The sequence below is a fragment of the Phenylobacterium sp. genome, assembly GCF_030697925.1.
Taxonomy (GTDB): Bacteria; Pseudomonadota; Alphaproteobacteria; order Caulobacterales; family Caulobacteraceae; genus Phenylobacterium.
The window spans coordinates 108,694-161,884 of sequence record NZ_JAUYOJ010000080.1 but is presented as its reverse complement, the minus strand read 5'-3'; the positions used below and the strand labels follow the sequence as shown (position 1 = coordinate 161,884).

Below are 53,191 nucleotides of genomic sequence, written 5' to 3'. Positions count from 1 at the left end.
CGGCGCTGCGGGCCTCGGCGCGGCGGCCTTGGGCGCGGGGGCCTGTCCGGCGGTCGGCGCGGGGGCCGGCCGCGCGACGACGGGCGGCGGGGCGGCCGTGACCCCGACCAGGGCCGCGGGCCGGGTTTCGGGCGGCGGGGGCGGCGGAATGCGGTTCAGCTCGGCGGCGTTGGCGAGCTGCGAGAAGTCCTGGAACAGCAGGATGCGCACATAGTCAACGGGCGAGGCGTCCGAGGCCAGGGCCACGCGCCAGCGGCCGTCCAGCCCCCTGACCGCCACGCCTACCGGCAGTCCGCGCGGCAGCACCCCGCCGTCGCCGGAGGTGACGATCCGGTCGCCCTCCTTCACCGGGTCCTTGCCCCGCAGATATTCCAGCTTCGGATTGGGTCCGCCGTCCCCGGTCAGGATCGAGCGCGCATTGGTCCGGTCGACCATCACCGGCGTGCGCGAGGCGATGTCGGTGAGCAACAGGATACGGCTCGCGCCTTGTGTCACCCCGATGACGCGGCCCACCAGGCCGATCTCGCTCATCACCGGATTGCCGACCTTGATCCCCTTCTCCACCCCGGCGTTGGCCAGGCGGGTGTTGGCGAAGGGGCCGCGCGAGCTGCTCACGGTGCGTGCCGCGGCCATGGGGATGGGCGGATCGGTCTTCAGGCCCAGCAGGGACTTGTAGCGCTCGTTGGTGTCGCGCAGCGCCAGGGCGGCGTCGCGCCATTCCCTGGCCTCGATGAGCTCGGCCTTCAGCTGGCGGTTCTCCGAGACGGCGAAGAAATAGCCCCGGACATAGTCGACGCCGTTGCCGAGCCATTCGGTCGGGGTGGCCAGGGTCTGGGTCACCGGGGCGGCGACGGCGTCGCCCAATTGCCGGGTGGCGCCATAGGCCTCGGTCTGGAAGGTTTCGCGTCGGTCGGAGAGCAGCAGGGTGACGGCCACGACGACGGCCACGACCAGAGCCACCCCCGCTGTCCATGCCAGCGGGACCTTCAGCTCGCCGAACGGATTCTCACGAAAGGCCACCGGAACCTGCTCGCATGCGGCGGGGCGGTCTGCGCCCCGACTCGCGAAGTCTACGCCAGGGTGGACTCAAGAACGCCCTTCATCCACTTCGGATGTTCGAGCACCTTGCCGCACCCCAGGGCGACGCAGGAGAGTGGGTCGTCGGCCACCGTCACCGGCAGGCCGGTATGGTCGCGAATCTCGGCGTCCAGACCGCGAAGCAACGCCCCGCCGCCGGTCAGCATGATGCCCTTGTCGGCGATGTCGGAGGCCAGCTCAGGCGGTGTCGCCTCCAGCGCCATCTTCACCGCGTCGACGATCTGGCTCACCGGCTCGGACAGCGAATCCGAGGCCTGCTTTTCGCTGATGCGCACCTCGCGCGGCACGCCCTGCATCAGGTCGCGGCCCTTGACCTCGATGGAGAGGCCCTCGCCGTCGGCCGGAGCCCGGGCGGTGCCGATCTCCTTCTTGATGCGCTCGGCGGTGGTCTCGCCGATCAGCAGGTTATGGTTGCGGCGCATATAGCTGATGATCGCCTCGTCCATCTTGTCGCCGCCAACCCGGACGGAACGCGAATAGACGATGCCCGACAGGGACAGCACGGCCACCTCGGTGGTGCCGCCGCCGATGTCGACCACCATGGAGCCGGTCGGTTCGTGGATGGGCAGGCCCGCCCCGATGGCCGCGGCCATGGGTTCGTCGATCAGGCCGACGCGGCGTCCGCCGGCGTTCAGGCAGCTGTCGTTGATGGCGCGACGCTCCACCGCCGTGGCGCCGGACGGCACGCAGACGATAACCTTGGGGTTCACGAAGCCCTTGCGGTTGTGGACCTTGCGGATGAAGTACTTGATCATCTCCTCGGCGACTTCGAAGTCGGCGATGACCCCGTCGCGCATGGGACGGATGGCCTCCATGTGGCCGGGCGTGCGGCCCAGCATCTGCTTGGCTTCTATTCCGACGGCGTGGACGACCTTGCGTCCGCCGACGTTGCGAAGCGCCACCACCGACGGCTCATTCAGAACGATGCCCTTGCCCTTCATGTAGATGAGGGTGTTGGCGGTGCCGAGGTCGATGGCGATATCGTTCGAGATGGCGCCGAAGAGGGATGAAAACATGCAGAGCCCTGGGGGGGATGGAAGCGGATGTTGTGTCCGCGGAGTCTAGGGCCTGCCGCCTTACCACGCCATGAATAGGCGCCCGGCCGCTCCAGCCTCCGTTTGCAGGACTGTTTGGCGGTGTGCCCTGCCATTAGGTTCAATTCAAGGCCTAATGACAGGCGTGTGGTTTCGCGCCGCAGGAGAGTAAACAGGCTTCACCAGAGCCAGGCGCCAAAGGCGGAGTGTCGGGAGCCCGACGCGGACCCCGCCGCGCGAAACGGCGCCGCTGTGTCGCTCTGCGGTTACAGCCCTGCGGCGCGGACCGGCCTAGAAGGCTGGACCGTCCCTTCCCTTCGACAGCCCGGCCGCGCGTGAAACGAGATGTCTATCCGTCAGGCCGTCCTGGGCGTCGAGAACGCCAGCTTCTTCTACGGATCCAATAGGGTCTTCGAGGGCGTCTCCTTCCAGCTGGACGACGCGCGCACGGCCCTGGTGGGCGAGAACGGCGCCGGCAAGTCCACCTTGCTGAAATGCCTGCTGGGCGAACTGGTGCTGATGGACGGCCAGATCGTCCGCTCGCGAGGCCTGAAGATCGGCTATGTGCCGCAAGACGTGCCCGAGGGCCTCTCCGACCAGCCCCTGCGCCAGGTGCTGGAAGCCGCCCTCCCCGTCACGGACGGGTCCGAGGACTGGAAGGTCGACGTCCTGCTGGACGAGATCGGCGTCGCGTTCGAGACAGCCGAGCAACCCTTCGGGTCGTTGAGCGGCGGCTGGCAGCGGCTGATGCTGATCGCCGCGGCGGCGCGGCTCTCCGAGCCCGACCTGCTGGTCCTCGACGAACCGACCAACCACCTGGACCTCTCGAACGTCAATGTCCTGGAGGGCTGGCTGGACGAGAACCGCCGCCTGCCCATGCTGATCGTCAGCCACGACCGCGAGTTCCTGCAGCGGACCACCAGCCGGACCCTGTTCCTGCGGGCCGACGGCGCCCACAGCTTCGCCGCGCCCTTCGTCGAGGCGCGCCAGGCCCTGCTTCACCGCGACGCCGCCGACGCCGTGCGCCGCCAGCTTGAAAGCAAGGAGATCGACCGCCTGCAGAAGGTGGCCGCCCGTTACCGCGTCTGGGGCGTCAAGAACGACAAGTTCCACAAGCGGGCCAAGGCCACCGAGAAACGCATCGACCGGATCGAGGCCGAGCGTACCGGCGCCTATTCCGCCCGCGAGCGGAAGCTGGAGCTGGCCGAGGGCGAGATCGAGGCCAAGATCGCCCTGCGGATCGAGAACTACGCCGTCACTGTCCCCGACGGCTCGCGCAAGCTGTTCCACATCGACAAGCTGTCGGTGGCGGTCGGCGACCGCATCGCCCTGCTGGGCGTCAACGGGGCCGGGAAGTCCATGCTGCTCTCGGCCCTGGCGCGGGCCTGGGACCCGGCACTGCGGCACTATGACGGCCAGGCCAGCCTCCGCTTCAACCCGCAAAGCCGGCTGGTCTATTTCGACCAGCGCATGGCCGACCTGCCGCTGAAGGTCAGCTTGGTCGATTACCTGACCTCGGTGGAAGGCGCCACGAACCGCGACGCCAACGCCATGCTGGCCAAGGCGGGCTTCCCCTATCTGCGGATCAAGGGGCCGATCGCTGACCTCAGCCACGGAGAGCGTGCGCGGCTGGTCTTCCTGCGCATGACGCTCGCCAAGCCCAATCTCTACTTGCTGGACGAGCCCACCAACCATCTGGATATAGAGGGCCAGGAGGACTTGGAGGCCCAGCTCGACGGGGCCGACGTCGCCTGCCTGTTCGTCTCCCACGACCGCTACTTCACCCGCGCCGCCGCAACCCGCTTCCTGGAGATCCGCAAGGGCCGGCTACTGGAGGTGGAGGGACCCGACGCGTTCTTCGAGGCGCAGTAGTCAGCGACGCGGCAGGACCGTGAAGCCGTATTTGCGGAACACCGCCGCCGCGCGGGGTCCGCTCATGAAGCTGAGGAACCTGGCCGCGTCAGGGTTCTTGGAGTCCGCCACCAGGGCGGCGGGATAGACGATGGCCGGATGGCTGCCCGACGGGAACAGGCCCACGATGCGCACCTTGGGCTCGAGCCTGGCGTCGGTGTCATAGACCACCCCGAACGGGCTCTCGCCGCGGGCCACATATTGCAGGGCGGTGCGCACGTTCTCGGCCTGGGCGAGCCTGCCCGACACTCCATCCCACGCTCCCAGCGAGGTGAGCGCGGCCTTGGCGTACTTGCCGGCCGGCACCTCCGCACCGGCCACCGCCAGCCGTCCGCCGCCCAGGGCGCGGCCGAGCGGCATGCCGCGCGCGACCCTCAACGAGGCCTTGGAGTCGGCCGGGGCGACCAGGGCCAGGCGGTTGGTCAATAGATCGCGGCGGCTGGCGGCGACGACCAGCCTGCGCTCGGCCAGATAGGTCATCCAGTCCACGTCGGCCGAGACATAGACGTCGGCCGGCGCCCCCTGTTCGATTTGCCGCGCCATGGCCGAGGAGGCCGCATAGGAGAACCGCGCCTGGCCGCCTGTCCTGGCGTATTCGCGCCCGACCTCGTCCAGGGCGTTTTTCAGCGAGGCCGCGGCGAAAACAGTGACCGCGGCGGCCTGGGCGGGGAGTGCGATCAAAACCCAGGCGAACGCGAGGGCGCCCAACATCTTGGAAAACTGCATTCGCCAAGCCTAGCGCGGCTTGGCCGCAGGCGCATCAGCCCAGCGCCGTCATCACCACGCCCACGCCCGTGGCGGTTCCGCCGACGATCTGGCGCAGGCTGAGGCGCTCCTTGAATAGCCGCCGGCCGGCCGCCGCGGCGATCGGCCCCTCGATCACCCCGACGGCGCGCACCTGGCCGGCGGGAGCCAGGGCCAGGGCCGAGAACCAGCAGGCAGAGGCCGCCGTGCCGCAGAGCCCCGCCCCCAGGGACTGACGCCAGGTCCCCATCACCGAGCGCAGGGCCTGGGGCCGAGTCGCCGCCAGTATGCCGCCCAGGACCAGCGACTGCAGGGCCTGGGCCACGCAGAGCGAGGCGGTGGCCGAGTAGATCGGATGGCCGGGCTCGAACGCCACGCCCGCCTGGCGATAGCCGTTCAGCGCCACGGCGAAGGCCAGGCCCGAGGCCAGGCCGAACAGCGAGCCGTTCAGCACGCCGGTCGCCGCGTCGCGTTTCGGCCAGGAGAGGATGAGCAGGCCCGCGGTCGCCGCCGCCAGGCCCAGCCACTGGACGGGGCTCATGCGGTCGCCGAACACCAGGAACCCCATGATGGCGGCCAGCGGCAGGGACGACTGCTGCATGAAGGTGGCCACCGCGAAGCCGGAATGGCGCATGGCCATCAGCAGCGCCGCGGTGGCCGACACCTGGGCGATCGCCCCGGCCACGACGGCGATGGCGAACCGCCAGGACAGGTGCGGCTCGGCCTGGGGCGTGGCGAAGGCCACCACCGCGAAGATCAGCAGCGAGAACGGCAGGCCGAACAGGAACCGCACCAGGGTCGCGCCCCAGGGGCCGGCGTCGCCGACCAGCCCGCGCTGCAGGGCGTTGCGCGCCACCTGCAGCGGCGCGGCCGCCGCCGTCAGTAGGATCCAGAGCATGTCCGTGAAATCCCCCTCATGCCCACAAGTGTCATCCCGGAAAGCGCCCCCGGGTCCGGCATTTGGCCGGCCCGAGGACAAGCTCCACGCTTGTCCGGGACCCATACGCTCAGGGCTATCCGGATGGATCGGTGTCTATGGGACCCGGCCTTCCGATGCATCGCATCTCCAGCCGGGATGACACCTTGAGGTGGGTCTTAGAACCCGCTGGCGATGGCGTCCGGCGCGCTCTTCTCCTTGCGGGCGAAGAGGTTATTGAGCGCGTTGACATAGGCCTTGGCCGAGGCCGTCAGCGTGTCGGTGTCGGCGGCCTGGCCGGTGGCGATCCGGCCGTCCTCTTCGAGCCGCACCGAGACCTGGGCCTGGGCGTCGGTCCCTTCCGTCACCGCGTGCACCTGGAACAGGCGCAGGATGGCGGTGTGTGGCACCGCCTCGTGGATGGCGTTGAACACCGCGTCGACCGGGCCGTCGCCGGTGGCCGAGGCCGCCTTCTCGACGCCGTCGACGGTGACGATCAGTTCAGCCTGCTGCGGACCCTCGGTGCCGGCGATGACCCGCAGGCTCTTGACCTGGATGCGGTCGGAGCCCGACGCCAGGGCGTCGTCCACCAGGGCGACGATGTCGTCGTCGAAGACGTGCTTCTTCTTGTCGGCCAGGTCCTTGAAACGCTGGAAGGCCTCGTTGAGCGCGTTCTGGCCCAGTTCGTAGCCCAGGCTCTTCAGCTTCTCGCGGAAGCCGGCGCGGCCCGCGTGCTTGCCCATGACCAGGTTCGAGGCGCCCTGGCCCACGGTCTCGGGGCTCATGATCTCGTAGGTGCCGCGGTCCTTCAGCATCCCGTCCTGGTGGATGCCGCTCTCATGGGCGAAGGCGTTCTTGCCGACGATCGCCTTGTTGAACTGCACCGGAAAGCCGGTGATCGCCGACACGTAGCGGCTGGCGCGGGTGATGTGCTGGGTCTCGATGCCGGTGAAATAGGGCAGCCGGTCGCCACGGACCTTCAGCGCCATCACCACCTCTTCCAGGGCCGCGTTGCCGGCTCGCTCGCCGATGCCGTTGACCGCCACCTCGACCTGCCGCGCCCCGCCCTGCACCCCGGCCAGGCTGTTGGCGACGGCCAGGCCCAGGTCGTTGTGGCAGTGGGTGGAGAAGATCACCGTGTCGGCGTTCGGCACGTTCTCGATCAGGTCGCGGAACATCTCCGCGTATTCGCTGGGATAGGTGTATCCGACGGTGTCGGGGATGTTGATCGTCTGGGCGCCGGCCTTGATCGCGGCCTCCACGCAGCGGCGCAGGAAGTCCTGCTCGGTGCGGGTGGCGTCCTGGGCCGACCATTCCACGTCGCCGCACAGGTTGCGGGCGTGGCCGACCGACTTGGTGATCATCTCCAGGATGTCTTCCTGGCTGGCTTTCAGGATGTGGTCGCGGTGGCTGGGGCTGGTGGACAGGAAGGTGTGGATGCGGCCGCGCTTGGCCGGGCGGATCGCCTCGGCGCAGCGCTCGATGTCCGCCATGCCGGCGCGAGCCAGGCCGCAGACCGTGCTCTCGGTGACGATCTCGGAGATCTGGCGGACGGCCTCGAAGTCGCCGTTGGAGGCGATGGGGAAGCCCGCCTCGATCACGTCGACGCGCATGTCCTCCAGGATCTTGGCCAGCTCGAGCTTCTCGTCGATGGACATGGAGGCGCCGGGCGACTGCTCGCCGTCGCGCATGGTGGTGTCGAATACGATGACGCGGTCCCGGGAATCGCGGGCGGTGTCGTTGGAAACTTGGGTCATTTGCGAACTCTCTTCGCGGGGCGTTCTAATGGGGGCGGGCGGCGGGTGAAATCCCCTGGGAGCCCGGCCGCGAAGTCGCGCAGCCTAAAGGGAGGCCCAGGGGCGGCTAAGCCCCAGGTCGAGAAGAAGCAGGCTGTGCGATGACGTGCGCATGGCGACTGGCATACCGAAATGCCGGTCGCGCCGCAACAGTCTTGCGCCAGACACGGCCTCAGGCCGCCTCCCGCGCAAGAACCTTCCTGACCGCCGGTCGGTCGTTCATCCGCTGGAAGTGGCGAAAAACCTTCGGAAATTGCGCCATCTCGACCTTGTCGCCCTCCAGCCAGGTGCAGATGGTGAAAAGGTACGGGTCACAGATCGAATAGTCCGCGCCCAACACCCAGGGTCCGTCGTCCGGCAGGTCGGCTTCGATCTGGACGAAGCAGGCGGCCATGGTCTGCGGAACCTTGCGCTTCATCTCGGCGATCGCCGCGGCGCCGTCGGCCCAGCGATAGCCGCGCCGGCCATGCGAATGGGCCACGTGGACGGTCGAGGCGAGGTAGCTGTTGAACGCCTGGGCGCGGGCGAAGGCGAAGGGATCGTCCAGCGGCGCCAGCCTCGCCTGGGGATAGCTCTGGGCGACGAAGGCCAGGATGGCCGGGGTCTCGGTCAGCACGCCCCGGTCGGTGACCAGGGCCGGCACCCGGCCTTTCGGATTGATCGCCAGATATTCGGCATGGTCTGTTCGCCAGCGCCCAGATCCACGCGCACGGCCTGGTAGTCCGCCCCGGCCTCTTCCAGGGCGATATGCGAGGCGAGCGCGCAGGATCCGCGCGAGTGGAAGAGTCTCAGCACTGGGATTATCCTCTCGTTGAGCAGTCGATAGTAGATGATGAGGCTCGCGCCAAGAATGGAGGCCGAGGCTGTTGGCAGGCCTCGGGGTCTCCGGAAATTTCGTCAGACATGGGGGGCCCCAATGACGACCGCAGCCGCTGAGCACTGGAACCGCGTCGACAATTCCGGGCGCGTGAACTGGTGGTCCTCGTCCAAGTGCCAGTCGTACTACAACCAGGCCCTGTGCGGCGAAGCGGCGCTGACCGGCGGCTCGCAGGGCGTGCGCCGGCGCCTGGCCAAGGACTTCCCGGGCCGGGTCTTCGAACGCGCGGTCTCCATCGGCTGCGGCCCCGCCGCGAAGGAGCTGGCCCTCATCGCCGACGGCCTCGTCGGCCATTTCGATCTCTATGAGATCGCGCAGACGCGGATAGACCAGGGTCGGAAGGCGGCGGAGGCGCTCGGCCTTCTCGACCGGATCACCCATCGCTCGGGCGACGTCTTCGGGGCGGAGCGCAAGCCCGAATACGATCTGGTCTATTGGGACCACAGCCTGCACCACATGAGCGACGTGGACGACGCCCTGGCCTGGTCGAAGGCGGTGCTCAAACCCGGCGGAGTGATTGTCATCAACGACTATGTCGGTCCCAACCGGCTGCAGTGGACGCCGACGGAAGTGGCGCGCGCCAACGCCTTCCTGGCCGAGAGCGCCGTCCGCCGCGGCGTGCCGGTCCGCAAGCTCCACCGCTCCAATATCCTGAGCTGGCTGAAGATGTACCGGCGCGACCCCAGCGAGGCGCCGCAGAGCGAGCGCATCCTGGCCGCGGCGCAGCGACACCTGCCCGGGGTCAAGTTCGAGCCGGTCGGAGGGACCTTCCTCAACATCCTGGGCGGCGTCGTTGTCCCGCTGGTGACCGAGGACAGCCCGGTGATCGACGAGATGCTGGCCGCCGACCGGCAGCTCCTCAATGAAGGCTCGGCCCACTTCACCTTCGCGATCTGGAGCGCCTGACCCGCCTCAGTCCTTGCGCGGTCCGCTGATCGCGTCCTCGCGCGATTTCAGCCAGTTGCGCGCGAACCAGCCGATGGCGATCCACAGGACCACGATCAGCACCAACCAGATCACGTGGCCGCCCCCCTGCCCCTTCACCACCTGGACGATGGAGTTCCCGGCGAAGGCGGTCAGCGCGATCTTCGGGACGATGCCCAGGGCGGTCCCGGCGGTGAAGTGGCGCATCCGCATCGGCGTCACCCCCGCGGCCATATTGACCACGATGAAGGGGGCGGAGGGCACCAGCCGCACGATCAGGCTGGCCAGGAAGCCGTTGCGTCCCACTAGGTCCATGAACCGCTGCATGCTCTCGCCCGACAGCGCCTTCAGCGCCCGCGCCCCGGCCAGGCGGCCGACGTGGAAGCCGACCAGGGCCGAGACCATGGTGCCGATCCAGCTATAGGCGAACCCGGTCCAGGCCCCGAAGGCCACCACCGCCGCGGCGATCAGCACGAACTGGGGCACGCCGAGGAAGGCCAGGATGGCGAAGGCCGCCACCGCCGCCGGCAAGGCCCAGGGGCCGTCCGACGCCATGCCCAGCCAGCGCTCGACCGTCGCCTCCCCGTCGAAGCCCAGCACCTGGGCCCCGAACAGGAACACCACGCCCACCCCGCCGAACAGGACGAAGGACACCGCCAGCGTCCGCCAGGCCTTGGCGTCCATTTCGTTGATGAAGCGGAGGATGCGACGCATGCCCTCCCGTCGCCTGTTCGCGCGAAGGGGTCAAGCCAGGCGAGGGCCAGGCAAGATCACCGCGCCGCTCCAGGGGCCGCCCGCCACCGTCATGGGTTCCCGCCGTGGCTTTTCGCAAACGATCGCCCGGAAAGGCCGTTCCGCGGGCCAAGCCGGCTTTGCCTTTGCGCCGCCTTCCGCTAAACCCGCGCCCGTTCCTTTCAACCTGTCCCGGGAGTCTGCCCGCCATGTCGCTCGAATCCGCCGCGCTCGCCCGCGTGAAGCCGTCCGCCACCCTGGCGGCCGACGCGAAAGCTCGTGAGCTGAAGGCGCAGGGCCGGAATGTGATTTCCCTGGCCGCGGGCGAACCCGACTTCGACACGCCGGACAACATCAAGGAAGCCGCCATCAAGGCGATCCGTGACGGCAAGACCAAGTACACCAATGTCGACGGCATCGTTGAGCTGAAGGAAGCCATCGTCGCCAAGTTCCAGCGCGAGAACGGCCTGACCTACAAGACCAGCCAGGTGAACGTCTCGCCGGGCGGCAAGCCGGTGATCTGGAACGCCATGATCTCGACGCTGAACCCCGGCGACGAGGTGGTGATCCCCACGCCCTATTGGGTCAGCTACTGGGACATCGTGCTGCTGGCTGGCGGAACGCCCGTAGCGGCGCCGACCAGCGCGGCGCGCGGCTTCAAGCTGCAACCGGCGGACCTGGACGCCGCCATCACGCCCAAGACCAAGTGGCTGTTCCTGAACTCGCCTTCGAACCCGTCGGGCGCGGCCTATACCAAGGCCGAGCTGCGGGCCCTGGCCGATGTCCTGCTGCGCCATCCTCATGTCTGGATCCTGACCGACGACATGTACGAGCACCTGGTGTTCGGCGACTTCGAGTTCTGGACCATCGCCCAGGTGGAGCCGGCGCTCTACGACCGCACCCTCACCATGAACGGGGTCTCCAAGGCCTACGCCATGACCGGCTGGCGGATCGGCTACGCCGCCGGCCCCGAGCCGCTGATCAAGTCCATGGCCAAGGTCATGAGCCAGACGACCTCCAACCCCTCCTCGATCTCGCAATGGGCGGCGGTCGAGGCGCTGAACGGCACGCAGGAGTTCATCAAACCGAACGCCAAGCTGTTCGAGGGCCGCCGCGACCTGGTGGTCTCGATGCTGAACCAGGCGACCGGCATCGACTGTCCGACGCCCGAGGGCGCCTTCTACGTCTATCCCTCGGTCGAGAAGCTGATCGGCAAGGCTTCGCCCAACGGCAAGGTCATCGGCGACGACCAGGACTTCGCGGTCCAGCTCTTGGAGCAAGAGGGCGTCTCGGTGGTGTTCGGCGCGGCCTTCGGCCTCTCGCCCTTCTTCCGCATCAGCTACGCCACCTCCAACGCGGTGCTGGAAGACGCCTGCACCCGCATCCAGCGCTTCTGCGCCTCGCTGAAATAGGCATCGTCAACAGGGCTTGGCCATATAGGTCGAGCCCTTGACGACTACTTCGCCCGCGACGCCGCAGAACCGCGGCGTGCGCTCGCGTTGGCTGGTCGCGTTGTCCAGCAGGAAGCCGCCGGCGTCGATCGGCTGGCCGGCCGCCGGGACGGCGACCTCGAAATGGACGTGGTCGAGCATGGCGCAGCCCACCGCGCCCTCGAAGCCCAGGAACCGCCCGGCCTCCACGGCGCCGCCGACCCGGAGCTTGGCGGTCCCATGCACCGAGCCTTGGGTGAGGTGGGAATAGTTGGTCCACTCCCCGTTCGGATGGGCGATCCAGACATAGTTGTTCCGGCAGTCCTCCGCTGCGCGTCCGGACTGCTGCTCGGCGAAGCTGTCCTGGATGGCGACGATCCGCCCCGCGGCTGCGGCGACCACGCGGTAAGGGCCCGCCCCGCCTGTCCCGAACAGGTCCAGTCGTCCGACCGGCCGATGGCTCAGGGCGTCGTCGAACACCTTCACCTGGGCGCCGGTTTCGTAAGGCAGGCGATAGAGGCCTTCGCTCGCCGGCGGCGGATCGGCCGCGTTCGCCGACGTCGCCACGAGAAGACTGGCCGCCAGTGAACAGGCGAGACGAAAACCGATCATGCGCAATTCCGGACAGGAGAACGGGCCGAAGCCCAGGGCTTCGCCCCGTCTTATCCTCAGGCCTGGGCCTGGCAAGGGCTCGCGGCTCTAGTGCTTCTCGCGCCAGCTGGCCTTGGCGGCGTCTTCGGTGAGGTTCAGCCGCACCTTGTCCTCTTCGACATCGTCGACCCAGGTCATCGGGATCAGGTGGTGCTTGAGGCCGGCGCCCAGGTCCAGCTTGGCCAGTTCGATCTCGTCGCCCAGCACATGGTCGACCCGTCCGACATGGCCGCCGTCCGAGCCGATCACTTCCATATGTTCGCGGATAAGCGAAGCTTGGATCATGGCTTTCTCCTGATTGCTGTGTGGAAGCCAAACACGCGAACCTCGCATCCTGTTTCGCCGAAAGTTGCGCGGCGAACGATGTTCTGTTTATGTTCACGCCGCACTGATTCCTGCCTCTGAAGGACGCCGCCCCGTGCTGACCTTGTTCCACGCCCCGAAATCGCGCTCGACCCGGATGATCTGGCTGCTGGAGGAGCTGGGCGCGCCCTATGAGGTGAAGGTCGTCGACATCGCCCGCCGCGACGGGGTCGGCGCCAAGGATCCGGCCAATCCTCATCCGCACAAACAGGTGCCCGCCCTGCTGGACGATGGGGTGCTGATCAGCGAGTCCGTCGCCATCGCCCTCTATCTCACCGACAAGTTCCCGGCTGCCGGGATCGGGCCGGTGGTGGGAGATCCCCTGCGCGGCTCCTATCTCACCTGGCTCGCCTACTATGCCGGGGTGCTGGAGCCGGTGATCAGCGCCCATTTCGAGGGCCGCACCGCCACCGATCCGATGAAGGCTCAGTACGAGGCCCTGGACGCGCGGCTCAAGAGCGCCCTCGAGGCCACTCCCTATCTGCTGGGTGAGGCCTTCAGCGCCGCCGACATCGTGTTCGCCAGCCTGCTGCAGTTCGCCCGCGAAATGCTGCCGGCTCACGCCGTCTATGACGAGTGGCTTGGGCGGCTCAACGCCCGTCCGGCCCTCGCGCGGGCCATGGCCAAGGACGCCGGCTGATGGCCGAGGTCGTGAACTTCAACAAGGCCAGGAAGGCCAAGGTCCGCGATCAGGACCGCGTCCAGGCGGCGCGCAACCGCGCGGCCTTCGGCCGGCCGAAGGCCGAGAAGGCGCTCACCAAGGCGCAAGGTGAAAAGGCCGACCGCGCCCTGGACGGCGCCAAGCGCGAGGACTGATGCCTACATCTGGCCGGGAACGGCGGCGTCGCGAGCTTCCGGCGGAATGGACTCGTAGATCGTCGGCGGGGTGATCCCCAGTCGGCGGCGGGCGGCTTCGAGCGGCTCGTTCAGCAGGCGCTCATAGTCCTCGCCCAGCAGCCAGGCGCTGGCCTTGCCGCGCTGATAGCCCTGCCAAATCGCCTTGCCGTAGGGATGGTCGCCCCCACGCGAGCGGATTGTGGCGCCGACCGCCATCAGGGCCCAGCCCAGGCTCTTGGTCTGGGCGTAGGAGAAGGCCACTAGGCAGGCCTCGCCCAGGCCGTCGCGATGATAGCCGGACAGGATGTGCCAGATGTCGTGGACGTCGCGGGTGCGGCGGCCGAACCAGGCATGGGGATGGCGCACGTCGATGTCGTTGCTCTTGACCCGGCTGATCTCGGCCAAACCCTCGGCCGACAGCTGCTCGCTACGGATGAACTCGCAATAGGCCGCCCCCACCGTGCCGGGCGCGAAGGCGTCCAGCCAGGCGTCGTCCATCAGCTTGTCGATGAGCTCGACCCGCTCATAGGCCAGACGGCCACCCTGGGGCGTGGTCAGCAGGCGCTCATAGCCCTTGGCGCTCGAGTTCCCGGTGAGCGCACGCATGATCTCGAAAACCTGGCCGGTATCTTCCTTGTCGTTTAGCAGGCGCTGCAACGCCTTCAGCGCCACGCCCCACTGGAGCTTGGGCCTTGGCATCGGCGTCGTGGCCGGATCGGCCTGGCGCTGATAGCGGACGTCGAAGGAGTCGGCGGTCATGGCCATTGGGAGCAGCCTCTACAAAACAGCGTTCGGATTAAAGATGACGCCAGCGTCACCTTTTTGCAAGAGGCAATGCGGCGTCCGGGCTCCGCAGTTGCGTTGAGGCCTCGCCTTGCCCCACAAGGGCGATCATGCCGCGCCTTCGTAAACGTTCCATCCTGCTGTCCGGCCACGCCACCTCGCTGGCGCTGGAGCCGGAGTTCTGGGAGGTGCTGGACGAACTGGCGCGAGCCGACGGCCTAAGCCTGGCGGCCCTGATCGCTCGCATCGATGAAGGCCGCGGCGAACGGCCCCTCGCCTCGGCCTGCCGGGTCGCGGCCCTGGCCTTCGCGCGACGCTAGATCGCCGGCTTCACGTCGGGGAGAGGCGCAGGCTTGGGCGCCGTGGGCACGATCACGTCGGGGGTCGGCGGTCCCATCCCTGCTCCCGGAGGATTGACGGCGCGCAGCGCCACCATGAAGCCGAGCACGACCAGGAAGCCCAGCACCACCCAGATGATCAACGGGATCGGCTTGGATTCGCGGGGCCCCTCGTCGTCCATCGGCTATTTGGGCGTTGGAATGGGCGCGTCGGGTAGTTTGGGCGCGTCGGGGATCGGCGGCGCCTTGGGCAGATTCACATCCACCTCGACGCTGCTGGGGATCTGGGGCTTCGACAGGCCGCCACCCGAATAGACGACGAAGGCGATGACGACGACCGCCACGACCAGCCCGCCGACCAGGAAGGCGAGCCAGGGGGGCGAAGACTTGGATTCGGCAGCCATGTCTTCCTCCTGGGTGTCACAGCAAAGCTGCGAGAGAAACGAACCGCATTCGGAGGGGTTCCGGGACTTAAGCCGGCCGGCGTCTGTGCTACATATGTTCCGATGTCGTCCTTTGAATCAGCTCCCCTGCCCGCGCAACGCGTCAGCGACCTGGCCCGGGTCAGCGGCCCCGACTATCTCGAGGGCCTTAATCCCGAACAGCGCGCGGCGGTGGAGGCCACCGACGGGCCGGTCCTGGTGCTGGCCGGAGCCGGCACCGGCAAAACCCGGGTGCTCACCACGCGGCTCGCCCACATCCTGGCCACCGGCAAGGCCAGGCCCTGGGAGCTGCTGGCCGTCACCTTCACCAACAAGGCCGCGCGCGAGATGCGCGAGCGGATCACCCACATCATCGGCCCTCAGGCCGAGGGCCTGCGCTGGCTGGGCACCTTCCACTCCGTGGCCGCCCAGATCCTGCGGCGACACGCCGACCTGGTCGGGCTGAAGTCGAACTACACGATCATCGACAACGACGATCAGGAGCGGCTGATCAAGCAGGTGCTGGAGGCCGAGAACATCGACCCCAAGCGCTGGACGCCCAAGACGCTCGCCGGGATGATCGATCACTGGAAGAACCGCGGCTGGACTCCCGAGCGCCTCCCGCCCGGCGAGGGCGCGGAGTTCGGCCCCAACAAGGGCCAGAGGCTCTACCAGCTCTACCAGGACCGGCTGCGGGTGCTGAACGCCTGCGACTTCGGCGACCTGCTGCTGCACAACCTGACCATCTTCATGAACCACGCCGACGTGCTGGCCGAGTTCCACGACCGCTTCAAATACATCCTGGTCGACGAGTATCAGGACACCAATGTCGCCCAGTACCTGTGGCTGCGGCTGCTGGCCCAGAAGCGCCAGAACGTCTGCTGCGTGGGCGACGACGACCAGTCGATCTATGGCTGGCGCGGGGCCGAGGTGGACAACATCCTGCGCTTCGAGCGCGACTTCCCGGGCGCCACGGTGATCCGTCTGGAGCGCAACTACCGCTCCACCAGCCACATCCTGGCCGCAGCCTCGGGCCTGATCAGCACCAACAAGGGCCGCCTGGGCAAGACCCTGTGGACCCAGGCCAACGACGGCGAGAAGGTCGTGGTGCGCGGGGTCTGGGACGGCGAGGCCGAGAGCCGGCTGATCGCCGAGGAGATCGAGCGCGCCAGGAAGGGCGGCACGGAGAAGGAGCCCCGCAAGTTCCGCGACATGGCCATCCTCGTTCGCGCTTCCTTCCAGATGCGCGCCTTCGAGGACCGGTTCATCCTGCTCCAGATCCCCTATGTGGTGATCGGCGGCCCGCGGTTCTTCGAGCGCGCCGAGATCCGCGACGTCCACGCCTACCTCAGGCTGATCCAGTCGCCCGACGACGACCTGGCCTTCGAACGGATCGTCAATGTCCCCAAGCGCGGCATCGGCGGAACCACGGTCCAGAAGCTGCTGCAGATGGCCCGGGTCGCCGGCATTCCCGTGATGGAGGCCGCCCGCCAGGTGGTCCGCACCGACGAACTGGCCGCCCGCACCCGCACAGCCCTGTCGAACTTCCTGCGCGATATGGATCGCTGGCGGATGCTGGCCGGCGAGACGCCCCACCCGCGCCTGACCGAGCAGGTGCTGGAGGAGAGCGGCTATACCGACGCGCTGCGGCTGGACAAGACGCCCACCGCCCAGGGCCGGTTGGAGAACCTGAAGGAACTGGTCCAGGCCATGGGCGCCCACGAGACCCTCGAGGCCTATCTGGAACACGTCTCCCTGGTGATGGAGCTGGATCGTGGGCCGCAGGCGGACTCGGTGCAGATCATGACCCTGCACTCCGCCAAGGGCCTGGAATTCCCCCTGGTCTTCCTGCCCGGCTGGGAAGAAGGCGTCTTCCCCTCCCAACGCAGCATGGACGAGAAGGGCGAGAAGGGCCTCGAGGAGGAACGCCGCCTGGCCTATGTGGGCATCACCCGCGCCCGCGAAGAGGCTCGCATCTCCTTCGCAGCCAACCGCCAGGTCTATGGCCGCTGGACCAGCCAGCTCCCCAGCCGCTTCGTCGACGAACTGCCCCTGGCCAATGTCGAGGCGACGTCGGAGACCGGCTATTACGGCGGCGGTCCGGGCATGCAGCAGCACGGCAGCCGCTGGGACGAGACCCCCGGCTTCGGGGCTGGCTACACCTCCCCCGGCTGGAAGCGCGCCCAGGAGCGCAACTACCACGGCAGCCATCCGGGCCGCGGCGCGGTGATCGAGGGCGAGGGCCGGCTGATCGCCGTCTCCGACGCCTCGGCCGCCAGCGTCTACAAGCGCGGCGACCGGGTCTTCCACCTGAAGTTCGGCTACGGCGCTGTGAAGAGCGTCGACGGCAACAAGCTCACCGTCGCCTTTGACAAGGCGGGTGAGAAGAAGGTGATCGACTCGTTCGTGGAGAAGGGCTGACGATTTTCTTCGTGCGCCGAGCGCGGAAGGCCTCCAAGGTGAAGCCTCATTGCGCCAGCCACCCGAGGGAAATTGATGCCCCAGATCACCGCCAACGGCATTCCGCTGCACTATGAGCTCCACGGTCCCGAGACCGGCGAGCCGCTGCTGCTGATCATGGGCCTGGGCGCCCAGATGACCCGCTGGCCGCCAGCCTTGGTGGCCGAGCTGGCGGCGCGGGGTTACCGGGTGGTCCAGTACGACAACCGCGACGTGGGCCTGTCGCACAAGCTCGATGAAGCCGGCGCCCCGGACATGCAGGAGGTCTACAAGGCCTTGATGTCGGGCCAGAAGCCGCCGGTCGCCTACATCCTCTCCGACATGGCCGCCGACGGGGTCGGGCTGATGGACGCGCTCGGCTTCGAGCGCGCCCACATCGTCGGCGCCTCCATGGGCGGGATGATCGCCCAGATGATCGCCGCCGAGCATCCGAGCCGGGTGCTGTCCCTGACCTCGATCATGTCGACGACCGGCAACCCGTCCCTGCCCCCGGCCAAGCCCGAGGCCATGGAGCGGCTGACCCAGCGGGGACCAAGCCCGCTGGAGGATCTGGAAGGTTTCCTCGACTACGGGATCGCCGGAGCCCGGATCATGAACGGGCCCAACTACCAGGCCGACGAGGCCGAACTGCGCGCCAGCATGAAGTCCGACTTCGAGCGCTCGTTCCATCCGGTGGGGTTCGCCCGGCAGATGGCCGCCGTGGTGGCCAGCGGCGACCGCCGGGCGGCGCTCGCCACGATCACCGCCCCCACCGTGGTGGTCCACGGCGCCGACGATCCCCTGGTGCCGCCCACCGGCGGCGAGGACACCCACGCGACCATTCCGGGCTCGGAGCTGCACATCTTGCCGAACATGGGCCACAACCTGCCCAAGCCGCTGATCGGGACCCTCTGCGACCTGATCGAGCGGGCCACGGCGCGGGCCCGGGCCGCCGCCTAGGTCTTCCGGCCCTTCATCAGCCGGGCGGCGAGCAGGCCGATCCCGGCGATGACCGCCACCCCAGCCCCGATCAGAGCCATGCCGCCGACGCCGCGATGGGCCTCGACGACGGGAGGCGCGTCCACGGGCGGCGGTGGCAGGCCCGCGGTAGGGTCGCGGTGGAAGGTCACCGTGCCGTCGGCGCGATCCAAGTCTCCGGCCCGCCAGCCTTGATCGAGCCAGGCGCGGTGGTGCGGCTTGTCGCTGGCCCCGCCCCACCAGGCGGCCTGCTGGGCCGCCTTGGGCAAGGGAAAGCCCAGCACCGCCTCGATCTCGGCCAGGGTCGGGCGCCACTGGTCGGCGGTTTCGCGCGCCAGGCGTTCGGACAGGGGAAGGTACTTGCTCATGACGCCTCCTCTACACCCAACCAGCCTCGCCTCGCGAGCCTGTGAGGCGAAGCGGCTTGAACCAAGGCCGCGATTGGGCGCTTGCTAGATGACATGATCCTCTCGATCACCCGTTCGGAGCTGGCGGCCGCGATCGGCGTGGTCGCGTTCGCGCTCGCCGGGATCGGCGCCGGCCTGGCGATCAAGCCCGCCGCGCGCGAGCTGATCGGCCCCGAGGGGCCGCAGACCGTGGCCCCGGTCTCCGGCCAACGGATCCAGGCGACCAGCGGCTCGGCCTTCGCCAACTACAAATACGGCATACCGGACTATGTGATCGGCACCGATTGGCTGCAGCCCGACCTCCCCGAGGAGGCTCCGGCCGCCGAGGTCGAGGCCTACGAACCGCCGCCCTACGTCCCGCAGCGCTTCATCTCGGTCCCCGACCGGGCGCCGGCCCCCGACTACGCCCCGCCGCCACGGCGCTATCCGTCGATCGGCGGGGATATCTACGCCGTCGCGCCCGACGCGCCGGAGCCGCAGCAGCCGCCCGAACCCCCTGAGCCTCCGGAAGCCCCCGAGCGGCCGCCGGCCTGAAGCCCCCTCGCCTTTCGAGCCCTGGCGCTCTAAAGGGCGCGGATGACCGAAGACGCCGTCCAGATCATCGCCCGCGGCCCCCGCGCCATCGCCGAAGCCGCCGCCGAGGCGATCGATGTCGACCTGATGCTGGAAGGCGTCACCTATTCCATCCTGGAAGAGGACGAGGACCACGACGTCTGGCGGATCGACGCCTTCCCCACCTCGACCGAGGAGGCCGATGGCCTGGTCGCCGCCCTGGCCAGGTTCCCCAAGCTCAAGACCCTGGTCGAGAAGCTGGCCGACGCCGACTGGCTGGCCATGGCCCTGTCGGGACTGCCGCCGGTCCGCGCCGGCCGGTTCTTCGTGTTCGGCGCTCACGACACCGGCCGGGCGCCGGTCAATGCCGTCAATCTGCGGATCGAGGCCGGGGCCGCCTTTGGCACCGGCCACCATGGCACCACCGTCGGCTGCCTGTTCGCCTATGACCAGCTCATCAAGGCGCGGCGCTTCGAGCGAGTGCTGGACGTCGGCGCCGGCACCGGGGTTCTGGCCATCGCCGCGGCGCGCACCGGCAGCCGCAAGGCGGTCGGAACCGACATCGACGCCCCCTCGGTGCGGATCTCCCGCGAGAACGCCAAGCTGAACCAGGCCGACGCCCGCTTCGTCCACGCCTCGGGCCTGGGCCACCGGCTGGTGCGCGAGGCCGCGCCCTACGACCTGGTGTTCGCCAACATCCTTGCCGCGCCCCTCGTGGCCCTGTCGCAGGATATCAAGGGCGCGCTGAAGCCCGGTGGGACCGCGATCCTCTCGGGCCTGCTGCGCACCCAGGAGCGCCGGGTGTTCGCGGCCTACCGCTCGCGCGGGTTCCGCCTGCATCGGCGCATCCACCGCGACGCCTGGGCCACCCTGGTGCTGCGCCGGGCCTAAAGGCGGGTCGGAACCCCTCGCCCGCGGTCACGTTCCTCCGACCGACAAGCGTGGCTTCGCCGCCCCGCGTCCTAGGAGGAAAGCAGATGGCAGATCCCAACGAACCGTATGTCGAGAAGACCGTGACCGAAGGACCGGCGACGGTCCGACGCGAGGAAGTTCGCACCGTTGGTGAAACCAGTAAGGGCAATAACGCCGGCTGGTGGATCGCCGCCCTGGTGGCCATCGTCGCGGTGATAGGCCTGTTCTTCGTCTTCAACACCTCGACCACCGACGAAGGTGACCTGATGGCCGCCCGCGAGAGCGGACGCGCCGAAGCCACGCTCGACAGCGCCACCGCGACCGCCCAAGGCGCCGCGGCCGACGCGGCCGCGGCCTCGCGCGACGCCGCCGCCGACGTGGCCACCGCGGCCCGCTCGGCGGCTGAAAACGCCAGCGCCGCGGCCGAACGCTCGGCCCAGTCTGCCGAGAACGCCGCTGTCAGCGCCGGCGACGCCGCCGCCGACGCCGCGGCCACGACCGAACCGCCCCGCTAACTAGGCGGGTTCAACGCGGCGGGCCGCCCACTCCTGCGCCAGCACGGCGTAGAGGTGGGTGTCCCGCCAGCGGCCCTTGACCTGAACGTCCTGCAGGAACGTCCCCTCGCGCCGCATGCCGATCTTCTCCATCACGCCGTACGAGCCGGCGTTGGCCACATCGCAGGTCGCCCAGATCCGATGCAGGCCGAACCGCTCGAAGCCCAGTTCCAGCATCGCCCCGGCGGCCTCCGCGCCGTAGCCCTGCCGCCAGTAGGCGCTGTGCAGGCTGTAGCCGATATCGGCGTTCTGCTGACCTTGGTAGGCCATTCGAATCGAACCGATCAACCGATCCTCATCGGCCACCACGACCGCGAAGTTCAGGACCAGGCGCACGGCCTCGGCCTGCGCGACCAGCCAGCGGTCCAGGGCCTCGCGAGTCTGGTCGATGGTGTTCGGACCCCAGTCCATGAACCGCGCCACCGCCTCGTCGGTGGCGTAGTCATGGATGGCGTCGAAATCGTCCGCGCGAACGTCGCGCAGCAGCAGCCGTTTGGTTCGTATGGGGAAGTCGGTGGTCATCTGAGCTCTCCGTGGGTCACGCCAGCGGACGGGCTCGTCTCCTAGACCCCGGCCGGATTGGCAGGGGTCGTGGGTCTTTTCAAAGCAGGCGGTCAGCCCACGCGAAGACGCACGGCCCCGTAGGGACCGCAGGAATTCGAGAGGATGGCGGCGCTGCGCATGCGGTCTCCATAGCCCAGCTCGGGCCTCGACGCCAGATCAGGCGATGGCCGGCTTGGCCTGAAGGATCTGCATCCAGTGGCGCAGGCGCTCCTTCAGCCAGGTCTCGCGGCCGATGCCGGTCATCTCCTCGTCGTCCAGGGCCTCGACGATGGCGTAGACCACCCCGGCCTCGCCATGGGTGGTCCAGGCGTGCTGCAGGGCGCGGTTGCGATGCGAGCCGTGGCGCAGGGAGAACATGATGTTGTTCACCTGGGTGCCGATGGCGCGCGAGCTCCCGACCCAGGTCTCCCCGGTCGCCTCGCAGGTGAGGCTATAGACGCCTGGGCGGCTCCTGATTTCCTTGTAGTCGCGGACGAGGTCGCGGCGGCGGGTCTTTTCCATGCGCCGAGGATGACGCTTTTCGCGCCGCCCGTCAATTATACCCGGACAAAATACACGCGGACACTTTGGTCCGTGAGCGGATCGAGGCATGGTCAGGCCTCGCGGATTCGGGGGCTTCGGACGACATGGCGGCGCAGAGCATCAGCCCCCGCCGCGCCGTCCTGACCCTCGGGGCGACCCAGACCATCGGCTATGCCTGTTCCAGCTACCTGCCCGCCTCCCTGGCCGGCTCCATGTCCCAGGCGGTGGGGACCTCCACCGCTTTCGTGTTCGGCGCCTTTTCCGGCGCCCTGCTGATCCATGCCTTCGTGGGCCCCGCCGCCGGACGTTCCGTCGACCGCAGCGGCGCGCGTCTGCCGCTGTCGGCCGCCAGCATCATCCTGGCCCTGGGCCTGGCCGGCATGGCGGTCTCGCAGGAACCGTGGCACCTGGCTCTCTCCTGGCTGGTGCTGGGCCTGGGCATGGCGCTCGGCCTCTACGACATCGCCTTCGCGGGCCTAGTCGGGTGGTTCGGCCTGGACGCGCGGCGCTCGATCACCGGGGTCACCCTGATCGCCGGCTTTGCCTCGACCATCGCCTGGCCGCTCACCGCCTGGATGGACCATGAGATCGGCTGGCGCGGCGCCTGCCTGGTCTGGGCCGCGGCCAACCTGCTGATCTGCCTGCCGCTCCACCTGACCCTGCCGCGGGACGCTCCGGCGGTCGTAGCGCCGACCGAGGACGCCGCAACCGACGCGCCGGCCAGCCCGGCTCCGGTCGCCTTCCAGATGGTGCTGCTGGCCACGGCGCTGGCGGTGATGTCTGGGATCGGCTCGATCATGGGCGCCCACCTGCCGCCCATGTTGACGGCCATGGGCGCCAGCGCCGCGGCGGCGGTGGCGGCGGGCATGCTGGTGGGGCCGGCCCAGGTGGCCGCCCGCTTCGCAGAGTTCGTGCTGGTGCGCCGGATCCACCCGCTGAACTCGGGCCGCGTCACCGTCGTCGCCTTCCCGATCGGCGCCGGCCTGCTGCTGGCGCTCGGCCCGATAGCCGCCGCGCCCTTCGCCATCCTCTACGGCGCAGGCAATGGGCTCTTCACCATCGTTCGAGGGACCCTGCCCTTGGCCCTGTTCGGGGCGCTGAACTATGGCGGCCGGCTGGGCTCGTTGAACGTCCCGGCGCGACTGGTCGGAGCGATCGCCCCGCTGCTCTTCGCCCTGGCCCTGGCGCGTTCGGTGGAGTTGGCGCTCGGCGTGCTGATCGCCGCCAGCGTGCTGGCCTTCGCCTGCCTGCTGCTGCTGCGCCGGCCTGACTGAGGCCCCCGACTGAGGCCAAGGTGGCGAAGTCGGGCGACCTTCCCTAAGTTCGCCCCATGCGCCAGACCTTCGACGAAAGCACCGACCCGTCCTTCGGCCCCAAGCACGTTCCCCTGATCCGTCAGGCGATGAGCGCCCAGGGCCTGGACGGCTTCCTGGTTCCCCACGAGGACGAACACCAGAACGAGTACCTGCCGCAGGCCAATGACCGGCTCGGCTGGGCCACCGGCTTCACCGGCTCGGCCGGGGCCGCGGTGATCCTCAAGGACAAGGCCGCCATCTTCGTGGACGGCCGCTACACCCTGCAGGTCCGCGACCAGGTCGATCAGGGCGTGTTCGAGATCCGCGACCTCGTGGAGGGCGGCGTGCCCGCCTATCTGGAGACCGCCACCGGCCGGGGCCAGACCATCGGCTACGATCCGCGCCTGCACTCCCCCGACGCCCTGGAGCGGCTCAAGGCCGCCGCCGCCAAGGCCGGGGCCGTGTTGAAACCCGTCGCCCCGAACCCGCTGGACACCGCCTGGGGCGCCGCGCGCCCGGCTCAGCCGACGGCCCCGGTGGTTCCCCATCCGCTGGCCTATGCCGGCGAGGAGTCGGCCGCCAAGCGCGCCCGGGTCGGCGAGGCGATCACCGGCAAGAACGCCGAGGCGACGGTCCTGACCGCGCCGTCGTCCATCGCCTGGCTGTTCAACATCCGCGGCGGCGACGTGATCCGCTCCCCCCTGCCGCTGGGCCAGGCGATCCTCAACCGGGACGGCTCGGCCCGCCTGTTTCTCGATCCGGTGAAGGTCAGCCCCGAGCTGCGGGCCTGGCTGGGCAACGAGGTGCGGCTGGAGACCGCCGACGACCTCCCCGCCGCCCTGGCCGAGCTGAAGGGCAAGCGGGTCCTGGTCGATCCCGGCCAGTCCTCGGCCTGGTATTTCGACGCCCTGGCCAAGGCCGGCGCCGAGGTGGTGCGCGGCGATGACCCTTGCGCCCTGCCCCGCGCCTGCAAGAACGACATCGAGATCGAGGGAACCCGCGAGGCCCACCGCCGCGACGGCGCCGCGGTCACCCAGTTCCTGCACTGGCTGGCCACCGAGGCCCAGACCCGCACGGTCGATGAGATCGAGGTGGTGACCAAACTGGAAGGCTTCCGCCAGGCCACCGGCGCGCTCAAGGACCTCTCCTTCGACACCATCGCCGGCGCGGCTTCCAACGGCGCTGTCGTCCACTACCGCCCGACCAATCGCCTCAACAAGCTGACCGAGGTCGGTTCATTGCTGCTGGTCGACTCCGGCGCCCAGTACCTGGACGGCACCACCGACATCACCCGCACGGTGGCCATCGGCGAACCCAGCCAGGAAATGCGCGAGCGCTTCACCCTGGTGCTGAAGGGTCACCTGGCGCTCGCCGCCATTCGCTTCCCGGCCGGCACCACCGGTTCGGCCCTGGACGCGCTCGCCCGGGCCCCGCTCTGGATGATGGGCCTCGACTACGACCACGGCACCGGCCATGGCGTCGGCTCCTATCTCGGCGTCCACGAGGGGCCACAGCGGATATCCAAGCTGCCCAACTTCGTGGCGCTCAAGCCGGGGATGATCGTCTCCAACGAGCCGGGCTACTACAAGGAAGGCGCCTACGGCATCCGCATCGAGAACCTGCAATACGTGACCGAGGCCGAAGCCATCCCCGGCGGCGAGCGGCCGATGCACGGCTTCGCGACCCTCACCCTGGCCCCCATGGATCGCCGCCTGGTGGTGGTCGAGATGCTCAGCCCTGCCGAGCGCGACCAGCTCAACGCCTACCACGCCCGGGTCTGGGCGGAGATCGGACCGCGGGTCGAGGGCGAAGTGCGCACCTGGCTCGAGGCCGCCTGCCAACCGATCTAGCCGACCGCTCCGGGAGGGGCCGCCCAATGACCACGACGGACGAAACGACCGCCAACGCCGCCCAGATCGAATTCTGGAACGCCGGGGCGGGCGACACCTGGGCGAGCCTCCAGGACCGCATGGACGCCCAGCTCGAGCCCCTGGGCCAGAAAGCGACGGCCGCCCTGGCGCCCAGGCCCGGCGAGCGGATTCTGGATATCGGCTGCGGTTCCGGCCAGACCAGCCTGGCGCTGGCGCAGGCCGTTGCGTCGGGCGGGTCGGTGCTCGGCGTCGACATCTCGCGGCCCATGCTGGAGGTCGCCCGCCGCCGCGGCGGCCCGAACGGACCGGACTTCCTGGAGGCCGACGCCCAGACCTATGCGTTCGAGCCAGCGTCGTTCGACGGCGCCTTCTCGCGCTTCGGCGTGATGTTCTTCGCCGATCCCGTCGCGGCCTTCAGCAATATCCGCCGCGCCCTGAAGCCGGGCGGGCGCCTGGCCTTCGTCTGCTGGCGCAGGCCCGACGAGAACCCGTTCATGACGCTGCCGATGGCCGCGGCCTTGTCCTTGCTGCCGCCCCCGCCGCCCAACGATCCGCTCGCCCCGGGCCCCTTCGCCTTCGCCGATCCGGCGCGGGTGCGGGACATTCTCTCCCAGGCGGGCTTCGGCGCCATCGAGACCGCCCCGCACGACCGCAAGATCGGCAGCGGCGACCTGGAACAGACGCTCGGCGTGGCGCTGAGGGTGGGCCCGCTGGGCGCCATGCTGCGCGAGCATCCCGAGCGGCGGGACAGGGTGATCGACACCGTGCGCGAGGCCTTGCGCCCGCACGAGGGCGAGGACGGCGTCAAGCTGCCGTCCGCCAGCTGGATCGTGACGGCCCGTTCGGCGTGAGACGCCGGCGGTCGCACCTGTCGCCAGGGTTCAGTTCTCACAGACCCCCGGCAGGCTCATGATGTTCGCGCCGGCGGCCAGGACAAACGGCGCCTTGTCGATCACCTGAGCGGCGCGCGCGCTTCGTCCGCGCTGGGCCTTCAGGTAGCCGGCCAGCGCCTTGCCGGCCTCATAGGTGGACACCAGGCGTAGCTGTCCCGAGGGTTGGCGAAGCGCCGCCATCAAACCGTAGGCGGCCGAGCCGTCGGGCTGCAGGATTCGCGGCGGCCGGATGGCGCCAACCACCGGCTGACCGTTGTAGACAAAGCCTTGAGCGTCGAGCCAGGCCTTGTCCGCCTGCGCCTTGGCGATGACCGCCTCCTGCGCTGCGGCGCTCGCGAAGGGATAGGAGTAGGAGTTGAGGATCAGCATGTTCCGCCACGCCTCCGCCGGGCGGATGTAGGTGGCGCTCCAGGTCAGGCCCGAGCCGTCTCCCGCCGCCGGCCGTGGGGCGACATCGCGGAAGGCCACATAATCGAGCCGCGCGACGCGCGTGGGCCCCTTGCGGCCGTCTTCCAGCAGCGGGGTGAGGCTGACCTCGATGTCCTCGCACCCCCGCCGGGCGCCGTCGAAGTTGAGGGTCTGCAGCGCGAAGCTGTAGCTCAACGGTCCGCCGGGCTCGACCTTGACGGGCCTCAGCTCCGGCGGGACGCCATCCTCGTTGACGGCCACGCCGTTGACCTTCAGGCCGACCACCACCGAGGTGACCTGCGGCATGTCGCGGAACGTCTGGTCCTCCAGCGTGAAGATGCTGTAGCCCGTGTGGCTCGCGCCCCGGCCGGAGAGGGTCTCGATCGATGGAACGTTCCAGCTGACGGCCGCCTGCGACGCGCCCTCGCGCTGATAGCTGGCGCGCCAGACCTTCGGGGCCGCCGAGGCGGAGGGCGGCGGGTTCGGGCAGGCGCGCAGGAGACGGGTCGTCAGCGGCGACGGCCGGCAGACGCCGCCTTCCGGGCAGGTGAAATAGTCGTGGCTGACGCCCGCCGGAACGGTCCCCGGCGCCTTCTGGAAGCAGAAGTTGGTCAGGATCGGTGGGGTGCTGGTGAGTTGGGACGAAGCCGCCTCGGCCGCGATGACCCCGGAAACCGCCGCGCCACTCTGGGGTAGTGAGAAATACTGCACGAAATAGGGGATGCCCGTCGGGTCCTGCAGCGAAATCCGCTGGTTGACGGTCTGCCCCGGCGCCTGGGCGTGGACGACCAATTGGTCGGTGAACCGCTTCCGGTCGGCCGTGCGGACCCGTTGGAAATCGAACCGGAAACCGATAAGGGCCGGCAAGTTGCCGGCGGCGATCCGCTCGAGGACCCGGCCATAGGCCAGGAACGTCGGCTGCACCTGCGCCTGGATACAGGTTCGGATCTTGTCGTCCTGCACCGACCAGAGCGCCTTCGGAAGGTCGCGGGCCGCGCCCCGGACCCGCCGCTCTCGCTGCTCCACCCCGCCTGACATGCCAAGGCGAACGAACTCGCCCCAGTCCTGTGAGATCCCGGAGAAGAAGCCCCTCCGCTTGGTCGTCTCGACGCTGGAGAGGCAACTCCGCTCAGCGCTGACGACCACGCTGTTCAGCTGGGCGGCCACGGCCTCGAGGGTGCGGAGATCCTCCGGCGCGACCTGCGCCCGCACCGACGGTCCGCCGCTGGCCGCGAGGGCCGCCAGGGCCGCCAGGGCCAAGCCGCCGAGCGTTCTCCATCGACGATCCCTGCGCATGGACGTCTCCTCTTCCTGGACGTCAGCCCGGTTTCTGCATCGCCACTTCGGCGAGCCGGCGCATCTGTTCGGCCCAAGGTTCCAGACAGGCGCGCGCGGCGGCCATTTCGGGAGCCTTCAGCTTTTCCGGAAAGTCGATGGCGCCCCTCAGCGCCTGTTCGCGGCGCTCGACATTGGCGCTCGCGCGGACGCCCTTGATCAGCTCGATCTGAGAGCTGACCGCCGCGCTCGTGCGCGTGTCGGCGCCCACCAGGCAGGTGCGCTCGGCATTCTCCGCCAGCAACGCCAGTTGCTGGGCGAGCGGGTCGCCGGGCGTGACCGGCGGGGGCGTCGGATCAGGTTTCGGCGGCAGGTAGAACACCACGAGGGCGATGGCGATCAAGCCAACAGCTCCAAGGATCAAATACTTCCGCATGACCGACCCCCGTTTGCCGGCGACGACCTATGCGGAAGGAGCCCCCCTTCCAACCGTCATCCGGTCGCACAACAATAGTATGCAATCATAGGGTGCCGCAATGAACTCCTTGGTCACGAAGATCAGCCATTTCGCCAAACCGAGCGACGCCCGGTCCGCGGGCATCGGCGGCCGGACGGTGCGGTAGCCGAGCAGGGTCAGGAGTAGCCAGCAGCGTGGCTGGTGGTAGGGACTGGTGCAGACATAGACCGCCGCCACATCGTCGCGCGCCTTCAGGATCGCGTCGCAGCGGCGCACGGACTCCAGGGTGTCGACGGACATGTCCTCGATCAGGATGCGGTTCTCAGGCACGCCTGCGGCGCGCAGCACCCGCGCCATCACTTCGGCCTCCACGAAGCCTGTCTCACCGAGTCCGCCGGTCGGAACGAAATAGGGCGCGTCCAACAGCCTGGCGGCGGCCAGCGCCCCCTCCAGCCTGCGCATCAGGCTGCCACTGGGCTGGCCATCCGCACGGACGGCCGCCCCGAACACGATCAGATAGGCGCTCATCCCGATCGGACCATGGTGCGCCGGCCTAGCCGCCTCCCACCAGGGCCAACCACTCGTCCTCGGACATCACCTGGATGCCGAGGTCCGTGGCGGTCTTCAATTTCGAACCCGCGCCGGGGCCCGCCACCACCAGGTCGGTCTTCTTCGACACCGAGCCGGAGACCTTGGCGCCCAGGGCCTCGGCCTGGGCCTTGGCTTCGTCGCGGGTCATCTTCTCCAGGGCGCCGGTGAAGACGATGGTCTTTCCGGCCACGGCGGTGTCGGTCTTGGGCCGTTCGGCGGGGATGACCTCGAGCTCGTCCCAGAGGCTCTGGACCAGACCGCGATTGTGTTCCTCGGCGAAGAAGTCGGCGATCATCCGGGCGGCCACCGGGCCCACGGCGTCCACGGAGGCGATCTCGCGGAAGTCCTCGCCCGGAGCTTCGAGGGCGGCGAGATGCGCGATCTTGGTAATTGCCGCCCAGTCACCGAAGCGCCCCACCAAGGCGGCTCGAGCCCTTGAGTTTAGCTTCGGGACTGCGAGTTGAAGTCGCTTGTCTAGCGAAACATCGTCCGGGACCAAGGGCTGACTCGAGCCCCCGAACTCCAGCACGGCATTGACCGCTGTCGGCCCAAGTCCATCCAATTCCGCCAGCGCGACGTAGTTCGGACCCGCCTTCTGTTGGGATGCCGCCTCTGCAGCCTCGATGAACCGCTCCACGGTCTCGAAGTGGCGCGCAAGCGCGATGGACGTGCTCTCGCCGATATGGCGGATTCCCAGGCCGAAGATGAACCGGTCCAACGGGATGGCCCGCTTGGCCTCGATCCCCGCAACGAGGTTGCGCACCGAGGTCTCGCCGTAGCCATCGGTGGCGCGCAGCTCCTCCAGCTTGGCCTCGTCACGGGCCAGCTTGAAGATGTCGGCCGGCGAACGGATCCAACCGCGCTCGTAGAAGGCGGTGAGCTGCTTCTCCCCCAGACCCTCGATGTCGAAGGCCCGGCGGGACACGAAATGGCGCAGGTGCTCGATCCGCTGGAACGGACAGGCGAACTCGCCAGTGCAACGGCGCACGACGGTCTCGGCCCCCAAGGCCGTGGTTTCCCGCGCCAGCGGCGTGTGTAGCGGGCACGGGCAGTGGGTCGGGAATTCGTAGGGCTCGGGTCCGCGCGGCTCGTCCAGCACGACGCTGACGATCTGCGGGATCACGTCGCCGGCCCGCTGCAGGATCACGGTGTCGCCGACCCGCAGGTCCTTGCGCGCGATCTCGTCGGCGTTGTGCAGGGTGGCGTTGACCACCACCACCCCGCCCACCGTCACCGGATGCAGCCGCGCGACGGGCGTGATCGCTCCCGTGCGCCCCACCTGGATGTCGATGGCCTCCAGGATGGTGCGGGCCTGCTCGGCCGGGAACTTGCGCGCGATGGCCCAGCGGGGAGTGCGGGTGATGAAGCCCAGCCGCTGCTGCCAGTCCAGGCGATCGACCTTGTAGACCACCCCGTCGATGTCGTAGCCGAGCTTGGGCCGGGCGGCCTCCATGTCGGCATAGGCGGCCAGCAGGCCCTTGGCGTCGGTGACGCACTGGCTCTCGGGCGTGGTCTGGAAGCCCCAGGCCTTCAGCAGGGCGAGCGCCTCCCACTGGCTCTTGGCGAAGGGGCCGCTGTGAAAGCCCCAGGCATAGGCGAAGAACCGCAGCGGGCGAGTGGCGGTGATCTTCGGGTCGATCTGGCGCAGCGATCCCGCCGCGGCGTTGCGGGGATTGGCGTAGGTCTTCTGGCCGGCCGCCTCGTTGGCGGCGTTGAGCCGGGCGAACTCCTCGTGGCCCAGATAGACCTCGCCGCGGACCTCAATGACGTCGGGCCAGCCGGAGCCTGACAGGCGCTTGGGGATTTCCGACAGGGTGCGAAGGTTCTCGGTGACGTCCTCGCCCACCCGACCGTCGCCGCGCGTGGCGCCCTGGACCAGCACGCCCTTCTCGTAGCGCATAGAGGCCGACAGCCCGTCGATCTTCGGCTCGGCGGTATAGGCCACCGGCTCGCCCGCCGAGAGCCGCAGGAACCGCCGGATCCGGGCGTCGAACTCGACGGCATCCTCGTTGGAGAAGGCGTTCTCGAGGCTGAGCATCGGCACGCCGTGCTCGACCGGGGAGAACTGCTCGTTGCGCGCCGCCCCCACGCGCAGCGAGGGCGAGTTCTCGCGGACCAGCTGCGGAAAGGCCGCCTCGAGCTCGAGATTGCGGCGCTTCATCGCATCATAGTCGGCGTCGCTGATCGTCGGCGCGTCGTCGCGGTGGTAGCGCAGGTCGTGCTCGGCCAGTTCGTCGGCGAGCCGGGTCATCTCCTCGGCCGCCTCGGCCTCGGAGAGTTCAACCGCAAGCCTGTCCGCCATCAGATCCTCCCCCAGCGCGCAGCGCGATTTGGGGGAGGTGGCTCGGAGCGAAGCGGAGCGCCGGAGGGGGTTGAAGCGCGCGAAAGCGAGTCAAAGTCCCCCTCAGTCAGCTTCGCTGACAGCTCCCCCAGAGGGGGAGCATCTTGAAACCAGTCGATCTCAGGCATGCATCAAGGCCCTGGCGGCGGCTCTGGCCGCGTCGGTGATCTGGGCGCCCGCCAGCATGCGGGCGATCTCTTCCTCGCGCTCGGCGGCCGACAGGGTCTCCACCGCCGTGCGCAGTCGCTCGCCGTCGCCGGCCTTGGAGATCCGCCAATGGGCCTCGGCCCGGGCGGCGACCTGCGGCGAATGGGTGACCACCAGCACCTGGGCGGCGGTGGCCAGGCGCTTCAGGCGCAGGCCCACGGCGTCGGCCACGGCCCCGCCCACGCCCTGGTCCACCTCGTCGAAGATCATTAGCGGCTGGGGACCTTCGGCCCGGCCGGCCAGGGAGGCCTTCAGCGCCAGGGCGAAACGGGCCAGTTCCCCGCCCGAGGCGATGGCGCCCAGGTCGCCGAACGGCGCGCCGGGATTGGTGGCGATCTCGAAGGCGACGCGGTCCTGGCCGCCCGGACCCGCGCGGTCTTCCGCCAGGGGCTCGACAGCGACCCGGAAGCGGGCCTTGTCCAGCTTCAACGGCGCCAGTTCGCCCATGACCGCGGCGGCCAGGCGCTCGCCGGCCGCGCGGCGGGCCTCGGTGAGTTTCCCCGCGGCGTCCAGATAGCTGGCGCGGGCGGCAGCCACCGCGGCCTCGGCGGCCTTGAGGTCGTCCTCGGAGGATTCCATGGCCCGCAGTCGCTCGGCGAACCGCACCCGCAGGATGGGCAGTTCCTCGACGCTGACACTGAGCTTGCGGGCCATGCCGCGCAGCTCGAACAGCCGCTCCTCGGTCTTCTCCAGCTGGTCGGGACGGAAGTCGAAGGCGCCGGCCGCGGCGTCGACCGCGGCCTCGGCCTCCTGGGCCTCGCCGAACACCCGGTCGATGGCGGCGCTGGCGGCGGCCAGGCGGGTGACGGCCGCCCCCTCCTCCGCGGCCCCCGCGGCGATGGCGCGGGTGCGGGCGTGCTCGACGGCTCGGACGGCCTGGGCGAGCTTGCTTGAGAGGCCGTTGAAGGCTTCGCGAGCATCGGAAATGTCGGATAGCGCCTTTTCGGAAGCGCCCAGTATGGCCCGCTCCTCGGCCAACACCGTCTCTTCGCCGGGTTGGGGATCGAGGCGGTCCAGTTCGGAGAGCCTAAGGGTTAGTTCCTCGCTCTCGGCGGCGGCTCGCCCGACGATCTCGCGCAACTCGTCGGCGCGGGCTCGAGCGGCGCGCCAGTCGCTCCATCGCACCGAAACCGTTCCGCCCAGCCCAGCCAGGGCGCCATAGGCGTCCAGCAGCGGGCGGTGGGTGCGCGCGTCCAGCAGGCCCACGGTCTCGTGCTGGCCGTGGACCTCCAGCAGTAGATCGCCCAGCTCGCGCAGCACGGTGGCGCTGGTGGCCTGGTCGTTGACGAAGGCGCGGCTGCGGCCGTCGACCGAGAGGGTGCGTCGCAGGATCAGGTCCTCGTCGCGGGCGTAGGAGAGCCCCTTCTCCTCAAGTACGTCCCAGATGGGATGGTCGGGCGAGGGCGCGAACACGGCCGAGACCGCCGCCTGGGCCGCGCCCTGGCGCACCAGCCCCGCCTCGGCCCGGACGCCCACGGCCAGGCCCAGGGCGTCGAGGATGATCGACTTCCCCGCCCCGGTCTCGCCGGTGAGCGCCGTGAGGCCCGGGCCGATGGACAGGTCCAAGGCCTCGATCAGCACCACGTCGCGGATCCACAGTCCGATCAGCATGTTCGCAAGATCGCCTGGAATCGCACGGGCCGGAAGCCCGCGCGTTCGCTTTAGGTTCTATTTGTCCCGGTCGCCCAGGAACGGGATGCGCGAAAGCAGGCCCTTGCGCTTGGGCGGGGCGGCCTTCGGCGCCTCGGCGGGGGCCGCTTCGGGCGCGGCCTCGGCGGCGGGCGCCATGGCCGCCGCCGCGGTCGGCATCGCAGGTCCCTCGGCGGCCGGCGGCTTCACCGTGGCCTTCTTGTCCTTGACGAACGGCAGGCGCGACATGATCCCCCGGCGATCGCCGGTGGGCTCCGTCGCCGGGCGCAGGCCCTTGTCGGTGAGCAGCTTGTAGGCGTCGCGGTACCAGGGATCGCCGGGATAGTTGTGGCCCAGCACGGCGCCGTTGCGTTTGGCCTCCTCGGCCAGGCCCAGGGTCAGATAGGCCTCCACCAGACGGTACAGCGCCTCGGGCGCGTGACTGGTGGTCTGGTAGCGGTCGATGACGGTCTTGAAGCGGCCGATGGCGGCCAGGGTGTCGCCCTGGCGCAGATAGTAGCGGCCGACGGTCATTTCCTTGCCGGCCAGCTGGTCGTTGACCATGTCGATCTTCAGGCGGGCGTCGGCGGCGTATTCGGTGCGCGGGAACCGCTGGACGATTTCCTGCAGGTTGTTCAGCGCCTGACCGGTGGCGGCCTGGTCGCGACCCACATCGACGATCTGCTCGAAATAGCAGATGGCCTTCAGATAGTGCGCATAGGCGGCGGCCGGGTTGCCCGGATAGAGCGAGATGAACCGATCGGCGTCGCCGATCGCCTCGGCGTAGTTGTTGCCCTGGTAGTGGGCGTAGGCGGTCATCAGGATCGCCCGCCGCGACCATTCCGAATAGGGGTGCTGGCGCTCCACCTCGCCGAAATACTGCACCGCCTGGTTCCACAGGCCCCGGTCCAGCCGGTCGGCGCCGGTGGCGTAGAGCAGTTCGACGGGCCGCTCCTCATAGGCGAGGCGGGGCTTCTTTTCCTTGCCGGCGCATCCGGCCAGGGCGAGGACGGCGAAACCGGCGACGAACGCCATGCGAGCCCGGGAATGTCGAAGCAAGGACACCTGCACCTCAAAGAGACCAACGCGCGCCCCCGCGCCGCGAGTCCCCGCTTCTACAGCATGCAATGCGGGGCGCAAATGCGGCGGAGAGCGGCTCGTCCTACCGCCTCGCCTCCAACGCCCAGCCCATCGCGTAGGGCGTCGAGTAGACTGCGGCGACCGAGAGCCCAATCCAGCCGACGATAACCATGGCGGAGAGCACGGCCGACACCCGGTGCGGCAATAGACGAACGGCGAGGCCCACGAGGCAAAGGTCTTACGCCAGCAGCACGATGAAGGCGACCAGAGGGCTTTCAGTCAACATCAGGATCGGAAACGATGCCGTATGCGGAAAGCCCGCGCCGCCCCAGTCCAGCAGGTCTATCCGCGATCTACAGGCTTCGGTGGCCTGATCGCCACACCATCCCCACGCCCAGAGCAATCGCTGATGGATCAGGAAACTAAGGGCAAGCGGCGAGAGCAGCATCCACCTTGGAATCGCCGCCCCGCCTTCACCGGACACGAATCTTGCCCGGCCGAACGGCTTTGCACCTGCATCGCCCGGCGCGCCATCCATCCAGCCGGTCCCGCCACATCGAACGAACCATCGGCGGGCTGACGTCGCGCCCAAGCTGACCTGCCGCCGCCTGGATTCTGATCCGAGGTCTCAAAAGTGTGTCGCGTCATGCGTCCTCGCATAGAACATTACGAGAACATCGTGACCGCGAACTCCACGATTGGCAAACTAAAGCTTGAAGAAATCGCTCAGACCGCTTCGGCCAGGTCCTGCACCAGCGTGCGGTGGCGCCAGGCCTGGGGATTGGCCATCAGGGCGCGGACCAGCATGTTGTTGACGCCGTGGCCGGCCAGGACGCCCTCGAAGCGGCCCAGGATCGGGGCGCCCAGGACATAGAGGTCGCCGATGGCGTCCAGCGCCTTGTGGCGCACGAATTCGTCCGGGCGACGCAGGCCTTCCGGATTGAGGATGCGGTCGCCGTCGATGACGACGGCGTTCTCCATGGATCCGCCGCGCGCCAGGCCGATGCTGCGCAGGTACTCGACCTCGTGCAGGAAGCCGAAGGTGCGGCAGTCGGCCAGTTCGCGGCGGAAGGCCTGCTCGTCCATCGCCAGGTCGACGCGCTGGCGGCCGATGGCGGCCGAGGAAAAGGCGATCTCGAAAGCAACCTCGAACCGGTCGGATGGGCTGAGCGTCGCGCGCTTGTCGCCGTCCACATATTCGATGACGTCGAGGATCTCGATATAGCGGCGCGGGGCGTCCTGGCCCCGGCGGCCGGCGCGATCGAGGACCTGCACGAACGGCAGGGACGAGCCGTCCATGATCGGCATCTCGGGGCCGTCGAGCTCGACGGTGGCGTTATCGATGTTCAGCATGACCAGGGCGGCCATCAGGTGCTCGATCGTGGCGACGCTCACCCCGGCGGCGTTCTCGATCACGGTGCCCAGCTGGGTCTTGGTCACGGCCTCGCCCGACACCGGCACGCGGTTGTCGCGGTCCAGCACGTCGGTGCGCACGAAGACGATCCCCGAATTGACCGGCGCCGGCCGAACCGAGACACGGGTGTAGGCGCCGGTGTGGACACCGACTCCGGCGAAGATCGCGGGGCCTTGCAGGGTCTGCTGGAACACCGATGCGGGCAAGCTCTTCGCCTTCTCAACGGACGCGCGACCCCGGGGGTGGCCGCATAACGCCCCAGCAGCGGAATAGGCCGGATGCTGCAGCGCGGCAAAACACTTCCTGTTTCGCTATGTTTCGATTTGGGACGGTTAAGAATCCCTTAGGATTCAAGGCGAAAGCGCCGCTCGCCCCGGAGCGCGAGCACCCCTCCAAAACGCGACATAGCCGGGACAAGCCCGGCCATGCGCAGGTTCGAATTGTCGTCCTAGGTCAGTTGGCCAGGCGGCGCAGGAAGGACGGGATCTCCAAATCTTCCTGGCTCTCGGTCTGGGCTTCCTGGACCGGCTGCTCGGCTGGCAGGGCGCCGCCGCGGCTGGCCGCCGGGCGGGCGGCCTGCGGTGCGGGCGCAGGGGCGTCGTAGCGGGGGCGGCTGCCGAACAGGCTGAGGAATCCCGAACGTTGCGGCCGGCGATCCTCGAAGGCGGCTTCGCCGAACAGCGGTTCTTCTTCCATCTCCTCGACCGCCGGGTCGACGATCCTGGTCATGGGACGCACGATCTGCGGCTCGGGAGCGGCGGGAGCCGGGGCCGGGGCGGCGGCGTAGAGGTCGCCCTGCTCCTCCTCGTCCTCGAAGGCGGCCTTGACGGGCTCGGGGGTCGGAGCCGGTGTCGGGGCGTAGGCGGTGATCACCTCCGGCCGCGAAACCGGCGCCGGCGGGACATAGGCCGCATAGCTGGGCGTGGGCGTCGGCGCGCGCATCACCGGCTCGGGCGTCGGAGCCGGCGCGCGCTGGGTTTCGGCGCGCAGCGGCGGGGCGGTCAGCGGCCGGCGCTCAACCTTGGGCTCGATGGCGGCGATCGAGGCGCCGTCCATGCCGGTGGCGACCACCGAGACGCGGATCATGCCGTCCAGCGACGGATCGAAGGCCGCGCCGAAGATGATGTTGGCTTCCGGGTCGACCTGCTCAGAGATGGCGTTGGCCGCCTCGTCGACTTCCAGCAGGGTCATGTCCAGCCCGCCGGTCACATTGACCAGCACGGCCTTGGCGCCCTTCAAGGAGACCTCGTCCAGCAGCGGGTTGGCGATGGCGTTCTGGGCGGCCATCAGGGCGCGATCGTCGCCGGTCGCCTCCCCGGTGCCCATCATCGCCTTGCCCATCTCGGTCATGACCGTGCGGACGTCGGCGAAGTCGAGATTGATCAGGCCGGGCAGCACCATCAGGTCGGTGATGGAGCGCACGCCCGAGTGCAGGACCTGGTCGGCCATGCCGAAGGCCTCAGCGAAGGTGGTCCGCTCGTTGGCGACCCGGAACAGGTTCTGGTTCGGAATGACGATCAGGGTGTCGACATAGCGCTGCAGCTCGCCGATGCCGGCGTCGGCCAGGCGCATGCGGTGGCGGCCTTCGAAGTGGAAGGGCTTGGTGACCACGCCCACCGTCAGGATGCCGCGCTCACGGGCGCACTTGGCGATGATAGGAGCAGCCCCGGTGCCGGTGCCGCCGCCCATGCCCGCGGTGATGAAGATCATGTGGGCGCCGTCGAGGTGCTCGCCGATCTCCGGGATCGACTCCTCGGCCGCGCTCATGCCGACCTCGGGGTGGGCCCCGGCGCCGAGGCCCTGGGTCACCTGCACGCCGAGTTGGATGCGCCGGTCGGTCTTGGAGAAGGAAAGCTGCTGGGCGTCAGTATTGGCGACGACGAATTCGACGCCCTCCAGTCCCGCCTCGATCATGTTGTTGACGGCGTTGCCACCGGCGCCGCCGACGCCGAACACGACGATACGCGGCTTCAACTCGGTCGCGCGCGGCGCAGAAAGTGCAATAGCCATTGGGACCCTGTGTCTCCGTACCGTGGTCTAGGGAACGCCTGGCGACCCGCCCGCCTGGTTCCCGCGACGGATGGCGTTAAGGAAACGCCCACCATCGTTAATTGGCGGTTAACTGCATAAGGCGAGTCGGACGCGCGTCGACCCGTGTGGATAACAAATTTCTTGCTGCATAAGGCTTACGCGTTAACCACGTCGCCGAAACTGCGACCCGATGACTCAGGCGCTCAGGTCTTGAGCTAACACGCTCAACGAACAGGATTTTAAAGCCAACGGCCAAGCTTTGGGTTGCGGCGCGCCACCTTGCACTCCGGCGCGGTCGACTTGCGACTCGCCGCCCGTTCACCTCAAGTCCCCAAGATTATCCCCAGGAACGCACAGCGGCGCCCACAGCACATACAGCCGGGCCTAGGCGGCCTCGCGCACCGGAACGGAGGTCGGCCTGGCGAACTCCATGACCCCGTCGGCCACGGTGGCGTACTTCAGGTTCATCAGGTCCAGCGCGTAGTTCTGGTGCAGCTTCCATGGCGCCTTGGAGCCCTGCTTGGGGAACTTCTCCATGGCCCGCTGAACGTAGCCCGACGAGAAGTCCAGCCACGGGACCTCGCCGACCGTCGGGTCGGTGTTGCGCGGCGTGCACTGCGACGTGCCGGTCTTTGTCATGTGGTTGAGCAGCCGGCAGACATACTCGCAGGTCAGGTCGCACTTCAGGGTCCAGGAGGCGTTGGTGTAGCCGAAGGACGAGGCCAGGTTCGGCACGTCGCGGTACATCATTCCCTTGTAGCTCATGGCCTTGGCCGGATCGACGCGATGGCCGTCGACGCTGAGCTCCAGGCCGTTCAGCGCCTTCAGCTCCAGGCCGGTGGCGGTGACGATCACGTCCGCCGCCAGTTCTTCTCCCGACTTCAGCTTGATGCCAGTCTCGGTGAAGGTTTCGATATGGTCGGTGACGACCGACGCCGATCCGGCCTTGATCGCCTCGAACAGGTCGGCGTCGGGCACCAGGCACAGGCGCTGGTCCCAGGGATTGTAGCTGGGCGTGAAGTGTTTATCGACGTCGTAGTCGGGGCCGAGCTGCTGGCGCACCATGTCGATGATGCCAGCCTTCACCTGGGCCGGCTTCTTGCGAGCCATCTGGTAGAAGTACATGCCGAACAGCACGTTGCGCCAACGGACCAGGGCGTAGGCCAACTTGGCGGGCAGCCACTTGCGCAGGTCGTTGGCCAGTTTGTCCTCGGCCGGCCGCGAGACGACATAGGTGGGCGAGCGCTGCAGCATGACCACATGGGCCGCGGTCCTGGACAATTCGGGCACCAGGGTCACAGCCGTGGCGCCCGAGCCGATCACCACCACGCGCTTGCCGGCATAGTCGAGATCCTCCGGCCACTTCTGCGGATGGACGACAGCGCCCTTGAAGCTCTCAGCCCCCGGGAAGTCCGGCGTGTAGCCGTGCTCGTAATTGTAATAGCCGCCGCAGAGGAACAGGAAGTTGCAGGTGTAGCTGACCGGCTCTCCGCCCCGCACGGCCTCGACCGTCCAGGTCGATGTCTCGCTGGACCAGGACGCCCGCTTCACGTGATGGCCGAAGCGGATGTGCCGGTCGATGCCGTTGTCCCGGGCCGTGTCGCGCACGTAGCGCAGGATCGACGGGCCGTCGGCGATGGCCTTGGCCTCCGTCCACGGCTTGAAGGCGTAGCCCAGGGTGTACATGTCGCTGTCCGACCGGATGCCCGGATAGCGGAACAGGTCCCAGGTGCCGCCGATGGCCTCGCGGCCTTCCAGGATGGCGTAGGTGCGCCCGGGACAATTGGCCTGCAGGTGGTAGCCCGCGCCGATGCCCGAGAGCCCGGCGCCCACGATCACCACCTCGAAATGCTGGTCCGCCATGAGTTCCTCGCGTCCTGAACGTCGATCACTTACCCAAGCGCGGCGCCAAGACAAGCGTTTTAGCGCCGAGGTCGGACCGCGGCTCGGGTCGATGGGCGCGGTCAGGCTAGCGGGCCAGGCGCGCCATTTCGGCGGGCCGGGACGCCAATCCGGTCCGCAAATCGAGACGCGCCAGCAGAGCCGGATCGCGGCGATACGGATCGGGGCGCGGCGCCAGGCGGCCACGCTCGAGGCCAAGGGTGAAATAGGTGATGTAGACCGGGACCGGCCGGGGCAGGTCGACGCGCTGCTCTGGCGCATCGGACCGCGGGCGTTCGGCCCCGTCCAGGAGCCGCGCGACGAGACGCGGCGCGTCCTCCAGGCGCACGCAGCCGGCGCTGACCGCGCGGCGCGCTGCGGCGAAGACCCCGCGATACGGCGTGTCGTGCAGATAGATGCCGAGCTGGTTGGGCAGCATCAGCTTGACGCTGCCCATCATGTTCGCCGGACCGGGTCGCTGGCGCACGCGCAGCGGCTGTCGGCCGGCGGCGACGGCGGCCCAATCCACCTCGAGCGGATCGAGGCGGCGCGCGGCGGGCGACCAGTCGTTTAACAGTTCGAGGTCGGAGGCGGCCAGGTGGCCGGGTCCCTCGCTCAGGACGCGGTTGGCGACGTTTTCCCGCACCAGGTCCTGGGGCATGTTCCAGTAGGGATTGAAGACGGCGTAGCGAATCCGTCCGGCCATGACCGGCGTCGGCTGGCTGGCCTTGCCCACCGCCACGGGCATCGAATCCGCCACCTGTCCGTCTTCGTAGAGCCAGAGGCGGGCGGCGGCGGCGTCCACCAGGACAAAGCGCTCGCCCAGGTCGGGCGGCAGGGCGCGCGCCCGTTCGAGGTTGGCGCGGATCAGGCGCTCGTCGGCCTGCGAAGCATCTCCCCTGCCCGCCCGATGCTCGGCGAGCGCCGTGCGATAGGCTTGGTAGATCGGGTTCATCCGGGTCGCGGCGGCCAGATGCGCCTCGGGCGAGCGGGCGAGCGACAGCTCGGTCAGCGCGCTCGATATCGTCGGAAGCCGCGGCGCGAGGCCGGGATCGGTAAAGATCATCTCCGTCCCGGGCATCGGGCGTTTGAGGTCCACGAGGTAGCGCGCATAGGCCCGCGAAAGCGCGAGCTCGGCCTGGGCGAGGCTGGACCGATCGGCCGACCGCGCGGCGGAGATGACCTCCGCCAGGGCGGTCGCGCCATAATCTTCGGGTCTGAGATTGTCGCCGTCCGCCGATGCGACGAGACGAAGGACTTCGCGCGCCTGCGGCCGCAGGGCGTAGCCGTCGATCCACAGGGGGCGTCCGCCGCGCTTCTCATAGAAGGCGGCCAGTTCGGCCTCGGCCGGGGGCAGGCGTTCGGCCGCGGCGCGGACGCTCGCGACGACAGGCCCCGCGGCCGGAGCCGCGAGGCCTGCAGCATCACGCGGGATCGGCGCCGCCCCGATCGTCAGGGTGAGCGCCAGGACCAGGCCGAAGGCGAGGCTGCGAAGCGCCTCGCCCCGTCCCGAATCCGGTTTCGTCAGCCCCGTTCCCCGGCCATGGAGGTATCGCCGGCCTGGGCGGCGGTGTCGGAGCTGTACTGGTCAGCGCTGGCGGCCGACTGACCCGTCGCCGCGTTGGTCGAGTCCGGCTGCGTGGTGGCGGCCGGAGCGGTCTGGTCACTCGGCGCGGTGGTCTGGGCGACTGCGAAGGAACCCAGAAGCAGGGCCGAGGCGGCGCCCGCAAGGACGATCTTGATGTTCATCTGACGGTCTCCATCGACCCCGCTCAGTCGGAGTCGACTGCCAACCATCACGCCCCCGTGACCGTTCCATCGATCCGCAAAGTTCGGTGATGGGCGCCTACAGGTTCTCGCGCAGCCAGGCGGCGGCCTTGGCCACCGGGTTGGCGCCCGGCTCCAGCGGCTCGCGGCGCAGCTTGGCCGAGGCCAGAGCCTTGGCCGAGACCGCCTCGCGGGGCCCGAAGGCGGCGCGCTGCAGGACGCCGGCGGCGGCGCAGAAGGCCGGGCCCGAGGCGGCGTCGGCCAGGTGCGGCACCCGGCGCGGCCGGCCCAGTCGCACTGGACGGTCGAACACCCGGACGGCCACTTCGCGCACCCCGGCCAGCTGGCTGGCGCCGCCGGTCAGGACCAGGCCCGCGCCGGCCTCGACCGGGGCGCCGGACGCCTTCAGCCGGTCGCGCAGCAGTTCCAGGGTTTCTTCGACTCGCGGGGCGATGATGCCTTTCAGCAGCGAGCGGGGTGCGATCACCGGACCGGCGCCCGGATCGTCGCCGCGCGGCGGCGCCTCGATCATCTCGCGGTCCTCGTTGGCCGAGGCGATGGCCGAGCCGTGCAGGGTCTTGATCCGCTCGGCGCCGGCCATGGAGGTGGAAAGGCCGCGGGCGATGTCGGCGGTGACGTGGCTGCCGCCCACCGGCAGGGTCTCGACGTGGATCAGGCTGCCGCCGGCGAACACCGCCGCGGAGGTCGAGCCGCCGCCCATGTCGATGCACACCGCGCCCAGGTCCATCTCGTCTTCTTCCAAGGCGGCCAGCGCCGAGGCGAAGGGGGCGGCGACCACGCCCTCGAACTGCAGGTGGGCCCGCTCGACGCAGGCGCCCAGGGTCTGGAAAACAGCCTCGCTGACCGAGACGACCAACAGTTCGACGCCCAGCGCGCGGCCAAACATGGCGCGGGGATCGCGGATCGCGGCCTGGCCGTCCACCGACCAGGCGACCGGCAGGATGTGGGCCGCGCGGCGGCCGGGAATCTTGATCTGCGACAGAGCCTGCTGGATGGCGCGCACCAGGTCGGCGTCGGAGATCGGGCGGGCGCCGATGGAGACACGGCCGGCGATGCGGTGGCTGGTGAGCTGGCCGCCGGCGGTGGCGACGGTGACGCCCTGCACCTGCACGCCCGCGACGTTCTCGGCCCGCTCGACGGCCTGGGCGATGGCGTCGGAGGCCTCGTCCAGATTGACGATCGCCCCGCCGCGCACGCCGCGCGACTGCACATAGCCGACCCCGGCAGCGGTCAGGGTGCGGTCGCCCCGGCGCACGCCCTCGGGCTTCATGATGAAACAGGTGACCTTCGAGGCGCCCAGGTCCACGGCCGCCACCACGGGCTGGCGGCTCAGCGCGGCCTTTAGGCCTTCGCGGCTGTCCTTGCGGTCCTCGAGACGGGTCGCCAAGCTCGTAATCCCTCTATCCGATCAAGCGCCGTTCGCGACGAGCTGCCCGGGAAGGGCGCCATCGCGCGGCCGCACCGCCACAGTCGTCGGATCGCGCAGGTCGATCCGTTCGAAACCCAGTTCCAGGATTCGCGAGCGCTGATCGAGCTGCTCCAGCTGGATCAGGGCCGCACCCTCGTCGACCGCCGGCAGTTGCACCAGCGACCCGTCCTTCAGCCTCAGGTCCCAGCGGCGGCCGTCGACCCGCACCAGGGCCTCCAGCCGCTCGGCCAGCCGGGGCCGGGCGGCGACCTCCGGCAGGATCTGGGCGGCGAATTCATTGGCGCCGGCGCCGACGATCAGCGGCAGGTTCGGGAACTCCCGCGGATCGGCCTCGGGGATCACCCGGCCGGTCTCGTCGATCACCCGGCTCTTGCCGCCGCTCTGCCAGACGGCGAGCTGGCGGCGTTCGACCACCGCCAGGACCAGGGTGTCAGGCAGCAGTCGCACCACCCGCGCCTCCTTCACCCAGCCCACGGTCTCGACCCGCTTGCGGACCTCTTCCAGGTTGAGGCCCAGGACCGGCTGGTCCTTGTAGACCCCCGCCGCCTTCAGGATGTCAGCCGTCGCCATCGGCGAGGCGCCCTGGACGTGGACCGCCTTCAGTTTGAAACCCAGGCTGGCGAACTCGCTGCCCACCGCCTCGTTCATCGCCATGTGCAGGGCCAGGCCACGGCCGCCCGTGGCCAGGGTCACACCCATGGTCAGCGCCAGCACGGCCGCCGCCGCGGCGAGCGCATAGGCGGGCGACAGCCCGACGCCGCGAGCGGCCTTAAGTTTGCCAGGGGCGTACGCCCCCTGCTTCTTGGGCTGGGGTCGAGCCTTGGTGCTAGCGGGCGCTTTGGCCCGGGGTTTCGCTTGAACTCGCGATCCCCCCCGCATCGCCGCGGGCATAAGCATCCTCCGTGATCCAAAGCACTAGACGGTCAAAGTCCACGCCCTTCGACGCCGCCTGCTCAGGGACGAGCGAAGTGGGCGTCATGCCGGGCTGTGTGTTGACCTCCAGAAGGACCAGAATGTCGTTAATGTCGTCATAACGAAGGTCGGATCGGGTAACCCCTCGGCAACCAAGCGCTGCATGGGCCCGCTCCGACAGCTCCAGCGCCTTTTCGAAGGCGTGCAAGGGAATTTTCGCCGGAACGACGTGCTCCGACCCCCCCTCCCCGTACTTGGCTTCATAGTCATAAAAGCCTGACCGCGGCACTATGTCCGTCACCGTGATCGCCTTGCCGTCCATGACGGCCACCGCCAGCTCCTTGCCGCGGACATAGGGCTCGATCATCACCTCCTCGCCGAAGGTCCAGCCCGGAGCGACGATCTCCTGCGGCGGGCGATTGGCGCCCTCGGGGACAATAAACACACCGACGGAGGAGCCCTCGGCATTAGGCTTGATCACATAGGGCGGGGCCATGACGTGGTCGGCGGCGGCTTCGAAGCGGTTGAACAGCCCGCCCCCCGGCACGGTCACGCCGGCGGCGGCCAGCACCGCCTTCGATTTGGCCTTGTCCATGGCCAGGGCCGAGGCCAGCACCCCGGAGTGGGTGTAGCGCAGGCCGAGCGTCTCCAGCACACCCTGGACGCAACCGTCCTCGCCCCACTCCCCATGCAGGGCGTTGAAACAGACATCTGGCTTCAGCTTGGCCAGCACCTGGGCCAAGTCGCGGCCGGCGTCGACCCGGGTGACCTTGGCGCCCAGGCGCTCCAGGGCGTCGCCGCACTCGCGGCCGGAGACCAGGCTGACCTCCCGCTCGGAAGACAGCCCGCCCATCAGCAGGGCCACATGTCGGCCAGAAAGGGGGCGTCCGGAAAGCGGCAGGGTCATTTGGCCTCGGCTGCGGTCTTGCGGAAATCGATGTCGCTGTCGGCGACGGTGTAGATGAACGCGGCCCAGACGGCGACGTTCTGGGCCAGTTCCTTGGGATCGATCTTGTCCAGGGTGTCGTCGGCGGAATGGTGCAGGTCGAAATAGCGGCCGGCGTCCTGATTGAACTCGGTCACCGGCACGCCCAGGTCGCGCAGGCCCCCAGTGTCGGCCCCGCCCTCTCGCGCCGGGGCGCTGGAGACGATGGCCTTCAGCGGCGTCACGGCCGCGGCGAAGGCCTTCATGGCCGGATGGTCGAGACTGCCCTTCGGCAGCTTGGCGTTGAAGATTTCGCCGGCCCCCAGGTCGCTCTCGCCAACCACCACGATCTTGCCGGCCTCGTCCCTGTGGGCCGCGGCGTAGGCGGCGCCGGAACCGCCCTGCTCCTCGGCGCCCCACATCACCACGCGGATCGTGCGGCGCGGGCGCTCGGCTCCGGCCAGCTTCGCCGCGGCGGTGGTGATGGCGATGCCTGCGGCGTCGTCGACCGCCCCGGTGCCGGGATCCCAAGCGTCCAGGTGGCCGCCGACGATCACCACTTCCTCCGGCGCCTCGCGGCCCATGATCTCACCGACCACGTTGTAGGCCGGCGCCTTGGCGCGAAAGGTGGAGTCCATGGCCAGCTTGATGCGCACAGGCTTGCCGCGCGCGACCATGTGCTCAAGCAGCTCGGCGTCGGGTGTGGAGAGCGCGGCCATGGGGATGCCCGAGTGCGCCGCGCCGCCGGTGTGCGGCAGGCGGGTGTCGTCGGTGGAGACCGACCGGACCAGATAGGCGACGGCCCCACGTTTGGCGGCCTCGACGCCGCCGATGGCCCGCGGCCCGACTCCCGAGGCGTAGCCCTCGATCCCCTGTGTGCGCCGCATGACCTGGGTGACCACGGCGATCTTGCCCTTCAGCGAACCGGGCGGCTGGGCCATCAGCTCGGCCAGGCCCTTGAACAGCACCACCTCGGCCTCGATCCCGCCGGGAGGCGTCGGCGTCGATCGGCCCAGGCCCAGGACCTGCAGCTTCTGTGGATAGGGCGCGACGATCTCGGCGGACTCCGCGCCGCGCAGCCAGGAGCTGGTCTCGAAGGTCTCCACATGGACATTGGTGAAGCCGAGGCTCTTCAGCTTCTCCACGCCCCAGTCGCGGGCGCGGTCCATGGCGGGCGAGCCCTGCGGCCGGGCGCCGATCTCGGTGGTCAGCGACTCCGTCACCTCCCAGGCCGTGGGGTCGGAGAGCGCTTTTTCGCGCAGGGTGGCGGCGGTGGCGGCGAGGTCGGCGGCCTGGGCCGGGAGCGTCGCAACGAGGGTGGCGGCGGCGGCCGCGAGGAGAGCAATACGCATGCTCCGGCGGGTGCGCCACGCGCAGAGTCCTGTCAAGACATCGCCGATCGCGGGATCAATGTTGCTGACACCACGCTGGCGGGAGGCGGGGCGCAGAGTCTCGGCCGAACCGGAGATCGCCATGACCGTCGCCACCGCCCTCGCCCCCGTCGCCACCGCCCTCGACCGCCTGCCTCTGCCGCCCTGCGCCAAGCTGCTGGGCTGGCATGTGCTGGACGCCCGTCCCGCCGACGGGTGGATCCGCATGGGGTTCGAGGGGCGGCCGGAGTTCCTCAACCCCGCGGGCTTCATCCAGGGCGGCTTCCTGGCCGCGATGCTCGACGACACCATGGGCCCGGCGGTCTTCGCCCACACAGACGGAGCCCTCTACACCGCCACGATCGGCATGAGCGTGACCTACCTGAAGCCGGCCGTCGCCGGCCCGCTGTTCGGCGAGGGCCAGGTGGTGCAACTGGGCAAGACGGTGGGCTTCGTGGAGGCCACCCTGATGGACGGCGCCGGCGCGCTCATCGCCCGCGCCACCGCCAGCGTGCGGCTCGTGCCCAGCGAGAAGGCGCTTTAGTCGCGCGCCAAGCGACCAGAACGCCTCACCTGACAACCAGCCGGCGAATTCTTCGCCTATCTGGTGTTCTTCAGGCGAAGACCTGTCGATGACTTGGAGTTCTCCAACATCGGCATGTCTCCACGAGCATCTCGGCGATTCGACAACCTTGAATGTCTATTAAGAAATGGTTAAGGTTCTCATTAAGACTGCGCTGCCTGGCGGCGCTTGGGGGACTAACATTATGGACTTCAAGTCGAATTCCCGTGCGCTTGCCGTCGCCGCGACCCTCGCCGCCTCGGCCGCCGCGGTCTCGCCCGCCACCGCCGGCGTCGTGGTGTTCAGCAATGTCAGCGCCGCCTGGAGCGATCCGACCCCAGGCTCGGGCATCACCATCGCCAACGGCTCGCCGACCTCGACGGCCAGCTGGGGGACGCCGGCGCTCGGGACCAAGCAAAGCAGCTACACCTTCACAGGCAACGGCGTGGTGACCGACGACCTGGTCAGCGGTGGCAGCGACGGCCCGTTTCAGCTGGGCGAGTTCCAGCACAACAACTGGCCGATCACCGGCACGTCGCTCACCTCGATCAAGCTGCTGTTCACGACTGACGTCTCGGTCGACGGCAACGATGTCGGGGCGCAGACCTTCGAGTTCACCTTCCACCACGACGAGACGCCGAACAACGGCACGAACGGCGCCTGCAAGTACGGCGGAACGCCGGGGTCGGGCATCAACACCTACGGCTGCGCCGACCAGGTGAGCGTCGAGTCCAACTCGCTGCAGAACATGTTCACGTTCGGCAAGGACACCTACACCCTTGAGATCGCCGGCTTCTTCTCCGGCGGCGCCCTGACCGAGACCTTCCTGACCAAGGAAGGCAAGGTCGAGGAGGTCACCAGCTATTACTGGCACCACGGAAGGAAGAAGAAAAAGACGGAGCTGGTCTACACCTCCTATCCCAACAAGGCCTACGTCATGGGCACAGTCCACATGATCACCTCGGCCATTCCCGAGCCTTCGACCTGGGCGATGATGATCGTCGGCTTCGGCGGGGTGGGCTCCATGCTCCGCGCCAACCGTCGCCGGCTGGTGCCCGGCCTCGCCTAGGGGCGCCGACCCTCGAGGCGCTTGAACGCCGCCGTTCGCGAGATCGGCGGCGTTTCTCGTTTCAGGGTCAACCGGGCCGCCCGATGCGCTTAATTTCCCATTCCAGCTCGATCCCCAGCTTGGCCTTTACATCGGCCCGCACGGCCTCGCCCAGACCTTCCAGGTCGGCGGCGGTCGCCTCGCCGGCGTTGATCAGGAAGTTGGCGTGCAGCGGCGAGAACATCGCACCGCCATAGGCCTTGCCGCGCCAGCCGGCGGCGTCCACCAGCTTCCAGGACGACTGGCCGGGTGGGTTCTTGAAGGTCGAGCCGCCGGTCTTCTCGCGGATCGGCTGGGTGGTCTCGCGCCGGGAGGTGATCTCGGCCATCCGCGCCTCGACGGCGGCGGGATCGTCGGGCCAGGCCTGGAAGACGGCCTCGATCCAGATCATGCCGGGCGGGGCCTGACTGTGGCGATAGGTGTAGCCGAAATCTTCCAGCAGGAAGTCGCGCCTCTGGCCCGAGCGGTCATAGCCCCAGGCCGAGACCAGCACGTCCCTGGTCTCGGCGCCGTAGCAGCCGGCGTTCATGGTCAGGGCGCCGCCGATGGAGCCGGGGATGCCGGCGTAGAACTCCAGTCCCGCCAGGCCGGCCTTGCCCGCGGCCCGCGCCACGGCAGAGTCCAGGGCGGCGGCGCCGACCGTGATGCGATGCTCGGCCGCCGAAACCTCCACGCCCGCGAAGGCCCGGCCCGCCAGGCGGATGACCACGCCCTCAACCCCGCCGTCACGGACGATGACGTTCGACCCGACGCCCAGGACGGCCACCGGAACGCCCGACGGCAGTTCCCGAAGGAAGGCGGCCAGGTCCGCGTGGTCGGCCGGCAGGAACAGCACCTCGGCCGGTCCGCCGACCCGGAACCAGGTGAACGGGCCGAGCGGCTCGTCGCGCAGCAGCTTCCCGCGCACCGCCGGCAGGGCGTCGCGCCAGCTCACCTGGCCAGGGCCTCGAGCTGGCCCGGCAGGGCGTAGGCCCAGGTGGTGATGTCGCCGGCGCCCAGGCAGACCACGAGGTCGCCGTCCCGGGCTTCCTCGGCCACCATGCGGGCCAGGTCGGCCGGGCTCTCCAGGGCGAGCACCCGCCGATGGCCGAAGCGGCGCAGCCCCTCGACCAGGGCGTCGCGGCTGATCCCCTCGATGGGGCTCTCGCCGGCCGTATAGACGTCGGCGACGATCACCGTGTCGGCGTCGTTGAAGCAGCCGCAGAATTCGGCGAACAGGTCGTGCAGGCGCGAATAGCGGTGCGGCTGGACCACGGCGATCACCCGGCCCTCGGTCACCGCGCGGGCGGCCTTCAGCACCGAGGAGATCTCCACCGGGTGGTGGCCGTAGTCGTCGATCACGCGGACACCACCCGCAACGCCGGTGGTGGTGAAGCGCCGCTTCACCCCGCCGAAGCCGGCCAGGCCCTTGCGGATGTCCTCGCCCGACACCCCCAGCTCGCGGGCCACGGCGATGGCGCCCAGGGCGTTCAGGACATTGTGCTGGCCGGCCATCGGCAGGTGCAGGTTGTCCAGGCGGGTGACCTCCCCGTGCTGGGGCGCGAAGATCGCGTCGAACCGCGAGCCGTCGGGTCCCATGCTGATCTTCTCGGCGCGGACCTCGGCCTGGGGATTGGTTCCGTAGGCGACCAGCCGGCGGTTCACCACTCGGGCGGCCATGGCCTGGACCTCGGGATGGTCGGTGCAGACCGCCGTGAAGCCATAGAAGGGCACTCCCTCGACGAAGGTCTGGAAGGCCTTCTTGGCGGTGTCGAAGTCGCCGTAATAGTCCAGGTGCTCAGGATCGATATTGGTGACGATGCCGCAGGTCGAGCGCAGACGCAGGAAGGTGCCGTCACTCTCGTCGGCCTCCACGACCATCCAGTCGCCCTCGCCCACCTTGGCGTTGGCGCCATAGGCATTGATGATCCCGCCGTTGATCACCGTCGGGTCCAGGCCGCCAGCGTCGAGCAGCGCCGCGACGATCGAGGTGGTGGTGGTCTTGCCGTGGGTGCCGGCGATGGCCACGGAGAACTGGTGGCGGGTCAGTTCGGCCAGCATCTCGCCGCGATGGACCAGCGGCAGGCGCTGCTCGCGCGCGGCGACCATCTCGGGATTGTCGGCCTTGATGGCGGTCGAATAGACGATGGCCGAGGCGCCTTCAACATTGGCCGGGTCCTGGCCGATGAACACCTTGGCGCCCAGCTTCTGCAGCCGCTCGGTGTTGGGGCCGGCCTTGGCGTCGGAGCCCTGCACCGTATAGCCGATGCGCAGCATGATCTCGGCGATGCCGCTCATGCCGATGCCGCCGATGCCGATGAAATGGACGGGGCCGAGGGCGAAAGGGACGGGACGCTTGTTCATCGTTTGGCGGCGGTCTTCTCGACGAGGTCGGCCAGCCGTTCGGCGGCGTCGGGTTTGGCGATCGAGCGCGAACCCGCGGCCATGCGGACCAGGCGCTCGGGATTGGTCAGCAGCTTTTCCAGCGCGGTCGCCATGACATCGATCGTGAGCTGGCTCTCGCGGCAGACCTCGGCGCCCCCGGCCTCGACCAGCACCCGGGCGTTCTGGCCCTGGTCGTCGTCCAGCGCGATGGCAAGCGGGATGAGAATGGCGGGCTTGCCGGCCACGGCGAACTCGCAGACCGAGCCCGCCCCCGAGCGGCCGATCACCAGGTGGGCGTCACGCAGCCGTCCCGCCATGTCGCGGAAGAACGGCGCGATCTCGGCGACCACCATGGCGTCCGCATAGATCTGGCGGGCGATCTCCATGGATTCCGGCCGGGTCTGCTGCTGCACCGTCAGGCGTTGGCGCAGGCTCTCAGGCAGCTTGCGGATCGCCTCCGGCAGCAATTCGGACAGCAGCCGCGCGCCCTGGCTGCCGCCGGTGATCAGGATGCGGATCGGGCCGTCCGCCTCGGGGGCGACATAAGGCAGCTCAGCCAGGGCGCGGATCTCCGGACGCACGGGATTTCCAACCACCACGGCGCTCCTGGCCACCTTCTCCGGCGCCTTCTGCAGCATCGGGAAGGCGCAGGCCACGGCCCGGACATAGCCCGCCAGCTGGCGGTTGGCCCGGCCCATGACCGCGTTCTGTTCGTGGATCACCGTCGGCCGGCCCTGGGTGATCCCGGCCAGCAGGCCCGGAACCGAGGGATAGCCGCCGAAGCCCACCACCACGTCGGGATCGATCCGGGCGAAGGCCTTGCGCGCCTGCATCACGCCGCGGACGATCGAGACGCCGGCCAGGGCCATGCCCACCGGATCGCGCGGCTTGTAGGTCCGGGCCGACAGCCCGATGCGCTCCTCGGCCGGGAAGCTCCCGGCGAAGGCCGCGACGCGTTCGTCGCTGGCGAGCACGATCCGCCAGCCGCGCGCGATCAGCGCCTCGGCAAGGGCCTGGGCGGGAAACAGATGGCCCCCGGTGCCCCCGGCGGCGACGACGGCGATCTTTGCCATGGCCAGCGTTTAGGCGAAGGCGCCGGCCTTGGCGAGGCCCTCGGTCTGGGAATAGGCGCCCGGGCGGCGACGGGTGAGCGCCAAGGCCATGCCCAGGGTCAGGCTGATGGCCATGATGGACGACCCGCCGCTGGAGATGAACGGCAAGGTCATGCCCTTGGTCGGGATCATGTTGAGGTTCACCGCGATGTTGATGAAGGCCTGCTGGCCCACCAGCACGAACAGCCCCGCGGCCGCCACCTGCTCGAAGGGATCCGACAGCTTCATCGACTTGTAGAGCCCGCGCACCACGATGAAGGCGAAGATCGAGATCAGCAACAGGGAGAAGATCAGGCCGTACTCCTCGGCCGCCACGGAATAGATGAAGTCGGTGTGGGCGTCGGGGATGTTGCGCTTCAGCACCCCTTCGCCGGGACCGCGTCCGAACAGACCGCCGCCGGCGATGGCCTCGGCCGCCCGGTCCACCTGGAAGGTGTCGGCGCGCTCAGGGCTCAGGAAGCGGTCGACCCGGCTGGCCACGTGCGGGAACAGGAAATAGGTCGAGGAGAGGCCCACCACCGCCACCCCGCCCAGCAGCATCACCCAGGAAAGCGGCACGCCCGCCATCCAGAAGGCCGCGCCGAAGGCCACGGTGATCAGCACGGTCTGGCCGACGTCCGGCTGGATCAGCAGCAGGCCCACCGACAGGAAATAGAGCCCGAAGGCGATGGAGACGCCGGGCACCCCCTGCCCCTTCTGCCCCTCGGAGAACATCCAGGAGACCAGCACGATCAGGGCCGGCTTCATGAATTCCGACGGCTGCAGGGTGAAACCCGCGAAGCTGATCCACCGGGTCGCGCCCTTGGCGCTATGGCCCATGAACGGCAGGGCGATCATCACGGCGATGGCGATCAGGTAGATGAAGAAGGCCGCGCGCCTGACCCCTCGCCCGTCCAGCATCGAGGCCGAGACCAGGATGGCCGCGCCGGCCACGGCGAAGACGCACTGGCGCACGGCGAAATGGAACGGGTCGCCGATGTTGAGGCGCGCCGCCGCCGCCGGGCTGGCGGCGAAGGACATCAAGACGCCGGTGGCGATCAGGGCCGCGACGGCGCCCAGCATCCAGTGATCGGTGGTCCACCACCACACGCCCATCTGCGACCTGTCGCTGCGGGCGAAGGCATGGGCTTGGGTGGGTTTCATCGCGGGTCCATCGAAGCGGTTCGCATGTGGGCTTCCGTGTTCTGCAGAAGACCTGCCCATGGTTAAATCTTCTTGACCGGGCCGGTGCGGCCTAGGCGCGCGCGCCTTTGGCCGCGGGCTGGCTCAGGCCCATGACCGCGCCCCGGAACGCCTCGCCGCGGGCCTCGAAGTCGGCGAATTGGTCGAAAGAGGCGCAGGCCGGCGACAGCAGGACGATGGCGTCCTGGCCGGTGGCCGCGGCGTCGGCATAGGCCGCGGCGACAGCGGCCTCGATCGTCCCGCACTCGGCGACCTGGGCCTTGCCCTTCAGGGTCTTGGCGAAGGCGGCCTGGGCGTCGCCGACCAGATAGGCCTTCTCGATGCGCGGGAAGAGGTCGGCCAGCGAGTCGATACCGCCGGTCTTCGGCTCGCCGCCGGCGATCCAGTAGAACTTGGGATAGCTGGACATGGCCTGGCGGGCCGCGTCGGTATTGGTGGCCTTGCTGTCGTTGACGAAGCGCACGCGGCCGACCTGACCAACGGTCTCCATCCGGTGCGCCAGGCCCGGGAAGGTCATCAGCCCCTCGGCCGCTTCCTGCGGCGAGACGCCCAGGCCGCGCACGGCGGCGTATGCGGCCGCGGCGTTCTGCCAGTTGTGCCGTCCCGGCAGGGAGCGGGCCCGCAGCAGGTCAGCGATCTCGGTCGCCCGCTCGCCGGTGGCGTCATAGAGCAGGCCCTGCAGCACATAGGCGCCGCGGCCCATGGCCTTGGAGGCCGAGATCGGCACGATGGTCCGGCGGTTGGCGGCGGTGATCTCGGTGCAGATCCGCTGGCCCCAGGGATCGTCCACCCCGATGACGGCCGTGTCGCCCTTGCCCTGGTTCAGCAGCACGCGGCGCTTGGCGGCCACATAGCCCTCCATGCCGCCGTGCCGTTCCAGGTGGTCGGGCGAGATGTTCAGCAGCACCGAGACGTCGGGCTTCAGGCTGTGGGTCAGGTCGAGCTGGTAAGAGCTCATCTCCAACACGTAGACAGCGCCGCCGTGCATGTCGTCCAGGCCCAGGACGCCCACGCCGATATTGCCGCCAATGCGGGTGTCGCGGCCGGCGCTGGCGCAGATATGGCCGATCAGGGCCGTGGTGGTCGACTTGCCGTTGGTGCCGGTGATGGCGACGATCTTCGGACGCTTGTGCTCGGGCGCGGCGTTCACGGCGCGGGCGAACAGCTCCATGTCGCCGACGATCTCGACTCCAGCGGCCTTGGCGCGCTCCACCGTCCAGTGCGGGGCAGGATGGGTCAGCGGCACGCCCGGCGACAGCATCAGGGCGGCGAACTGCGACCA

Annotated in this window: 52 protein-coding genes and 1 pseudogene (1 of these 53 cut by a window edge); 16 read left to right on the top strand and 37 right to left on the bottom strand. The window is 69.1% G+C overall.

Annotated elements, in window-relative coordinates; translation table 11 throughout:
• Together mreC and Q8Q88_RS08015 are read right to left on the bottom strand one after the other, a co-directional pair.
• Positions 1-1,020, bottom strand: a 1,020-nt coding sequence (mreC, locus tag Q8Q88_RS08020; RefSeq protein ID WP_305674670.1) for a rod shape-determining protein MreC, incomplete at its 3' end; no start/stop codon positions are given.
• A 50-nt stretch (positions 1,021-1,070) separates the two neighbouring features.
• A complete protein-coding gene (locus tag Q8Q88_RS08015) occupies positions 1,071-2,114 on the bottom strand; it encodes a rod shape-determining protein (RefSeq protein ID WP_056732529.1) in 1,044 nt (347 codons plus the stop codon).
• 363 nt (positions 2,115-2,477) lie between these two features.
• Between Q8Q88_RS08015 and Q8Q88_RS08010 the strand changes: the two genes are divergently transcribed.
• Entirely contained in the window at positions 2,478-4,004 is a 1,527-nt protein-coding gene (locus Q8Q88_RS08010) for an ABC-F family ATP-binding cassette domain-containing protein (RefSeq protein ID WP_305674669.1), read from the top strand.
• Here the strand turns inward: Q8Q88_RS08010 and modA are convergent, their stop codons facing one another.
• The 5 genes and pseudogenes from modA to Q8Q88_RS07985 all read right to left on the bottom strand — a co-directional run.
• Entirely contained in the window at positions 4,005-4,769 is a 765-nt protein-coding gene (gene modA, locus Q8Q88_RS08005) for a molybdate ABC transporter substrate-binding protein (protein WP_305674668.1), read from the bottom strand. It abuts the gene before it with no gap.
• A 34-nt stretch (positions 4,770-4,803) separates the two neighbouring features.
• The gene (locus tag Q8Q88_RS08000; RefSeq protein ID WP_305674667.1) at positions 4,804-5,685 is read right to left on the bottom strand and encodes a DMT family transporter; all 882 of its coding nucleotides are present in this window, start codon (positions 5,683-5,685) and stop codon (positions 4,804-4,806) included.
• Positions 5,686-5,882: 197 nt separating this feature from the next.
• A complete protein-coding gene (locus Q8Q88_RS07995) occupies positions 5,883-7,460 on the bottom strand; it encodes a 2-isopropylmalate synthase (protein ID WP_305674666.1) in 1,578 nt (525 codons plus the stop codon).
• A 211-nt stretch (positions 7,461-7,671) separates the two neighbouring features.
• Positions 7,672-8,142, bottom strand: a complete 471-nt coding sequence (locus Q8Q88_RS07990) for a glutathione S-transferase family protein (protein WP_305674676.1) — start codon at positions 8,140-8,142, stop codon at positions 7,672-7,674.
• Positions 8,137-8,294, bottom strand: a pseudogene (locus Q8Q88_RS07985) (glutathione S-transferase); the annotation flags it as partial. The gene Q8Q88_RS07990 and the pseudogene Q8Q88_RS07985, both read right to left, overlap by 6 nt.
• A gap of 121 nt (positions 8,295-8,415) precedes the next feature.
• Between Q8Q88_RS07985 and Q8Q88_RS07980 the strand changes: the two are divergent.
• A complete protein-coding gene (locus tag Q8Q88_RS07980) occupies positions 8,416-9,282 on the top strand; it encodes a class I SAM-dependent methyltransferase (RefSeq protein WP_305674665.1) in 867 nt (288 codons plus the stop codon).
• 6 nt (positions 9,283-9,288) lie between these two features.
• Here the strand turns inward: Q8Q88_RS07980 and Q8Q88_RS07975 are convergent, their stop codons facing one another.
• On the bottom strand, positions 9,289-10,014 hold the full coding sequence (locus tag Q8Q88_RS07975) for a TVP38/TMEM64 family protein (RefSeq protein ID WP_305674664.1): 726 nt from the start codon (positions 10,012-10,014) through the stop codon (positions 9,289-9,291).
• Positions 10,015-10,241: 227 nt separating this feature from the next.
• Here Q8Q88_RS07975 and Q8Q88_RS07970 point away from each other — a divergent pair, with 227 nt between their 5' ends.
• The gene (locus tag Q8Q88_RS07970; RefSeq protein WP_305674663.1) at positions 10,242-11,444 is read left to right on the top strand and encodes a pyridoxal phosphate-dependent aminotransferase; all 1,203 of its coding nucleotides are present in this window, start codon (positions 10,242-10,244) and stop codon (positions 11,442-11,444) included.
• Positions 11,445-11,450: 6 nt separating this feature from the next.
• Here the strand turns inward: Q8Q88_RS07970 and Q8Q88_RS07965 are convergent, their stop codons facing one another.
• Positions 11,451-12,074 (bottom strand): M23 family metallopeptidase, encoded by a 624-nt coding sequence (locus Q8Q88_RS07965; RefSeq protein ID WP_305674662.1) that lies wholly within the window; start codon positions 12,072-12,074, stop codon positions 11,451-11,453.
• A gap of 87 nt (positions 12,075-12,161) precedes the next feature.
• Positions 12,162-12,398, bottom strand: a complete 237-nt coding sequence (locus Q8Q88_RS07960) for a DUF2171 domain-containing protein (protein ID WP_305674661.1) — start codon at positions 12,396-12,398, stop codon at positions 12,162-12,164.
• Positions 12,399-12,531: 133 nt separating this feature from the next.
• On the opposite strand from Q8Q88_RS07960, the gene Q8Q88_RS07955 reads away from it, so the two are divergent.
• On the top strand, positions 12,532-13,116 hold the full coding sequence (locus Q8Q88_RS07955) for a glutathione S-transferase family protein (protein ID WP_305674660.1): 585 nt from the start codon (positions 12,532-12,534) through the stop codon (positions 13,114-13,116).
• Positions 13,116-13,292 carry a DUF4169 family protein gene (locus Q8Q88_RS07950; RefSeq protein WP_305674659.1) on the top strand — a complete coding sequence of 59 codons (177 nt, stop codon included), beginning with the start codon at positions 13,116-13,118 and terminating at the stop codon, positions 13,290-13,292. The genes Q8Q88_RS07955 and Q8Q88_RS07950 overlap by 1 nt, the downstream gene beginning before the upstream one ends.
• Positions 13,293-13,295: 3 nt before the next feature.
• Here Q8Q88_RS07950 and Q8Q88_RS07945 read toward each other — a convergent pair whose 3' ends face one another.
• On the bottom strand, positions 13,296-14,078 hold the full coding sequence (locus Q8Q88_RS07945; protein WP_305674658.1) for a Coq4 family protein: 783 nt from the start codon (positions 14,076-14,078) through the stop codon (positions 13,296-13,298).
• Positions 14,079-14,206: 128 nt separating this feature from the next.
• On the opposite strand from Q8Q88_RS07945, the gene Q8Q88_RS07940 reads away from it, so the two are divergent.
• Entirely contained in the window at positions 14,207-14,416 is a 210-nt protein-coding gene (locus tag Q8Q88_RS07940; RefSeq protein ID WP_305674657.1) for a ribbon-helix-helix domain-containing protein, read from the top strand.
• Here Q8Q88_RS07940 and Q8Q88_RS07935 read toward each other — a convergent pair.
• Both Q8Q88_RS07935 and Q8Q88_RS07930 read right to left on the bottom strand, forming a co-directional pair.
• Complete coding sequence (locus Q8Q88_RS07935; protein WP_305674656.1) at positions 14,413-14,616, bottom strand: hypothetical protein; 204 nt, start codon at positions 14,614-14,616, stop codon at positions 14,413-14,415. The two genes, Q8Q88_RS07940 and Q8Q88_RS07935, sit on opposite strands and share 4 nt — an antisense overlap.
• A 3-nt stretch (positions 14,617-14,619) precedes the next feature.
• Positions 14,620-14,838 carry a hypothetical protein gene (locus tag Q8Q88_RS07930; RefSeq protein ID WP_305674655.1) on the bottom strand — a complete coding sequence of 73 codons (219 nt, stop codon included), beginning with the start codon at positions 14,836-14,838 and terminating at the stop codon, positions 14,620-14,622.
• A 102-nt stretch (positions 14,839-14,940) separates the two neighbouring features.
• Here Q8Q88_RS07930 and Q8Q88_RS07925 point away from each other — a divergent pair, with 102 nt between their 5' ends.
• Both Q8Q88_RS07925 and Q8Q88_RS07920 read left to right on the top strand, forming a co-directional pair.
• Positions 14,941-17,277 (top strand): ATP-dependent helicase, encoded by a 2,337-nt coding sequence (locus Q8Q88_RS07925; protein WP_305674654.1) that lies wholly within the window; start codon positions 14,941-14,943, stop codon positions 17,275-17,277.
• Between the two features lie 75 nt (positions 17,278-17,352).
• Positions 17,353-18,255 (top strand): alpha/beta fold hydrolase, encoded by a 903-nt coding sequence (locus Q8Q88_RS07920; RefSeq protein WP_305674653.1) that lies wholly within the window; start codon positions 17,353-17,355, stop codon positions 18,253-18,255.
• On the opposite strand, the gene Q8Q88_RS07915 is transcribed toward Q8Q88_RS07920, so the two are convergent.
• Entirely contained in the window at positions 18,252-18,641 is a 390-nt protein-coding gene (locus Q8Q88_RS07915) for a hypothetical protein (RefSeq protein WP_305674652.1), read from the bottom strand. The genes Q8Q88_RS07920 and Q8Q88_RS07915 overlap by 4 nt on opposite strands.
• Before the next feature lie 93 nt (positions 18,642-18,734).
• Between Q8Q88_RS07915 and Q8Q88_RS07910 the strand changes: the two genes are divergently transcribed.
• The 3 genes from Q8Q88_RS07910 to Q8Q88_RS07900 all read left to right on the top strand — a co-directional run bounded on the left by Q8Q88_RS07910 (position 18,735) and on the right by Q8Q88_RS07900 (position 20,659).
• Positions 18,735-19,214, top strand: a complete 480-nt coding sequence (locus Q8Q88_RS07910) for a hypothetical protein (protein ID WP_305674651.1) — start codon at positions 18,735-18,737, stop codon at positions 19,212-19,214.
• 42 nt (positions 19,215-19,256) lie between these two features.
• The gene (locus Q8Q88_RS07905) at positions 19,257-20,123 is read left to right on the top strand and encodes a 50S ribosomal protein L11 methyltransferase (protein ID WP_305674650.1); all 867 of its coding nucleotides are present in this window, start codon (positions 19,257-19,259) and stop codon (positions 20,121-20,123) included.
• A gap of 86 nt (positions 20,124-20,209) precedes the next feature.
• Positions 20,210-20,659 (top strand): hypothetical protein, encoded by a 450-nt coding sequence (locus tag Q8Q88_RS07900; RefSeq protein ID WP_305674649.1) that lies wholly within the window; start codon positions 20,210-20,212, stop codon positions 20,657-20,659.
• Here Q8Q88_RS07900 and Q8Q88_RS07895 read toward each other — a convergent pair whose 3' ends face one another.
• A complete protein-coding gene (locus Q8Q88_RS07895) occupies positions 20,660-21,220 on the bottom strand; it encodes a GNAT family N-acetyltransferase (RefSeq protein ID WP_305674648.1) in 561 nt (186 codons plus the stop codon).
• A gap of 198 nt (positions 21,221-21,418) precedes the next feature.
• Positions 21,419-21,763 (bottom strand): GIY-YIG nuclease family protein, encoded by a 345-nt coding sequence (locus Q8Q88_RS07890; RefSeq protein ID WP_305674647.1) that lies wholly within the window; start codon positions 21,761-21,763, stop codon positions 21,419-21,421.
• A gap of 125 nt (positions 21,764-21,888) precedes the next feature.
• Here Q8Q88_RS07890 and Q8Q88_RS07885 point away from each other — a divergent pair, with 125 nt between their 5' ends.
• Genes Q8Q88_RS07885 through Q8Q88_RS07875 form a run of 3 tightly spaced genes read left to right on the top strand, consistent with a single transcriptional unit; the run spans position 21,889 to position 25,801 of the window.
• Positions 21,889-23,058: an MFS transporter gene (locus Q8Q88_RS07885; protein ID WP_305674646.1), complete on the top strand. Its 1,170-nt coding sequence runs from the start codon at positions 21,889-21,891 to the stop codon at positions 23,056-23,058.
• 56 nt (positions 23,059-23,114) lie between these two features.
• Complete coding sequence (locus Q8Q88_RS07880; protein ID WP_305674645.1) at positions 23,115-24,929, top strand: aminopeptidase P family protein; 1,815 nt, start codon at positions 23,115-23,117, stop codon at positions 24,927-24,929.
• Between the two features lie 26 nt (positions 24,930-24,955).
• Entirely contained in the window at positions 24,956-25,801 is an 846-nt protein-coding gene (locus Q8Q88_RS07875; protein WP_305674644.1) for a class I SAM-dependent methyltransferase, read from the top strand.
• A 30-nt stretch (positions 25,802-25,831) separates the two neighbouring features.
• Here the strand turns inward: Q8Q88_RS07875 and Q8Q88_RS07870 are convergent, their stop codons facing one another.
• The 16 genes from Q8Q88_RS07870 to Q8Q88_RS07795 form a co-directional block, all read right to left on the bottom strand.
• Positions 25,832-27,547, bottom strand: coding sequence for a hypothetical protein (locus tag Q8Q88_RS07870; protein WP_305674643.1), 1,716 nt, complete (start codon positions 27,545-27,547; stop codon positions 25,832-25,834).
• Between the two features lie 22 nt (positions 27,548-27,569).
• Positions 27,570-27,929, bottom strand: coding sequence for a hypothetical protein (locus Q8Q88_RS07865; RefSeq protein ID WP_305674642.1), 360 nt, complete (start codon positions 27,927-27,929; stop codon positions 27,570-27,572).
• A 60-nt stretch (positions 27,930-27,989) separates the two neighbouring features.
• Positions 27,990-28,511, bottom strand: coding sequence for a YdcF family protein (locus tag Q8Q88_RS07860; RefSeq protein ID WP_305674641.1), 522 nt, complete (start codon positions 28,509-28,511; stop codon positions 27,990-27,992).
• 25 nt (positions 28,512-28,536) lie between these two features.
• Positions 28,537-30,876, bottom strand: coding sequence for an NAD-dependent DNA ligase LigA (gene ligA, locus Q8Q88_RS07855; protein WP_305674640.1), 2,340 nt, complete (start codon positions 30,874-30,876; stop codon positions 28,537-28,539).
• 159 nt (positions 30,877-31,035) lie between these two features.
• On the bottom strand, positions 31,036-32,733 hold the full coding sequence (gene recN / locus Q8Q88_RS07850; protein WP_305674639.1) for a DNA repair protein RecN: 1,698 nt from the start codon (positions 32,731-32,733) through the stop codon (positions 31,036-31,038).
• Positions 32,734-32,790: 57 nt separating this feature from the next.
• Positions 32,791-33,786 (bottom strand): outer membrane protein assembly factor BamD, encoded by a 996-nt coding sequence (locus Q8Q88_RS07845; RefSeq protein ID WP_371129829.1) that lies wholly within the window; start codon positions 33,784-33,786, stop codon positions 32,791-32,793.
• 283 nt (positions 33,787-34,069) lie between these two features.
• A complete protein-coding gene (locus tag Q8Q88_RS07840) occupies positions 34,070-34,369 on the bottom strand; it encodes a hypothetical protein (RefSeq protein WP_305674638.1) in 300 nt (99 codons plus the stop codon).
• Between the two features lie 188 nt (positions 34,370-34,557).
• Positions 34,558-35,451 carry a UDP-3-O-acyl-N-acetylglucosamine deacetylase gene (gene lpxC, locus Q8Q88_RS07835; RefSeq protein WP_305674637.1) on the bottom strand — a complete coding sequence of 298 codons (894 nt, stop codon included), beginning with the start codon at positions 35,449-35,451 and terminating at the stop codon, positions 34,558-34,560.
• Positions 35,452-35,698: 247 nt separating this feature from the next.
• Positions 35,699-37,255 carry a cell division protein FtsZ gene (gene ftsZ, locus Q8Q88_RS07830; RefSeq protein WP_305674636.1) on the bottom strand — a complete coding sequence of 519 codons (1,557 nt, stop codon included), beginning with the start codon at positions 37,253-37,255 and terminating at the stop codon, positions 35,699-35,701.
• A gap of 405 nt (positions 37,256-37,660) precedes the next feature.
• Positions 37,661-39,139: an NAD(P)/FAD-dependent oxidoreductase gene (locus tag Q8Q88_RS07825; protein WP_305674635.1), complete on the bottom strand. Its 1,479-nt coding sequence runs from the start codon at positions 39,137-39,139 to the stop codon at positions 37,661-37,663.
• Positions 39,140-39,245: 106 nt separating this feature from the next.
• Complete coding sequence (locus Q8Q88_RS07820) at positions 39,246-40,493, bottom strand: L,D-transpeptidase family protein (protein ID WP_305674675.1); 1,248 nt, start codon at positions 40,491-40,493, stop codon at positions 39,246-39,248.
• A 188-nt stretch (positions 40,494-40,681) separates the two neighbouring features.
• Complete coding sequence (locus Q8Q88_RS07815; RefSeq protein ID WP_305674634.1) at positions 40,682-40,906, bottom strand: hypothetical protein; 225 nt, start codon at positions 40,904-40,906, stop codon at positions 40,682-40,684.
• 97 nt (positions 40,907-41,003) lie between these two features.
• The gene (ftsA, locus tag Q8Q88_RS07810; RefSeq protein WP_371129830.1) at positions 41,004-42,215 is read right to left on the bottom strand and encodes a cell division protein FtsA; all 1,212 of its coding nucleotides are present in this window, start codon (positions 42,213-42,215) and stop codon (positions 41,004-41,006) included.
• Between the two features lie 138 nt (positions 42,216-42,353).
• A complete protein-coding gene (locus tag Q8Q88_RS07805; RefSeq protein ID WP_305674632.1) occupies positions 42,354-43,265 on the bottom strand; it encodes a cell division protein FtsQ/DivIB in 912 nt (303 codons plus the stop codon).
• Positions 43,201-44,193 (bottom strand): D-alanine--D-alanine ligase, encoded by a 993-nt coding sequence (locus Q8Q88_RS07800; protein WP_305674631.1) that lies wholly within the window; start codon positions 44,191-44,193, stop codon positions 43,201-43,203. The genes Q8Q88_RS07805 and Q8Q88_RS07800 overlap by 65 nt, the downstream gene beginning before the upstream one ends.
• On the bottom strand, positions 44,190-45,563 hold the full coding sequence (locus Q8Q88_RS07795; RefSeq protein ID WP_305674630.1) for a M20/M25/M40 family metallo-hydrolase: 1,374 nt from the start codon (positions 45,561-45,563) through the stop codon (positions 44,190-44,192). The genes Q8Q88_RS07800 and Q8Q88_RS07795 overlap by 4 nt, the downstream gene beginning before the upstream one ends.
• Positions 45,564-45,684: 121 nt before the next feature.
• On the opposite strand from Q8Q88_RS07795, the gene Q8Q88_RS07790 reads away from it, so the two are divergent.
• Both Q8Q88_RS07790 and Q8Q88_RS07785 read left to right on the top strand, forming a co-directional pair.
• Positions 45,685-46,125 carry a PaaI family thioesterase gene (locus Q8Q88_RS07790; protein ID WP_305674629.1) on the top strand — a complete coding sequence of 147 codons (441 nt, stop codon included), beginning with the start codon at positions 45,685-45,687 and terminating at the stop codon, positions 46,123-46,125.
• A gap of 223 nt (positions 46,126-46,348) precedes the next feature.
• Positions 46,349-47,212, top strand: coding sequence for a THxN family PEP-CTERM protein (locus Q8Q88_RS07785; protein WP_305674628.1), 864 nt, complete (start codon positions 46,349-46,351; stop codon positions 47,210-47,212).
• A gap of 67 nt (positions 47,213-47,279) precedes the next feature.
• On the opposite strand, the gene murB is transcribed toward Q8Q88_RS07785, so the two are convergent.
• The 5 genes from murB to murD form a co-directional block, all read right to left on the bottom strand.
• The gene (murB, locus tag Q8Q88_RS07780; RefSeq protein ID WP_305674627.1) at positions 47,280-48,185 is read right to left on the bottom strand and encodes a UDP-N-acetylmuramate dehydrogenase; all 906 of its coding nucleotides are present in this window, start codon (positions 48,183-48,185) and stop codon (positions 47,280-47,282) included.
• Positions 48,182-49,594, bottom strand: a complete 1,413-nt coding sequence (gene murC, locus Q8Q88_RS07775; protein WP_305674626.1) for a UDP-N-acetylmuramate--L-alanine ligase — start codon at positions 49,592-49,594, stop codon at positions 48,182-48,184. The genes murB and murC overlap by 4 nt, the downstream gene beginning before the upstream one ends.
• Positions 49,591-50,688 carry an undecaprenyldiphospho-muramoylpentapeptide beta-N-acetylglucosaminyltransferase gene (murG, locus tag Q8Q88_RS07770; protein ID WP_305674625.1) on the bottom strand — a complete coding sequence of 366 codons (1,098 nt, stop codon included), beginning with the start codon at positions 50,686-50,688 and terminating at the stop codon, positions 49,591-49,593. The genes murC and murG overlap by 4 nt, the downstream gene beginning before the upstream one ends.
• 9 nt (positions 50,689-50,697) lie before the next feature.
• Positions 50,698-51,870, bottom strand: a complete 1,173-nt coding sequence (gene ftsW, locus Q8Q88_RS07765; RefSeq protein WP_305674624.1) for a putative lipid II flippase FtsW — start codon at positions 51,868-51,870, stop codon at positions 50,698-50,700.
• Positions 51,871-51,961: 91 nt separating this feature from the next.
• On the bottom strand, positions 51,962-53,191 hold the 3' portion of the coding sequence (gene murD / locus Q8Q88_RS07760) for a UDP-N-acetylmuramoyl-L-alanine--D-glutamate ligase (protein ID WP_305674623.1). The gene runs 186 nt beyond the window's last position; the window shows 1,230 of its 1,416 coding nt (coding positions 187-1,416); the start codon falls outside the window, past its right edge; it ends in the stop codon at positions 51,962-51,964.

Coding starts and splice junctions, on each gene's coding strand:
- Q8Q88_RS07890 (WP_305674647.1), bottom strand. CDS start 21,763: ATGGAAAAGACCCGCCGCCGCGACCTCGTCCGCGACTACAAGGAAATC.
- murC (WP_305674626.1), bottom strand. CDS start 49,594: ATGAACAAGCGTCCCGTCCCTTTCGCCCTCGGCCCCGTCCATTTCATC.
- Q8Q88_RS07790 (WP_305674629.1), top strand. CDS start 45,685: ATGACCGTCGCCACCGCCCTCGCCCCCGTCGCCACCGCCCTCGACCGC.
- Q8Q88_RS07895 (WP_305674648.1), bottom strand. CDS start 21,220: ATGACCACCGACTTCCCCATACGAACCAAACGGCTGCTGCTGCGCGAC.
- ftsZ (WP_305674636.1), bottom strand. CDS start 37,255: ATGGCTATTGCACTTTCTGCGCCGCGCGCGACCGAGTTGAAGCCGCGT.
- Q8Q88_RS07915 (WP_305674652.1), bottom strand. CDS start 18,641: ATGAGCAAGTACCTTCCCCTGTCCGAACGCCTGGCGCGCGAAACCGCC.
- Q8Q88_RS07920 (WP_305674653.1), top strand. CDS start 17,353: ATGCCCCAGATCACCGCCAACGGCATTCCGCTGCACTATGAGCTCCAC.
- Q8Q88_RS07900 (WP_305674649.1), top strand. CDS start 20,210: ATGGCAGATCCCAACGAACCGTATGTCGAGAAGACCGTGACCGAAGGA.
- Q8Q88_RS07815 (WP_305674634.1), bottom strand. CDS start 40,906: ATGAACATCAAGATCGTCCTTGCGGGCGCCGCCTCGGCCCTGCTTCTG.
- Q8Q88_RS07910 (WP_305674651.1), top strand. CDS start 18,735: ATGATCCTCTCGATCACCCGTTCGGAGCTGGCGGCCGCGATCGGCGTG.
- Q8Q88_RS07840 (WP_305674638.1), bottom strand. CDS start 34,369: ATGGATGGCGCGCCGGGCGATGCAGGTGCAAAGCCGTTCGGCCGGGCA.
- Q8Q88_RS07935 (WP_305674656.1), bottom strand. CDS start 14,616: ATGGACGACGAGGGGCCCCGCGAATCCAAGCCGATCCCGTTGATCATC.
- Q8Q88_RS07925 (WP_305674654.1), top strand. CDS start 14,941: ATGTCGTCCTTTGAATCAGCTCCCCTGCCCGCGCAACGCGTCAGCGAC.
- Q8Q88_RS07960 (WP_305674661.1), bottom strand. CDS start 12,398: ATGATCCAAGCTTCGCTTATCCGCGAACATATGGAAGTGATCGGCTCG.
- Q8Q88_RS07845 (WP_371129829.1), bottom strand. CDS start 33,786: ATGGCGTTCGTCGCCGGTTTCGCCGTCCTCGCCCTGGCCGGATGCGCC.
- Q8Q88_RS07825 (WP_305674635.1), bottom strand. CDS start 39,139: ATGGCGGACCAGCATTTCGAGGTGGTGATCGTGGGCGCCGGGCTCTCG.
- Q8Q88_RS07800 (WP_305674631.1), bottom strand. CDS start 44,193: ATGACCCTGCCGCTTTCCGGACGCCCCCTTTCTGGCCGACATGTGGCC.
- Q8Q88_RS07875 (WP_305674644.1), top strand. CDS start 24,956: ATGACCACGACGGACGAAACGACCGCCAACGCCGCCCAGATCGAATTC.
- Q8Q88_RS07870 (WP_305674643.1), bottom strand. CDS start 27,547: ATGCGCAGGGATCGTCGATGGAGAACGCTCGGCGGCTTGGCCCTGGCG.
- modA (WP_305674668.1), bottom strand. CDS start 4,769: ATGCAGTTTTCCAAGATGTTGGGCGCCCTCGCGTTCGCCTGGGTTTTG.
- Q8Q88_RS08015 (WP_056732529.1), bottom strand. CDS start 2,114: ATGTTTTCATCCCTCTTCGGCGCCATCTCGAACGATATCGCCATCGAC.
- Q8Q88_RS07980 (WP_305674665.1), top strand. CDS start 8,416: ATGACGACCGCAGCCGCTGAGCACTGGAACCGCGTCGACAATTCCGGG.
- Q8Q88_RS07930 (WP_305674655.1), bottom strand. CDS start 14,838: ATGGCTGCCGAATCCAAGTCTTCGCCCCCCTGGCTCGCCTTCCTGGTC.
- Q8Q88_RS07880 (WP_305674645.1), top strand. CDS start 23,115: ATGCGCCAGACCTTCGACGAAAGCACCGACCCGTCCTTCGGCCCCAAG.
- Q8Q88_RS07970 (WP_305674663.1), top strand. CDS start 10,242: ATGTCGCTCGAATCCGCCGCGCTCGCCCGCGTGAAGCCGTCCGCCACC.
- Q8Q88_RS07805 (WP_305674632.1), bottom strand. CDS start 43,265: ATGCCCGCGGCGATGCGGGGGGGATCGCGAGTTCAAGCGAAACCCCGG.
- Q8Q88_RS07940 (WP_305674657.1), top strand. CDS start 14,207: ATGCCGCGCCTTCGTAAACGTTCCATCCTGCTGTCCGGCCACGCCACC.
- Q8Q88_RS07975 (WP_305674664.1), bottom strand. CDS start 10,014: ATGCGTCGCATCCTCCGCTTCATCAACGAAATGGACGCCAAGGCCTGG.
- Q8Q88_RS07945 (WP_305674658.1), bottom strand. CDS start 14,078: ATGGCCATGACCGCCGACTCCTTCGACGTCCGCTATCAGCGCCAGGCC.
- ligA (WP_305674640.1), bottom strand. CDS start 30,876: ATGGCGGACAGGCTTGCGGTTGAACTCTCCGAGGCCGAGGCGGCCGAG.
- ftsA (WP_371129830.1), bottom strand. CDS start 42,215: ATGAAGCCCGAGGGCGTGCGCCGGGGCGACCGCACCCTGACCGCTGCC.
- Q8Q88_RS08000 (WP_305674667.1), bottom strand. CDS start 5,685: ATGCTCTGGATCCTACTGACGGCGGCGGCCGCGCCGCTGCAGGTGGCG.
- Q8Q88_RS08010 (WP_305674669.1), top strand. CDS start 2,478: ATGTCTATCCGTCAGGCCGTCCTGGGCGTCGAGAACGCCAGCTTCTTC.
- Q8Q88_RS07860 (WP_305674641.1), bottom strand. CDS start 28,511: ATGAGCGCCTATCTGATCGTGTTCGGGGCGGCCGTCCGTGCGGATGGC.
- Q8Q88_RS07785 (WP_305674628.1), top strand. CDS start 46,349: ATGGACTTCAAGTCGAATTCCCGTGCGCTTGCCGTCGCCGCGACCCTC.
- recN (WP_305674639.1), bottom strand. CDS start 32,733: ATGCTGATCGGACTGTGGATCCGCGACGTGGTGCTGATCGAGGCCTTG.
- ftsW (WP_305674624.1), bottom strand. CDS start 51,870: ATGAAACCCACCCAAGCCCATGCCTTCGCCCGCAGCGACAGGTCGCAG.
- Q8Q88_RS07885 (WP_305674646.1), top strand. CDS start 21,889: ATGGCGGCGCAGAGCATCAGCCCCCGCCGCGCCGTCCTGACCCTCGGG.
- Q8Q88_RS07795 (WP_305674630.1), bottom strand. CDS start 45,563: ATGCGTATTGCTCTCCTCGCGGCCGCCGCCGCCACCCTCGTTGCGACG.
- Q8Q88_RS07950 (WP_305674659.1), top strand. CDS start 13,116: ATGGCCGAGGTCGTGAACTTCAACAAGGCCAGGAAGGCCAAGGTCCGC.
- Q8Q88_RS07905 (WP_305674650.1), top strand. CDS start 19,257: ATGACCGAAGACGCCGTCCAGATCATCGCCCGCGGCCCCCGCGCCATC.
- murG (WP_305674625.1), bottom strand. CDS start 50,688: ATGGCAAAGATCGCCGTCGTCGCCGCCGGGGGCACCGGGGGCCATCTG.
- Q8Q88_RS07995 (WP_305674666.1), bottom strand. CDS start 7,460: ATGACCCAAGTTTCCAACGACACCGCCCGCGATTCCCGGGACCGCGTC.
- Q8Q88_RS07965 (WP_305674662.1), bottom strand. CDS start 12,074: ATGATCGGTTTTCGTCTCGCCTGTTCACTGGCGGCCAGTCTTCTCGTG.